Origin of the sequence: Nocardiopsis sp. MG754419 (assembly GCF_018207095.1) — a bacterium.
Classification (GTDB): domain Bacteria; phylum Actinomycetota; class Actinomycetes; order Streptosporangiales; family Streptosporangiaceae; genus Nocardiopsis.
This window is the reverse complement of the sequence record NZ_QOCZ01000029.1, coordinates 1-45,939: the sequence shown is the minus strand read 5'-3', so window position 1 is coordinate 45,939 and position 45,939 is coordinate 1. Positions and strand designations below refer to the sequence as shown.

At 71.9% G+C, this 45,939-nt stretch carries 37 protein-coding genes; 24 read left to right on the top strand and 13 right to left on the bottom strand.

The features are described from left to right. Nucleotides 1-306 precede the first annotated feature (306 nt). Complete coding sequence (locus tag DSY14_RS08595) at nucleotides 307-1,803, top strand: PH domain-containing protein (RefSeq protein WP_211715954.1); 1,497 nt, start codon at nucleotides 307-309, stop codon at nucleotides 1,801-1,803. Nucleotides 1,804-1,892: 89 nt separating this feature from the next. On the opposite strand, the gene sepH is transcribed toward DSY14_RS08595, so the two are convergent. After that, the gene (gene sepH / locus DSY14_RS08590; RefSeq protein WP_211715950.1) at nucleotides 1,893-3,368 is read right to left on the bottom strand and encodes a septation protein SepH; all 1,476 of its coding nucleotides are present in this window, start codon (nucleotides 3,366-3,368) and stop codon (nucleotides 1,893-1,895) included. 572 nt (nucleotides 3,369-3,940) lie between these two features. On the opposite strand from sepH, the gene DSY14_RS08585 reads away from it, so the two are divergent. Next, nucleotides 3,941-5,056, top strand: a complete 1,116-nt coding sequence (locus DSY14_RS08585; RefSeq protein ID WP_211715949.1) for a hypothetical protein — start codon at nucleotides 3,941-3,943, stop codon at nucleotides 5,054-5,056. A gap of 7 nt (nucleotides 5,057-5,063) precedes the next feature. On the opposite strand, the gene DSY14_RS08580 is transcribed toward DSY14_RS08585, so the two are convergent. Continuing rightward, nucleotides 5,064-6,362, bottom strand: coding sequence for a D-arabinono-1,4-lactone oxidase (locus DSY14_RS08580; RefSeq protein ID WP_211715948.1), 1,299 nt, complete (start codon nucleotides 6,360-6,362; stop codon nucleotides 5,064-5,066). Nucleotides 6,363-6,495: 133 nt separating this feature from the next. On the opposite strand from DSY14_RS08580, the gene DSY14_RS08575 reads away from it, so the two are divergent. After that, on the top strand, nucleotides 6,496-7,527 hold the full coding sequence (locus DSY14_RS08575) for a ferrochelatase (RefSeq protein ID WP_211715947.1): 1,032 nt from the start codon (nucleotides 6,496-6,498) through the stop codon (nucleotides 7,525-7,527). A gap of 46 nt (nucleotides 7,528-7,573) precedes the next feature. On the opposite strand, the gene DSY14_RS08570 is transcribed toward DSY14_RS08575, so the two are convergent. Beyond that, entirely contained in the window at nucleotides 7,574-8,425 is an 852-nt protein-coding gene (locus DSY14_RS08570) for an oxaloacetate decarboxylase (RefSeq protein ID WP_249187537.1), read from the bottom strand. A gap of 95 nt (nucleotides 8,426-8,520) precedes the next feature. On the opposite strand from DSY14_RS08570, the gene DSY14_RS08565 reads away from it, so the two are divergent. From DSY14_RS08565 to DSY14_RS08555, 3 genes are all read left to right on the top strand, one after another. Further along, the gene (locus tag DSY14_RS08565) at nucleotides 8,521-9,234 is read left to right on the top strand and encodes a GntR family transcriptional regulator (protein ID WP_211715946.1); all 714 of its coding nucleotides are present in this window, start codon (nucleotides 8,521-8,523) and stop codon (nucleotides 9,232-9,234) included. Between the two features lie 151 nt (nucleotides 9,235-9,385). Beyond that, nucleotides 9,386-11,428, top strand: a complete 2,043-nt coding sequence (locus DSY14_RS08560) for a S9 family peptidase (RefSeq protein WP_211715945.1) — start codon at nucleotides 9,386-9,388, stop codon at nucleotides 11,426-11,428. Between the two features lie 468 nt (nucleotides 11,429-11,896). Further along, entirely contained in the window at nucleotides 11,897-12,709 is an 813-nt protein-coding gene (locus DSY14_RS08555) for an inositol monophosphatase family protein (RefSeq protein WP_211715944.1), read from the top strand. Nucleotides 12,710-13,040: 331 nt separating this feature from the next. Here the strand turns inward: DSY14_RS08555 and DSY14_RS08550 are convergent, their stop codons facing one another. Then, complete coding sequence (locus DSY14_RS08550) at nucleotides 13,041-13,205, bottom strand: hypothetical protein (protein WP_211715943.1); 165 nt, start codon at nucleotides 13,203-13,205, stop codon at nucleotides 13,041-13,043. A gap of 694 nt (nucleotides 13,206-13,899) precedes the next feature. Between DSY14_RS08550 and DSY14_RS08545 the strand changes: the two genes are divergently transcribed. From DSY14_RS08545 to DSY14_RS08535, 3 genes are all read left to right on the top strand, one after another. After that, entirely contained in the window at nucleotides 13,900-14,553 is a 654-nt protein-coding gene (locus tag DSY14_RS08545; RefSeq protein ID WP_211715942.1) for a response regulator transcription factor, read from the top strand. Continuing rightward, the gene (locus tag DSY14_RS08540; protein WP_211715941.1) at nucleotides 14,550-15,809 is read left to right on the top strand and encodes a cell wall metabolism sensor histidine kinase WalK; all 1,260 of its coding nucleotides are present in this window, start codon (nucleotides 14,550-14,552) and stop codon (nucleotides 15,807-15,809) included. The genes DSY14_RS08545 and DSY14_RS08540 overlap by 4 nt, the downstream gene beginning before the upstream one ends. A gap of 516 nt (nucleotides 15,810-16,325) precedes the next feature. Next, a complete protein-coding gene (locus DSY14_RS08535; RefSeq protein ID WP_211715952.1) occupies nucleotides 16,326-16,622 on the top strand; it encodes a DUF4193 domain-containing protein in 297 nt (98 codons plus the stop codon). Nucleotides 16,623-16,864: 242 nt separating this feature from the next. Here the strand turns inward: DSY14_RS08535 and DSY14_RS08530 are convergent, their stop codons facing one another. Then, nucleotides 16,865-17,140, bottom strand: coding sequence for a DUF4235 domain-containing protein (locus DSY14_RS08530; RefSeq protein ID WP_211715940.1), 276 nt, complete (start codon nucleotides 17,138-17,140; stop codon nucleotides 16,865-16,867). 205 nt (nucleotides 17,141-17,345) lie between these two features. Here DSY14_RS08530 and valS point away from each other — a divergent pair, with 205 nt between their 5' ends. The 5 genes from valS (at nucleotide 17,346) to DSY14_RS08505 (ending at nucleotide 23,077) form a co-directional block, all read left to right on the top strand. Next, complete coding sequence (valS, locus tag DSY14_RS08525; protein WP_211715939.1) at nucleotides 17,346-19,931, top strand: valine--tRNA ligase; 2,586 nt, start codon at nucleotides 17,346-17,348, stop codon at nucleotides 19,929-19,931. A gap of 163 nt (nucleotides 19,932-20,094) precedes the next feature. After that, a complete protein-coding gene (dut, locus tag DSY14_RS08520) occupies nucleotides 20,095-20,571 on the top strand; it encodes a dUTP diphosphatase (protein ID WP_211715938.1) in 477 nt (158 codons plus the stop codon). A 57-nt stretch (nucleotides 20,572-20,628) separates the two neighbouring features. After that, entirely contained in the window at nucleotides 20,629-21,465 is an 837-nt protein-coding gene (locus tag DSY14_RS08515) for a DUF3710 domain-containing protein (protein WP_211715937.1), read from the top strand. Between the two features lie 58 nt (nucleotides 21,466-21,523). Continuing rightward, entirely contained in the window at nucleotides 21,524-22,267 is a 744-nt protein-coding gene (locus DSY14_RS08510) for a PIG-L deacetylase family protein (protein ID WP_211715936.1), read from the top strand. A 33-nt stretch (nucleotides 22,268-22,300) separates the two neighbouring features. After that, a complete protein-coding gene (locus DSY14_RS08505) occupies nucleotides 22,301-23,077 on the top strand; it encodes an alpha/beta hydrolase (RefSeq protein ID WP_211715935.1) in 777 nt (258 codons plus the stop codon). 43 nt (nucleotides 23,078-23,120) lie between these two features. Here the strand turns inward: DSY14_RS08505 and DSY14_RS08500 are convergent, their stop codons facing one another. After that, nucleotides 23,121-24,221, bottom strand: coding sequence for a serpin family protein (locus DSY14_RS08500; RefSeq protein WP_211715951.1), 1,101 nt, complete (start codon nucleotides 24,219-24,221; stop codon nucleotides 23,121-23,123). 269 nt (nucleotides 24,222-24,490) lie between these two features. Between DSY14_RS08500 and DSY14_RS08495 the strand changes: the two genes are divergently transcribed. Beyond that, nucleotides 24,491-25,255, top strand: coding sequence for a DUF3159 domain-containing protein (locus DSY14_RS08495; protein ID WP_211715934.1), 765 nt, complete (start codon nucleotides 24,491-24,493; stop codon nucleotides 25,253-25,255). Between the two features lie 64 nt (nucleotides 25,256-25,319). Here the strand turns inward: DSY14_RS08495 and DSY14_RS08490 are convergent, their stop codons facing one another. Next, nucleotides 25,320-26,015 (bottom strand): TrkA family potassium uptake protein, encoded by a 696-nt coding sequence (locus DSY14_RS08490; RefSeq protein WP_249187543.1) that lies wholly within the window; start codon nucleotides 26,013-26,015, stop codon nucleotides 25,320-25,322. 1 nt (nucleotide 26,016) lies between these two features. After that, complete coding sequence (locus DSY14_RS08485) at nucleotides 26,017-26,703, bottom strand: TrkA family potassium uptake protein (protein ID WP_211715932.1); 687 nt, start codon at nucleotides 26,701-26,703, stop codon at nucleotides 26,017-26,019. Nucleotides 26,704-26,920: 217 nt separating this feature from the next. Here DSY14_RS08485 and DSY14_RS08480 point away from each other — a divergent pair, with 217 nt between their 5' ends. Together DSY14_RS08480 and DSY14_RS08475 are read left to right on the top strand one after the other, a co-directional pair. After that, nucleotides 26,921-28,225 (top strand): class I SAM-dependent RNA methyltransferase, encoded by a 1,305-nt coding sequence (locus tag DSY14_RS08480; protein ID WP_211715931.1) that lies wholly within the window; start codon nucleotides 26,921-26,923, stop codon nucleotides 28,223-28,225. A 328-nt stretch (nucleotides 28,226-28,553) separates the two neighbouring features. After that, entirely contained in the window at nucleotides 28,554-28,940 is a 387-nt protein-coding gene (locus tag DSY14_RS08475; RefSeq protein WP_211715930.1) for a DUF427 domain-containing protein, read from the top strand. A gap of 38 nt (nucleotides 28,941-28,978) precedes the next feature. Here DSY14_RS08475 and DSY14_RS08470 read toward each other — a convergent pair whose 3' ends face one another. The 5 genes from DSY14_RS08470 to DSY14_RS08450 all read right to left on the bottom strand — a co-directional run bounded on the left by DSY14_RS08470 (nucleotide 28,979) and on the right by DSY14_RS08450 (nucleotide 33,910). After that, nucleotides 28,979-29,911 carry a DMT family transporter gene (locus DSY14_RS08470; protein ID WP_211715929.1) on the bottom strand — a complete coding sequence of 311 codons (933 nt, stop codon included), beginning with the start codon at nucleotides 29,909-29,911 and terminating at the stop codon, nucleotides 28,979-28,981. Between the two features lie 219 nt (nucleotides 29,912-30,130). Continuing rightward, nucleotides 30,131-31,579, bottom strand: a complete 1,449-nt coding sequence (locus tag DSY14_RS08465) for a hypothetical protein (protein WP_211715928.1) — start codon at nucleotides 31,577-31,579, stop codon at nucleotides 30,131-30,133. Nucleotides 31,580-31,644: 65 nt separating this feature from the next. Beyond that, nucleotides 31,645-32,526 carry an ATP-binding cassette domain-containing protein gene (locus DSY14_RS08460; protein WP_211715927.1) on the bottom strand — a complete coding sequence of 294 codons (882 nt, stop codon included), beginning with the start codon at nucleotides 32,524-32,526 and terminating at the stop codon, nucleotides 31,645-31,647. Continuing rightward, the gene (locus tag DSY14_RS08455; protein ID WP_211715926.1) at nucleotides 32,523-33,323 is read right to left on the bottom strand and encodes a zf-HC2 domain-containing protein; all 801 of its coding nucleotides are present in this window, start codon (nucleotides 33,321-33,323) and stop codon (nucleotides 32,523-32,525) included. Before DSY14_RS08455 ends, DSY14_RS08460 begins: the two co-directional genes overlap by 4 nt. After that, nucleotides 33,320-33,910 (bottom strand): RNA polymerase sigma factor, encoded by a 591-nt coding sequence (locus tag DSY14_RS08450; protein ID WP_211715925.1) that lies wholly within the window; start codon nucleotides 33,908-33,910, stop codon nucleotides 33,320-33,322. Before DSY14_RS08450 ends, DSY14_RS08455 begins: the two co-directional genes overlap by 4 nt. Nucleotides 33,911-34,049: 139 nt before the next feature. On the opposite strand from DSY14_RS08450, the gene DSY14_RS08445 reads away from it, so the two are divergent. The 7 genes from DSY14_RS08445 to DSY14_RS08415 all read left to right on the top strand — a co-directional run. Then, nucleotides 34,050-34,985: an LLM class F420-dependent oxidoreductase gene (locus DSY14_RS08445; RefSeq protein WP_211715924.1), complete on the top strand. Its 936-nt coding sequence runs from the start codon at nucleotides 34,050-34,052 to the stop codon at nucleotides 34,983-34,985. A 376-nt stretch (nucleotides 34,986-35,361) separates the two neighbouring features. Further along, on the top strand, nucleotides 35,362-38,085 hold the full coding sequence (gene acnA / locus DSY14_RS08440) for an aconitate hydratase AcnA (protein ID WP_307851167.1): 2,724 nt from the start codon (nucleotides 35,362-35,364) through the stop codon (nucleotides 38,083-38,085). Between the two features lie 359 nt (nucleotides 38,086-38,444). Next, nucleotides 38,445-40,406 (top strand): hypothetical protein, encoded by a 1,962-nt coding sequence (locus DSY14_RS08435; RefSeq protein ID WP_211715922.1) that lies wholly within the window; start codon nucleotides 38,445-38,447, stop codon nucleotides 40,404-40,406. Continuing rightward, the gene (locus tag DSY14_RS08430; protein WP_211715921.1) at nucleotides 40,396-41,727 is read left to right on the top strand and encodes a hypothetical protein; all 1,332 of its coding nucleotides are present in this window, start codon (nucleotides 40,396-40,398) and stop codon (nucleotides 41,725-41,727) included. Before DSY14_RS08435 ends, DSY14_RS08430 begins: the two co-directional genes overlap by 11 nt. Before the next feature lie 132 nt (nucleotides 41,728-41,859). Further along, nucleotides 41,860-44,100: a serine/threonine-protein kinase gene (locus DSY14_RS08425; protein WP_211715920.1), complete on the top strand. Its 2,241-nt coding sequence runs from the start codon at nucleotides 41,860-41,862 to the stop codon at nucleotides 44,098-44,100. A 53-nt stretch (nucleotides 44,101-44,153) separates the two neighbouring features. Further along, complete coding sequence (locus tag DSY14_RS08420; protein WP_211715919.1) at nucleotides 44,154-44,846, top strand: potassium channel family protein; 693 nt, start codon at nucleotides 44,154-44,156, stop codon at nucleotides 44,844-44,846. Nucleotides 44,847-44,975: 129 nt separating this feature from the next. After that, nucleotides 44,976-45,939 (top strand): serine/threonine-protein kinase (locus DSY14_RS08415; RefSeq protein ID WP_211715918.1); only part of this gene is annotated, 964 nt, incomplete at its 3' end.

The following is a 45,939-nucleotide window of genomic DNA, read 5'->3' as shown; positions in this document are numbered from 1 at the left end:
TCGACCCGACAGACGGGCCGGACGGATCGGACGGGGCCGGGGCGTCCGGTCACACCCGGACGGCACGAGACGAGCGGGGCCGCGGCCTCACCGTGGCCCGACCCGTCCGGGAACCACGACCTCGGACCCGGGCATTTCGGAACGCACACGCAGGGCGCCCCGGGTGATACCGAGCGCACCTGGTGGCCCACCCCTCCCGCCGACGGCACCGAGCCAGGCGCCCCGCGCGCGTGGTGGGGCGAGGGATCGACCGTCGACGGGCAGCCCTTCGGCGCGGAGACGGCGCGGCGGCTCAGTCCGCGCAGCCTGGTCGTGGGTCCGATCAACCAGCTCAGGAGCCTGCTCCTGCCGATCGCCGCCGGTCTGGTGGTCGGTGGGTTCAACCCGTGGATCCTCACCGCCACCGTCGTGGCGATCCTGGGTCTGCTCGTCGGTGGATTCGTCACCTGGAAGACCTTCCGGTACGAGATCGGTGAGGAACGCCTGGAGATCCGCAGCGGCCTCATCCGTCGCTCCCGCCGCACCATTCCCCTCGAACGTGTGCGCGGGGTGGACGTCACCAGCACCCTGCTGCACCGGATGCTCGGTGTGGCCGTGGTGCGCATCGAGGCGGCCGCCGGGTCGGCGGGTGGCACCGAGGACGGCAAACTCGACGCCGTGGACGCGGCCGAGGCCGAGCGTCTGCGCCGCGAGCTTTTGCACCGCAAGGCGGTGCTCACCGCGGGTACCGAGAAGGCGCCCGGCGTCGCGGGGGAGGAGGGCGTGGCCGTCGACCCCGACTCCACCGCCACCGCGACGGAGGCCTCCGACGACACCGTCACCTACTTCCGGATGCCCCGGAACTGGTACCTGTACGGGGCGCTCAGCCTGGGGTACCTCGTGACCCCGTTCGTGGTCCTGGCCACCCTGTTCGGCATGGTCCAGCAGACGGCGGGGGAGATGGCCACGGACTTCCTCGTGGGCTGGGTGACCACCACCGACCGGGGCTTCCTGGTGGTGTTCGCCGTGGTGTCCGTGGGCGTGCTGGTGCTGCTCATGCCGATCTTCGCGGTGGTCTCCTACACCCTCACCCACTGGGGGTTCACCCTCCGGGGCCGGGACGGTGCCCTGGTCGCCGAACGCGGGCTGCTCACCCGGCGGAGCGTCACCCTGGAGCGGCGACGCATCCGGGGATACGAACAGCTGGACAGTCCCCTCGAACGCACGCGCCGGGCGGTGCGCCTGCGCGCGATCGTCACCGGTCTGGGCGACACCGCCAACCGCGCGGTCCTGCTGCCCACCGGCCCCCGGACCGAGGTGGAGTCGGTGGTCGACCGGGCCCTGGACCTGTTCCGTGGGCGGCTGACCTCGCACCCCCGGGCCGCCCTGTACCGACGTTTCACCCGCGCGGTGCTGCCGTTCGCCGTGGTGGCGGCGGGGGCGGTGGCCCTGGACGTGACGTGGTTGGCGGTGACGGCCGGGGTGCTCGCGGTGCTCGGCATGCCTCTGGCCGTGGACCGCTACCGCTCCCTGGGGCACGGATACGACGGCGCACGGGTGAGTGTGCGCTCCGGTTCTCTGCAGCGGGGGCAGGCGACCGTCGAGCGCTCGGCGGTGATCGGCTGGACCTGGACCCAGACGTTGTTCCAACGCCGGTCCGGGCTGGCCGACCTCCAGGTGACGGTGGGCGCCGGCGCGGGCGGGTACACGGCCCAGGACGCCTCTCAGAAGGAGTCGGTCGACTTCGCCGCGCGGATCACCCCGGAGATGGTGCGGCCCTTCCTGGCGGAGACCGACGACGGTCGCCGCGCGGACGGCGCCTGAGCCGACCTCGCCGGCCCGGAGAGCGGGACGAACGCGAGGGGGCGACCACCGGCCGGTGGTCGCCCCCTCGCGTTCGTCGGTGAGCGCGCCTACTCGTTCTTCTTCGAACCGAACATGATCTCGTCCCAGGAGGGCACCGACGCACGGCGTCCGCGCCCCTTGCGCTTGGGCGTCGCGCCCCCGCCGTCCGTGGGCCCGCTCGTGGCCGCCGGCATGGACGGTTGTTCGTCCGGCGCCCGGCGCGGGGTGCCCGTGTCGTTCAGGTCGATGGTGGCCCGGCGTCGCCGTGGACGCTCCGGTTCGGCCGGTGGGGCGGGCTCGGGGTCGTGTTCGTGCTGTGCGGGCGACGGACGCGCGGTCGGGCGTTCCGGGCCGACCTGTGGTTCGGCACGCCGCCACTGTTCGGCGGCGGGTGCCTCGAACTCGGCCACGGGCCGAGGCCGCTCCGGCCGCTCCGGACGTTCGTGGCGTTCGGGTCGCTCCGCCGCGGGTTCGGTCCAGGTGGGCCGGTCGGTCGGGTGATCGTTCCACGTGGGCCGGTCCGTCGGACGCTCGGTCCACATCGGCGGCTCCTCGACGGAACGGCGCCGCGGCGGCTCGTTCCGGGAGACCCCGGGAAGCGGTGCGGCGGGCGGTGCCTCCTGGGGCGTCCGCTCGGGACCCCGTGCCGTCCTCGGCTCCGGTTCACGGGCGGGCGCGCGTTCCGGCTCGGGTGCGGGCCCGCGCTCCGGCCCGCGGTCGGGGCGGTTCTGCGCGGGACGCCGGGACTCCTCGCGTCCCGGGGCCCCGAACGGGTCCGTCCGGGACGCCGGGCGCAACGGCTCGTCCAACGGCGTGTCCTGCGCGGGCGACAGGCGGCGCGGGGCGACGTGATCGTGACGTCGCTCGGCGGCGGACTGTGCGTCCAGGCGGGGCAGATCGGTGGTGGCCTCGTTGCGGCGCGGCGCGAACGGGGTGACGTTGGCCCCCGGCGCGAGGGGCGAGCCCAGGGGCTCACCCGAGGAGAACCGCGCGGCCTCCTCGTCGGCCGGGGTGACGGTGTTGTGTCTGGGTTCGTACAGCCAGTGGGCGACCCGTTCGTCACCGCCGTGCAGGAAGACCAGCTTGAGCTGCCAGGTGCGGTCCTCGCGCTTCCACGAGTCCCACTCTGCGTCGCCGGTCTCCAACTGGTGCGCGCCGATCCGCTTGGTGACGATCTCCTCCAGGGAGGGACCGGGTGCGGCGTCGCCCTGGGCGCGCACGGTCGCGCGTTGGGCCTGTTGCGCGATGTACTCGCGTTCCTGGAGCACGGGTCCCTCGAACCAGCGCACCCGTTCGATGGGTATCCCGGAGATCTCGGAAATGGCCTCCGCGGTCTCGCCGGACCTGATGCGGGCCTGGATTTCCTTGGGGCGCAACGGATTCTCCACTTCGATCTCGTACTGGCCGAGCCGGGAGAACTGGCCGCGGACGGCGGCGCGCAGACGGTCGTCGACGGGCAGCATGAAACGGGTGCCACGGCCGGCGCTGGCCAGCACCAGGTAGGTGCCGTCCTCGCTCACCGCCACGAGGCGAAGCTCGTGCATCGCCCTCCCTTTCGTGTGTCCCGTCGAGGGTTGGTCTGGACCGTCCCTCACGTTCTCCAAGTCTGGTCGGCCGGCCATCGTCCGGCCGGTACCGCGTCCGGCATGCCCGAACTGTGCCCGCCTCCCGCCGTGGTGGGCACCACGGCGGGAGTCACCCCGGGGTTCCGGGGTCCTCACGGTCGCTTCCGCTGCCAATCTTGACACGCTGAACCTTGCACGACCGGGAGCGATCATGGGGGAATGTCGCCGATCCCGTGCGAAGGCTCCGCGGTGATGGTATCCCGCGTACCTCGAATCCCCCCAGGCCTGGGAGAAACCGCCATCCGGTGACGGATGACGACATGACCTCCCTTGGGAGTGCCAACTCGACACGCCGAGGGATGCCACACAGTGATGATTCTTATGTGATGGCGTTATCGGAGTCTTGCCGCCCTTAAGGTGATGTATCCACCTATGGGTGTTATGTGAACTTTGGGGCCTGCGGGGCTGTCTGCCCCACCACACACCCATCCCATGACGTGACGACGTGTCCCGCCGCGCCCCCGCGCGGCCCACGGAGGGGGGACCACATCATGCCCAGACCCGAGCACGGGGGTAGGGACGAACCGCGTGAACGGGGTCGGTCCGCCGAGCACTCGGACGCCGACGCCCGGGACGAACCGAGCGGCGAGGGCGAGGAGGGCGGTCGAAGGCCACGCATCGACCTCAGCGTGGCCCAGGTCGCCGGGGCCGGCGTCGCCACCCTGACCGCGGCCACGGCCGCCTCCTACCTCAACGTCTACGGAACCGTCATCGGTACCGCGGTCATGGCGGTGCTGAGCACCAGCGCGGCCCCGGTCATCCAGCACTGGATCACCCGCAGCGGGGAACAGGCCAAGGGGCTGGCGGACAAGTCCAGGCACCCGCGGTCCCGCTCCTTCGTCGGGCGGCCGGAACCGGCCACCCCGGTCGACGTCGACGACGCCACGGTCGGTTTCGAGGCACCGACGCCCTTCCGGGACGCGGACGACGCCACCCGGACCATGGCCATGCCCTCCCTGGGGCGGGACCTGCCCGGGCAGACCCTGGCGCACGGCTTCGGGAACCCCGCCGACCCCACCCGGCCGCACGACCCGATCACGGACGAGGCCACCGAGCTCCTGCCCCAGGTGCCCCACGGCGAGCACACGGGCGCCTCCGCCGCCGAGGACGACGACGCACGTCCCCGGCGCGGTCCGCGCACCGCCCTCATCACGGCCGGAGTGGTGTTCACCCTGGTCATGCTGGTCATCCTGGCCTTCGAGCTGCTCACCGGCCGCTCCCTGACCGCGTGGACCCAGGGGCAGGACGAGCCCACGTCCCCCTCCCTGCTGGGCGGGCAGTCCGCTCCGGCCGAGACCCAGGGCGAGGACGACACGGGCACACCCGACGAGGAGCCGGCGCAGCGGGACCCGGGAACCGACACCACGCCCGACACCGACACCGACCCCGTCGAGCCCGGTACGAACCCCGATGACCGGGACTCCGACGTCCCCACCCGGCCCACCGACCCGGTCGACCCGCCGGTGGAGGAGCCCGAGCCGGAACAGCCCGAGGAACCGGTCGAGCCCGGTGGCGAGGGCGATCAGGGGGAGGTCGGCCCACCGGGGGGAGCGCCGCAGGGAGTGCCCCCGGCGGGTGCGCAGAGCGGGTCCGTCCCCACCGGGTGATCCGAGGTCAGCCGAACACGCGGTCCAGATAGACGTTGCCGAACCGGCGGTGCGGGTCCACCCGTTCCCGCACCGCCATCGCCTCGGACCATCGGGGATAGACCCCCTCCAGGTAGGAGCGGTCGCGTGTGTGCATCTTGCCCCAGTGGGGACGGCCGCCCACCGACGTGAACAGCGCCTCCAGGTCGGCGAAGTAACCCTCGTACGGTGTCCCCTGGTACATGTGCACCGCCACGTAGGCGCTCTCCCGCTCATAGGCGGTCGAGAGCCAGACGTCGTCGGCCGGGGCGAAGCGCACCTCGACCGGGAAGCTCACCCGGTGGTCGCTCCGGTTCACGATCGACCGTGCCTCGCGCAGCACGTCCTCGGTGTGCTCGGCCGGGATCGCGTACTCCATCTCGACGAAACGCACTTCGCGCTCCGAGGCGAACACCCTGTGCGAGACGTCGGTGTGGGTGCGGGCCGACCAGGCGCGCGCACAGATCCGGTTCATCGTCGGAGCCAGGGACGGGAAACGTCGACAGACCCGATTCGCCCGGTCGAAGACCCGGTTGGCCATGACGTCGTCGTCCAGCCAGGCGCGGAACGGTGTCAGGGGGTGGGGTGGGCCCACGCTGATGTTGTTGCGTTTGGTGAAGGTGTGGTCGGTGTGGGGGAACCAGAAGAACTCGAAGTGGTCGTTGTCGGCGCGCAGCTCCGGTAACCGCTCCAACACCTCGTCCAGGGGCAGGGGCCGCTCCCGGGCGTGGAGCAGGAACGCCGGCCGTACGGCGAAGGTCAGCGCCGTCACCACGCCGAACGCGCCCAACCCCACCCTGGCGGCGTGGAAGAGCGCGGGGTCGTGCGCCGCGGAGCACTCCACCACGGAACCGTCGGCCAGGACCATCTGCATGCCGACCACCTGGCTCGCCAGACCGCCCGTCTCCCGCCCCGTGCCGTGCGTGCCGGTCTGGATCGCCCCGGAGACGGTCTGGACCGCGATGTCGCCCATGTTGGCCAGTGCCAGTCCATGCGCGGCGAGATCGTCGTTGAAGTCGCACAGGGGTGTGCCCGCGGGGACCGTCGCGGTCCCGGCCCTGAGGTCGACCGAACACGGGCCGGTCAGGGAGACGGGCGACAGTAACAGTCCGTCGGTGATGGCCACGTCGGTGAACGAGTGCCCCGTGCCGACCATGCGGACCCGCAGGCCCTGCGCGGCGGCTGTCCTGACCGCGGCGGCGACCTCCGTGGTGTCGCCGGGGGTCGCCGTGCGACGGGGACGGGCCTGGTGGGTGTCGGCCCATGTGTGCCACAACACATTATTCATGCGGTGACATTACCGATCGGTCACTTATGTGACCAGGGTCCGGAGTGGACCTGGTCACTTCGAGGGCCGAAGTCCCACGACATGTGCCCGGGTCGGATCGGGGTGGGCGCGAGGAGCTGGTTTCATGAGGTGCATGAGGCCTTACGACGCGTTTTTGCTGATCTCCTTCGGTGGACCGGAGGGCGAGGACGAGGTCATCCCGTTCCTGGAGAACGTCACCCGCGGGCGCAACATCCCCCGCGAACGGTTGGCGGAGGTCGGTGAGCACTACTTCCTCTTCGGAGGAGTGAGCCCGATCAACCAGCAGTGCCGGGACCTGCTCGCCGCGATCACCACCGACTTCGCCGACAACGGCGTGGACCTGCCGATCTACTGGGGCAACCGGTTCTGGGCGCCGATGCTCGCCGACACCCTGGCGCAGATGAAGAAGGACGGTGTCCGCCGGGTCCTGGCGATGCCCACGTCCGCGTACTGCAACTGGTCCAGCCGCACCGCCTACCACGAGGACATCGAGCGGGCCCGCGCCGAGCTCGGTGACGACGCCCCCGAGGTCGAGCTGATCCGCCCGTTCTACGACCACGCCGGGTTCGTCGGACCACTGGCGGAGCACACCCGGGCCGCGTTGGACGCGCTGCCCGCCGACCAGCGTGAAGGCGCGCGCCTGCTGTTCTCGGCGCACTCCATCCCCACCGCCATGGCCGAGTCGAGCGGCGGTCCCGGGCACGACTTCGGTCCGGAGGGGGCCTACGGCGCCCAGCTCGCCGAGGCGGCCCGCCTGGTCGTCGACCGCCTCGACCGGGAGTACCCCTTCGAGGTCGTCTACCAGAGCCGGAGCGGTCCGCCCAGCCAGCCCTGGCTGGAGCCGGACGTCAACGACCGCATGGAGGAACTGGCGGCCGAGGGTGTGCCCGCCGTGGTGGTGGTGCCGCACGGATTCGTCTCCGACCACATGGAGGTCAAGTTCGACCTCGACGTGGAGGCCCGTGACACCGCGGCCAAGCTCGGCATCGGTTACGAGCGTGCGCTCAGCCCCGGGACCCACCCCGCGTTCGTGTCGATGGTCACCGAGCTGGTGCGCGAGTACACCGAGCGGGCCGCGCCGGCCCGACTGAGCTCGTTGCCCGCCTGCGCCGAGCGCGGTGGGGTGTGCTGCAAGCAGCGTTGAGCACCGTCCGGGGCGGAGCCGGCCACCTCCGCCCCTCTCGGCCGCCTCAGTCGCGGCCGATCGACAGGTACTCCGCGGTCCGCACGAGCCGTTCGCGCTCGCCGAACGAGGCCATCACGTCGTCGGCGGCGGAGGAGTCGCCGGTCCGTACGATCTCCGACAGGACCCGGCGGCAGGCGTGGATCACCGCCCGCTGGAGGTCGGACGGGATGATCACGAGGCGGTAGCCCAGTTCGGCCAGACGCTCTGCGGGCACGACCGGGGTCTTTCCCCCGTGGAACATGTTGATCAGCTTGGGGCCGGGGATCTCCCGGGCGACGAGTTCGATCTGCTCGACGCTCTCCGGTGCCTCCACGAAGATCATGTCGGCCCCCGCGTCCCGATAGGCGTGGGCCCGTTCCAGGGCCGCGTCGACCCCCTCCGAGGCGATCGCGTCGGTGCGGGCGATCACCACCAGGTCCGGGTCGGTGCGCGCGTCCAGCACCGCGTGCAACTTGCCCACCATCTCCTCGGTGGGGACCAGCGACTTGTCGTCCAGGTGCCCGCAGCGCTTGGGGAACGTCTGGTCCTCCAAGTGCAGTCCGGCCACCCCGGCGCGTTCGAACAGCCCCATCGTGCGCACCGCGTTGACCGCGTTGCCGAACCCGGTGTCCGCGTCGGCGACCACCGGCAGCGAGGTCACCGCGGTCATCTGGGCCAGGCGCTCCGCCACCTCGGTCGGCCCGAGCAGCCCGATGTCGGGCACCCCGTGCGAGCGGGCGATCGCCCCGCCGCTCGCGTAGACCAGAGCGGCGCCGCTCTCCTCCACCAGCCGCGTGGTGAGTCCGTCGAACGCACCCGGCGCGATGTGGATGCCGCCCGCGTCGATCATGGCCCTCAGCCGTGTGGTCGTCCTCATGCCCGTCCTTCCCTCCCTGGCCGGCGCCGCGCGCCGAGACCGGGACCGGTCCCGCACACGGGCTGAATACCGTTTGTATACAATCCTGGACGAGCTTGGCCTCCGACGAGGGGGCTGTCAAGCCGGGATCGGACGATCATGAGGGGCACACCGTGGGTCAGGGCGAGCAGGTGTACGAACGGTTGCGCGAGGAGATCGTGGAGTGGGACCTGGCACCCGGGACCCACCTCAACGAGACCCGTCTGGCCGAGCGTCTCGGTGTGTCACGGACACCGTTGCGCGAGGCGTTGCTCCGGCTCTCCCGTGATCGCCTGGTGCGCCTCAGTCCGGGGAGGGGCGCCTTCGTCACCGAGATCGCGCTCCAGGACGTCGTCCACCAGTTCCAGATGCGGGAGGCGCTGGAGACCCACGCCGTGCGGCTGTGCGCCCGCAACGCCGAGCGCGCGGTCTTCGGCGCGCTCGCGGTGGACTTCCTCCGGTGGGAGGAGCACTTCGCCCGTGAGGGCGTCCACGGGGCGGAGACCGAGTACTACGCCCTCACCGACCGCCTGGACGCGGCCATCGCCGAGGGCACGGGCAACCCCTACCTGAGGGAGTCGCTCGCCGACGTCCGCCGTCACCTGCGCCGTATGCGCCGTCTCGCGCGGCGTACCCCCGAGCGGTTGCGGGTCGGGGCGGGCGAGCACGCCCGGATCTGCCGGGCCGCGCGGGAGGGGGCGGAGGAGGAGGCGGCGCGTGCGGTGGCCGACCACGTGAACAACAGCCTGCGCCACATCCTCGACGCTCTGGGCGGTGGCGCCTCGCGATGACGCCGGGTTCCGCTCATGGCCGAACCCCGGACGCAGAGGCTCAGGTCAACACCGTTGACACCCTCTGAAGTGGCAAGAGGGGGTGATCGGCATCACCGGGGGCCGATAGGGTCGATGTCGACCACAAGTCGACGGTTCAGGAGATTGTGTCTTGGTTCGTTCTTGGTATGAACTACCGGAGTACGTCCGACTGCGGCGCGTCAACGGGCTGCGTCTGTCCCCGGACGGCTCCCGCCTCGTAGCCCCCGTCAGCGACATCGCCCCCGACGCCAAGTCCTTCCGCTCCGCTCTGTGGGAGATCGACGTCGCCCCCGAGTCCGAGGACGGACGCGCCCCCCGACGCCTCACCCGCTCCACCAAGGGCGAGTCCGGTGCGGAGTTCCTGCCCGACGGCTCGGTGCTGTTCGCCACGGGCCGCCCCGACCCCGAGGCGGAGTCCGAGGGCGAACCGGGATCGGCGTTGTGGCTGCTCCCCGCCGAGGGCGGTGAGGCCCGTCAGGTCGCCTCCACCCACGGAGGCGTCGGCGCCTTCACGGTCGCCCGGGACAGCGGTCTCGTGGCGTTCACCGGTCGGGTGCTGCCGCGCTCGGAGGACCAGGAGGCCGACGCCGAGGCCCGCAAGGCCCGCAAGGAGGCCGGGGTCACCGCGATCCTGCACGAGGCCCTGCCGGTGCGTTCCTGGGACCACGACATCGGCCCCGACCACCCCCGACTGTTCACCGCCGCCCCGCCCGAGGACGGGGACGCGCGTCTGGGCGAGCCCCGGGACCTGACCCCCGACGCCGGTCTGGCCCTGTTGGGCGGTGCTCCGGCCCTCAGCCCGGACGGCTCGACGCTGTTCACCTCCTGGTCGGTGCCCACCTCCGGTGGCGCCTCCCGCAGCGAGGTCGTCGCCGTCGACACGGCCACCGGTGCGCGCCGTACCCTCGTCGGCGGCCCCGACGAGGAGCTGGAGTTCGCCGGTCCGGACATCTCCCCGGACGGCACCCGGGTCCTGGTGTTCGCCGACTCCGAGGGCGAGTACGACGGGGAACCCCGCGACGCCACCCTGTGGAGCGTCGACATCGCCACCGGTGAACGCCGCGACCTGCTCGACGGGCACGAGCTCTGGCCGCGCGACTACGCCTGGTCCGCCGACTCGACCACGGTCTTCTTCGTCGCCGACCAGAACGGTCGTCGTCCCGTGTTCCGCGTGGACCTCGCCACCGGCGAGGTCGCCCGCCTCACGGGCGACCACGGCGCCTACAGCGCGCTCAACCCCTCCCCGGACGGCCGGTACGTCTTCGCCCTGCGCGACGCCTGGGACGCCCCGCCCGCTCCGGTGCGACTGGACGCCGACGCCACCGACGGCGCACCCGTGCACCTGCGCACCCCCGGTTCCGAGCTGTCCATGCCGGGCACCCTCACCGAGATCGAGACCACCGCCGACGACGGCGCCCGGATCCGGTCCTGGCTGGTGCTGCCCGAGGAGGCGTCCGCGGACTCGCCCGCGCCGCTCATGCTCTGGGTCCACGGCGGTCCGTACATGAGCTTCAACGGGTGGAGTTGGCGGTGGAACCCGTGGCTGCTCGCGGCCCGCGGTTACGCCGTCCTGCTCCCGGACCCCGCCCTGTCCACCGGCTACGGCCAGGACATGCTGCGCCGTGCCTGGGGTCGGTGGGGTCCGCGCACCCACGCCGACGTCATGGCCATCACCGACGCGGCCGAGGCCCGGGAGGACATCGACGCCGAACGCACCGCCATGATGGGCGGTTCCTTCGGCGGCTACATGGCCAACTGGATCGCCGGGCACACCGACCGGTTCAAGGCGATCGTGTCCCACGCCTCCCTGTGGCAGCTGGACGGTTTCAGCGGTACCACCGACTACCCGCCGGTCTGGGAGAGCGAGTTCGGTACGCCGCTCGACCGGCCGGAGCGTTACGAGCTCAACTCGCCGCACCTGCACGCGGACAAGATCCGTACGCCCATGCTCGTCATCCACGGCGACAAGGACTACCGGGTGCCCATCGGTGAGGGTCTGAAGCTGTGGCGCGACCTCCTCCTGCACGAGGTCGAGGCCAAGTTCCTGTACTTCCCCGACGAGAACCACTGGATCCTCACCCCGGGCAACGCCCAGGTCTGGTACGAGACGATCTTCGCCTTCCTGGACCACCACGTCCACGGCAAGGAGTGGGTCAAGCCCGACCTTCTGTAGGCACCGCCTCTGAGACGCACCTCCCGGAGGGCCCCGGCACGCACGTGCCGGGGCCCTCCGGCGCGTCGGGGGCCCGGTCGCCCCTCCCCGAACGCGGTGAACGTCGCAGGACACGGAACCCGGGGTGCGCGCCACGCGTGGGTCCTTCGGGCCGGTGGGCCCTCACGCCAGGGGTCGTGAGGGTGCGCCGGGCCCTGGGTCACGGGGGCGCGCGTTCGGGTGCCGTCAGGCCGTGCTCCCTGAAACCCGGGTTGGCGCGGCGGGCGGGATCGCGAGGAAGGATCCCTGCCGCCGTGGGTGCCGAAGGTCGTCGACCACGCGGGCGCCCGAATACGCGCTGAAGCGCGGCGGAGGCCCGAAAGCGAGAACAGCCACAGCCTCCACGAACGCCGGCAGAGGCCGCGGCATAGGGTGCCAGGGGAGTCCCCGGGCACCCGCGCTCGGGGCCCACGAACGGAGAGGACAGCAGTGAGCACCACCCAGTCCCCGATCGACCGGGAGAAGCTGCGGGACCTGGCCGTGGCCGTGGCCACGGAGGCCGGCGAGTTCGCGGCCAAGGGGCAGGAGGGCATCACCGTCCTGGACACCAAGTCCAGCCCCACCGACGTCGTGACCGAGATGGACCGCAACACCGAGGAGCTCATCCGGGACCGACTGCTCGCGGTCCGCCCCGACGACGCGGTCCTGGGGGAGGAGGGCGGTGGTGTCGAGGGCACCAGTGGGGTGCGTTGGGTGGTCGACCCCATCGACGGCACCGTCAACTACCTGTACGGCGCACCCGACTGGGGAGTGGCGATCGCCGCCGAGGTCGACGGCGTGACGGTGGCCTCCGCGGTCGCCGTGCCCGTGCGGCGGCAGATCTTCGAAGCGGTCCTGGGGGGCGGTGCGCGTCTGGACGGGCGCGCACTCCACGCCCCCGAGGCCGTACCGCTGGACCAGGCGCTGGTCTCCACCGGTTTCGGGTACGAGGCCCCGCGCCGGATCCACCAGGCCCGGGTGCTGACGCAGGTGATCGGCCACATCCGCGACATTCGTCGCGGTGGCGCGGCCTCGGTCGAGATCACCGGTCTGGCCATGGGCCGCTGCAACGCCTACTACGAGCGGGGGCTGAACCTGTGGGACTGGGCCGCCCCCGGTCTGGTCGCCACCGAGGCGGGTGTGCGCCTGGGCGGACCGCACGGCGGACCCCCCACCGAGGACCTGGTGATCGCGGCCCGACCGGGTCTGTACGAGGACCTCGACGCGCTCCTCGCACCGCTGGGCGCGGACACCGACGGCTGAGGCCTCAGGTCACGACGCACAGGCGACCTCGGGCGGCGTGGGCCCGGGGTCGTGGGTGCCCGGGGGAGGCCTCGCGCGTGCGTGCGGGATCCCCTGGAGGTGGGCCCCGCGCACGGAGGTCGGTGGAGGGCCCCGGCACGGCGAGGCGGGAAGCCTCCCGCGTCGGGGGCGAAGGATCGGGCCGCGGCGCCGGCGCGGGTCCCGTCGGACACCGTGCCCCGGCGCCGTTCGGCCGTCTCACGCGTGGTGTTCGTGTTCGGGCGCAGCGGGTACCCGACCCGACGTCGTGCGCCCGAACACGGGCCTGGACACAGGCCCCGAAGAACGCGCCTTAAGGGCGGGTGTCGATCCCGTTGCGCGCGGCCATGCGGTACAGATCCTCGAGTTCCGCCGCTTGGGTGTCGGCAAGGTGGTCGTCCCCGGCGGCCTGCGCCGTCTGAAGCGACCGGTAGGTCTCGTTGATCCTGACCTTGATCTCCGCCATGAACTCGCCCATTGCACCTCTTCCAGGGGTAGACACCGGGTCACGATGGTGCACCGGTGTAGATGCGTGTGCTCACGCTGTGTGCGCGGCACGAACCGAAGCCGTCACGACCCTGTGACATGCGTGCTCGTCGCGGTCCGGGCCGGGCCCGATGTCCACGCGTGCGTTCCCTACGTCTACCTCACTGTGACCCGCGCCAAACCCACACCCCCGGCACGTAATGTTTCCGTGACGCGCGCGTGGCTTCCACCAGGCGAGAAGAGGCCGGTCGGGGGCGGTGTCGGGGCCGATCCGCGACGTGCGGAAGGGCCGGTGCCGGAGACCTGGTGAAGCCTCCGGAAAGAGTGTCCCAAGACACATTTTCCGGGAGTGCTCGGTGCTTACTTGTTTCTTATTCTTGATGTGTCAGATTTGAGATGTGCGGGGTTGAGTCGTCGCCGGCGGTTGGGGGATTCGCCGGCGGCGACCACCCCGTGCACAGGGGTCGTGAAGACTCCCGCGCCCAGCGCCCGTGCCACACGGGGCGAGGACGAGGTGGAACGCCTTCCGGTGTTCTCCGCACGGGTTTACCGTGTCCTTACCCTGATCGTGAGAGAACGGTTGACGCGGCCGGGACCAAGATCGCCGCTGCCGGTGTGTTGGGGGATGCGCCGGCAGCGGCCCCCCTTTTTTTCTTTCCCGGCCCCGAACCCCCCGAAGGACAACGTTGCGCGTACTCGTGGTCGAAGACGAACGGGTTCTGGCCGACACCGTGGCGGTCGGACTGCGGCGGGAGTCCATGGCCGTGGACGTCGTCTACGACGGTGACACCGCTCTGGAGTACACCGCGGTCAACGAGTACGACGTGGTCGTCCTCGACCGCGACCTCCCCGGGACGCACGGTGACGACGTCGCCCGCACCCTGGTGGGGGAGAGCTACAACGGGCGCATCCTCATGCTCACCGCCTCCGACGGGGTCCAGGACAAGGTCGAGGGGCTCACCATGGGCGCCGACGACTACCTGTCCAAACCCTTCGCCTTCCCCGAACTGGTCGCCCGGGTGCACGCCCTGGGGCGCCGTTCCGCGCCCCCGCTGCCGCCGGTTCTGGAACGCCACGGCATCAGCCTCGACCCCGCCAACCACCGGGTGCACCGGGACGGACGCGAGGTCGCCCTCACGCCCAAGGAGTTCGCGGTCCTGCAGGTGCTCATGCGCGCGCAGGGGACCGTGGTCAGCGCCGAGGGGTTGCTGGAGAAGGCCTGGGACGAGAACGCCGACCCCTTCACCAACGTCGTACGGGTCACCGTCATGACCCTGCGCAAGAAGCTCGGTGGTCCCCAGGTCATCCAGACCGTCCCCGGCGCGGGGTACCGGCTGTGAGACCGGGCGAGCGCCCCGAGCCCGGCCAGGTGGAGGCCACCCGCCCCGGTGACACCGGGACGTGGCGCAGCCTGAACTCCGTGGCCCCCGGAGGCGAGACCACAGAACGCTCCAGCGCCCACGCCACGGTGCGCCGCTTCACCGACAACCTCAGTCTCCGCGCCCGCCTCACGCTCATCTACGGGATGCTGTTCTTCGCGGCCGGCTCCCTGTTGGTCCTGGTCAACTACCTGGTCGTCGCGGTCCTGCTCAACGCGCTCCTGGCCGAGGAGAGCCTGGCCGAGCTCATCGAGCACAGCCACCACATCGAACAGGTCCTCACCCACGTCACCCGCTTCTCCCTGCTCGCCCTGTTCCTGGTCGGGCTGCTCGCGGTGGCACTGGGCTACGCGGTCGCCGGCCGCGCGCTCTCGCCCCTGCAGAAGATCACCCGTATCGCCCGGCGGCTGTCCGAACGTTCGCTGCACGAACGCATCGCGCTGTCCGGACCCGACGACGAGATCCGTGAGCTCGCCGACACCTTCGACGGCATGCTGGAACGCCTGGACCGCGCCTTCGACGGGCAACGGCGCTTCGTCGCCAACGCCTCCCACGAACTGCGCACGCCCCTGGCCATCAACCGGACCCTGCTCGAAGTGGCCCTGAGCGCTCCGGACGTCTCTCCCGACCTCAAGACGGTCGGTCAGACCCTCCTGGAGACCAACGCCCGCCACGAGCGCCTCATCGACGGCCTGCTGTTCCTGGCCAAGAGCGACCGCGAGCTGGAGGTCAAGGCCAAGGTCGACCTGGGCGAGGTCGCCGGCACCGTCCTCAGTCAACTGTCCGCCGACCTCGACTCCTCCGGACTCTCCCTGCGCCAGGACCTGCGTCCGGCCCCCGTCGTGGGCGACCCCGTCCTGCTGGAGCGGCTGGTCGCCAACCTGGTGGAGAACGCCCTCAAGTACAACGTCGACGACGGCGAGATCACTGTGCGCAGCGGCATGTACGAGGGGATGCCCGCCGTGCAGGTGGAGAACTCCGGCAAGCTCATCCCCGCCTACGAGATCGAGGGGCTCTTCGAGCCCTTCCGGCGCGGTTCCGGTGATCGGGTGGGGTCGGGGCGCAGCGCCGGCCTGGGCCTGTCCATCGTGCGCTCCGTGGTCCGCGCGCACGAGGGTGTGGTCACCGCCTGGCCCCGCGCCGGCGGCGGCCTGGTCGTCACCGTGTGCCTGCCCGTGCCGCCCGGACAGGGTGGAGAGAGCGGCGATCGTCGCTGAGGCCCCGGCACGGTCCACCGTCGGTCGGTCCCGCGCGGAAAGGGTGCGCGCCGGCCTCACGCGTCCCGAGCTGCGTCCGGCCACGCTTCGTGGTATTTATACGTGTCCGAGGACACGCCCACCCCTGTCACGAGCGGCGAGTCGGGGTGGGTATGCTTCCCCGGGCGTGGACACGGAGGGAATCCCTCCTGACGTGGGCATGTCTTGGTTTTCGCCCGAACTCGGGGGAGTTTTCCACGCTTGCCCGTTTTGTGGGCGCATTCGTGTTCTCCGGTCTACGAGACACCCGACGTTGGGTAGTACACGAAGGAATGACTCGTGCAGGGGCCTGGAAATCGTGGCCGCCTCCGGTCACGTTTTCGTGAGAAGGCCGCTGACCTGTGGAAGGTGACCCGGGAGGGGGCACCGACCGAGGACATCGGGAAAACTCATCGGCGGATCCGGGCACAACGAAGGTCTCTCAAGCGTTACACCCGCGCGACGAGGCACTAAACGAGGGGGATGGAGTTAGCAGAGATGGCCACCGACTACGACAGCCCGCGCAAGACTGACGAGGACATCAACGAGGACAGCCTCCAGGAGCTGCAGGCGCGGCGCGTGGACAAGGGCACCGGCACCATCGACGTCGACCCCGACGAGGTGGCCGAGGGCATGGAGCTGCCCGGTGCGGACCTGTCGGGCGAGGAACTCGCGGTGCGGGTGCTGCCCCGCCAGTCCGACGAGTTCACCTGCTCGCGCTGCTTCCTGGTGCACCACCGCAGTCAGCTCGCCGAGCAGCGCGCCGGCCAGCTGGTCTGCAAGGAATGCGTCTGACCCGCGCATCGACGGCTCTCCTGTCCCCCCGAAGGTCCCGAGAACCGGACGGGGTCAGGGAACGGGTCCGTGCGGCCATCGGCCGGTGACGGCGTCGCCGACTCCGGCCACGGGGGTTCCGCACGGCGGCCTGAGCGGCGGCGGGCGGTGGACGGCCGACTCCACCCGGGGAGAGCCCCGGTGGGGTGAGCCGTCCACCGCCACCCGTCCGTCGAGGTGAGGAGTCCCCACCCGGGGCGCGGTCAGACCTCCAGGTCGCGCCCGCCGGAACCCACCAGCTGCTTGCGGGCGGCGCGCACGGCCAGGACTCGGGCCACCTCCACGCCCACGCCCGCGACCACGGCCCAGCTGAGGGCGCGTCCCAGGCTCACGTCGGGGGACTCCAGGTCCGTCGGCGGTTCCTCCCCGGTCGCACGGGTCCAGGCGAAGGTCAGGGCCTTGCGCGTGACGAACTCGGCCGCGAAGCCCGCGACCATGCCGAGGACGACCGGTGTGACCTCACCGTCCTTCTTAGCCATTGTGAATCGTCCACCGTTTCCTTGTGCGTACGATGGTGCGCGCGGGCGCGCACCGTCTGCGGGGAAAGTCTTTCACGCCGGGACCGCCCCGCGCAGCGCGGCATGACGGGGGTGTCCCGAGGTCGTTCGCGGGAGGGCGTTTCCGCGGCGGTCAGAGCGGTGAAACCCGGAGCGACCATGGCCCCGAGCGCACTACCATTGCCCCATGACCAACCGCTCTCATTCCTTCCGCATGCCCGACAAGCCTTCGCTGGACGGTATCGAGGCGAAGTGGGTCGACGTATGGGATGAGTCCGGCGTCTACCACTTCGACCGCACCCGTGGCCGCGAGGACGTCTACTCGATCGACACCCCGCCGCCCACGGTCTCGGGCTCGCTGCACATCGGTCACGTGTTCTCCTACACGCACACCGACACCATCGCACGCTTCCAGCGTATGAACGGCAAGGCCGTCTTCTACCCCATGGGGTGGGACGACAACGGTCTGCCCACCGAGCGGCGTGTCCAGAACTACTACGGTGTGCGCTGCGACCCCTCGGTCCCCTACGACCCGGACTTCGAGCCTCCGCAGAAGCCCGACCCCAAGCGGCAGATCCCGATCTCCCGGCGCAACTTCATCGAACTGTGCGACCGGCTCACGATCGAGGACGAGAAGGTCTTCGAGTCGATCTGGCGCCGTCTGGGGCTGAGCGTCGACTGGCGGCACACCTACGCCACCATCGACGACAACTCCCGCGCGGCCGCCCAGCGCGCCTTCCTGCGCAACCTGTCCCGCGGTGAGGCCTACATGGCGGAGGCGCCCACGCTGTGGGACGTCACCTTCCGCACGGCCGTGGCCCAGGCCGAACTGGAGGACCGCGAGCGCCCCAGCGCCTACCACAAGGTCGCCTTCCACAAGCCCGACGGCACCCCGGTCCACATCGAGACCACCCGCCCCGAGCTGCTGGCCGCCTGTGTCGCGCTGGTCGCGCACCCCGACGACGAGCGGTACCAGGACCTGTTCGGCACCACCGTCACCACACCGGTCTTCGGTGTGCGCGTCCCGGTCAGGGCGCACCGGCTCGCCGACCCCGAGAAGGGGTCCGGCATCGCCATGATCTGTACCTTCGGTGACACCACCGACGTCACCTGGTGGCGCGAGCTCCAGCTGGAGACCCGCCCCATCATCGGCTGGGACGGCCGGATCATCGCCGACCCGCCCCGCGGCATCGACTCCGACGCCGCCCGCGAGGCCTACGCGACCCTGGCCGGGGCCACCGTCCACACGGCCCGCGAGCGCACCGTGGAACTGCTGCGCGCCGGAGGCGACCTGGTGGGCGAGCCCAAGCCCATCACCCACCCGGTGAAGTTCTACGAGAAGGGCGACAAGCCCCTCGAGATCGTCACCACCCGCCAGTGGTACATCCGCAACGGCGGCCGGGACGAGGACATCCGCGGACGCCTCATCGAGCGGGGCCGCGAGCTCACCTGGTACCCCGACCACATGCGCCAGCGGTACGAGAACTGGGTCGAGGGCCTCAACGGCGACTGGCTCATCAGCCGCCAGCGCTTCTTCGGCGTCCCGTTCCCGGTCTGGTATCCGCTCGACGCCGCGGGCAACCCGGACTACGACGCACCGCTGCTGCCCGCCGAGGACCGGTTGCCGGTCGACCCCAGCTCCCAGGTGCCCGACGGGTACACCGAGGACCAGCGTGGGCAGGCGGGCGGGTTCATCGGTGACCCGGACGTCATGGACACCTGGGCGACCTCCTCGCTGTCGCCGCAGATCGCCTCCGGCTGGGAACGCGACCAGGACCTGTTCGAGCGCGTCTTCCCGATGGACTTCCGTCCGCAGGGCCAGGACATCATCCGCACCTGGCTGTTCTCCACGGTCGTCCGCGCCCACTTCGAGAACGGCACCCTGCCCTGGAACACCACCGGCATCTCCGGCTGGATCCTGGACCCGGACCGTAAGAAGATGTCCAAGTCCAAGGGCAACGTCGTCACCCCGATCGCGCTGCTGGAGAAGTACAGCTCCGACGCGGTCCGGTACTGGGCGGCCAGCGGCCGACTGGGCACCGACACCGCGCTGGACGAGGGGCAGATGAAGGTCGGCCGCCGGCTGTCCATCAAGATCCTCAACGCCAGCAAGTTCGTCATGTCCGTCGCCGGTGAGCACGCCGGCACGGACCCGGCCCAGGTCACCGAGCCCCTGGACCGGGCGATGCTGGCCTCCCTGGCCGACGTGGTCGAGGACGCCACCGCGGCGTTCGTCGCCTACGACCACACCCGGGCCCTGGAGCGCGCGGAGCGGTTCTTCTGGGACTTCTGCGACGACTACCTGGAGCTGGTCAAGGCCCGCGCCTACGACACCTCCTCCGCCGAGGGCGCCTCGGCCCGCGCCGCCCTGCTCATCGCCCTGGGCGCGCTGCACAAGCTGTTCGCGCCCTTCGTCCCCTTCGTCACCGAAGAGGTCTGGAGCTGGTGGCGTGAGGGGTCGGTGCACGGCCAGTCCTGGCCCGAGGCGGCCGAGTACCGGCAGGCCGCCGCCGGTGGCGATCCGGCCGTCCTCGCCGCCACCGCCGAGGTGCTGCGCGCCGTCCGCAAGGCCAAGTCCGAGGCCAAGCTGTCCATGCGCGCCGAGGTCGAGCACGTCCGGGTCTCCGGCAAGCAGGTCGAGGCGGCCCGCGCCGCCGCGTCCGACATCGCGGCCGCCGGTCGCACCACCGGGATCGATTTCCACGCCACCGACGAGGGCGAGCTCTCCGTCGAGGTGACCCTGCCCCCGGCCGAGGAGCCGGCCGCCGAGTAACGACCTCGGCGAGAACGCGTGAGGGCGGGGCGGTACCGGGAGCACGTCCCGGGCCGCCCCGCCCGCGCGTGCGACACCACGCCCTCCGGGCCCTCCCCGCGCCGGTCGCCCCGGCCCGTTCGGCCACCCGGGCAACGCCCGGGGAACGATAGGCTCGGCAGATGTGAGTACCTCATCCCTGGAAGGCACCCGGGTGTCCGTCACGGTCAGCCGTTTGGACCCCGGTCTGCCTCTGCCCACCTACGCCCACCCCGGTGACGCGGGCGCCGACCTGTACACCGCCACGGACGTCGTCCTCGCCCCCGGTGAGCGCGTCACCGTGCCCACGGGCCTGGCGATCGCCCTGCCCGACGGGTACGCGGCCTTCGTGCACCCCCGTTCCGGGCTGGCCGCCCGGTGCGGACTGACGATCGTCAACGCGCCCGGGACCGTGGACGCGGGATATCGGGGCGAGATCAGGGTGACCCTGCTCAACACCGACGCCCGCACCCCCGTGGAACTGTCGCGCGGTGACCGGATCGCCCAGCTGGTGATCCAACGCGTGGAACGGGCGGAGTTCGTCGAGGCGGACACCTTGCCGGACTCGGTGCGGGGATCGGGTGGTTTCGGTTCGACCGGGGGCCATGCCGCACGGCCATGACATCCCCGACTCCCCGGTGTGATCCCGGGACCCACCAAGAAGCGAAGAGGTGAAGGCGTGTTCGGACGCCGCCGTAAGAAGCGGGACCAGGAGACCGAGAGAGCCGCGCAGGAGCAGGCCCGCACGCAGGAACGTCGCGGAGCCGCCGGCGCGGTCTCGTTCGACAACGAGGTGGAGCCGGAGCGTCCCTCCGCGCAGCCGCCCAAGGGCGAGGACCGCCACCGGGCCACCGGCCCCTGGGACTCCACCGAGGACGCTCCCGAGGCCAAGCGGATGGACCTCGGCAGCATGCTTCTGCCGATGGCGCAGGGCACCGAGATCCAGGTGAACGTCGCCCAGGACCGTCAGAAGAAGCAGAAGATCATCGGCGTGACCCTGGTGCGCGGCAAGACCGCGCTGCAGGTGCAGCCCTTCGCCGCGCCCAAGTCCTCCGGGCTGTGGGCCGAGATGCGCGAGGAGCTGCGCGAGCAGGTCACGCAGCAGGGCGGCAAGGTCGAGGACCACGAGGGGACCTTCGGCCCCGAGCTGCAGGCGGTCATCCCGATCAAGGGCAAGACGACCGAGGACGGCCGTCAGCTGGGCCAGCGGGTGCGGTTCATCGGAGTGGACGGGCCGCGCTGGGTCCTGCGCGGGGTCATCCGCGGCGAGGGCGCCTCCAAGCCCGAGGTCATGTCGGAGATCGAGCAGGTGTTCTCGAACATCGTCGTGGTGCGCGGTGACCAGCCCGTGCCCCCCAACGAGCTGCTGCCGATCACCGTGCCCAAGGAGATCCAGGAACAGATGGCCACCGCGGCCCGTCAGCGCGCCGCGCAGCAGGCCGCCCAGACCGGCAACGCCGGAAGTTCGCCCAACGGGTCGGCGCCCGGCCCCGGCGGCGGTCCCGTCGAGGCCTGACGCCACGGTTCCGGGGGCCACGGCTCCGGGGGTGCGTGTTCTCCGTAGTGTGTCGTTCATGAACGAGACGACGCGAAACAGCACTCCCCGGCCGTTCCCGGAGGACTGGCAGCGAGCCCTGGCGGTGGTGGCCCACCCCGACGACCTGGAGTTCGGCGTCTCCTCGGCGATCCACCGATGGACGTCGCAGGGCAAGGACGTGGTCGAGCTGCTCGTGACCAAGGGCGAGGCCGGGATCGACTCGCTCGACCCGGGCGCCTGCGCGCCGGTGCGCATGGCCGAACAGCACGCCTCCGCCGAGGCCGTCGGCGCGGCCACCGTGGAGTTCCTCGACTTCCCCGACGGCCTGCTGGAGTACGGTCTGCCCCTGCGCCGGGCGCTGGCCGGGGCGATCCGTCACCACCGCCCCGACGTGATCGTGTCCATCAACTTCCGCGAGCGCTTCGCCGGAGGCGACGGCGGGTTCAACCACGCCGACCACCGGGTCCTCGGCCCGGCCCTGTTGGACGCGGTACGCGACGCCGCCAACCGGTGGGTCTTCACCGAACAGCTGGTGGAGGGAACCGAGCCCTGGTCGGGGGTGCGTAAGGTGGCCTTCGGTGCCGCGCCGGACGCCACCCACCACGTGGAGCTGAGCGAGGAGAACCTGGCCGCAGGCATCGCCTCCCTGGACGCGCATCGGGTGTACCTGTCCGCTCTGGACGGGTTCGACCAGAAGGGCTTCCTGCGCCGCAGCGCGGTGCTGGCGGGGGAGCGGGCCGGGGTACCGCTGGCGACCACCTTCGAGGTGTTCGAGGTCTGACGAGAGACGGGGAAGTCGATGGGGGAGCGGTCGATGGCGGGCGAGGGACGCGGATTCCGCTGGGGAAGGGTCCTGGTCCTGGCCACGGCCACGGTCGTCGCACTGCTGCTGGTGGCCGTCCTCGCCTTCCTCGGCTGGGCGCTCACGCCCTACCGGGCCGAGGCCGAGCCGTTGGCGCGGGCGGAGGGCGACCCGGCGGTGGAGGTGTCCCGGGGTGAGGACTCCGTGGTGCTCACCCCGACCGCAGAGCCCTCGGGCACGGGGATCGTCTTCTACCCGGGGGCGCGGGTGGAACCCGACGCCTACGTGGCCTCCTGGGCCCCGGTGGTGGCCGCCACGGGTGTGACGGTCGTGGTGCCGCACGTGCGCCTCCACCTGGCCCTGCTCGACCAGGCCCGGGCGGAGAGCGCCGTGCGCGAGGCGCCGGACGTGGACACCTGGTACCTGGGCGGACATTCGATGGGCGGCGCCTTCGCCGCGCAGCACCTGGGCGGGGGCGACTCCGACACCGACTGGACCGGGCTGGTGCTGTGGGCCTCCTACGCGGTGGACTCCGCCGAACTGGCCGCCCGCGAGGACCTCAGGGTGCTCTCCGTCGCCGGCGGTCGGGACGAGGTCCTGCCGCCTGCGGAGATCGAGGAACGCCGGTCCGCGCTGCCCGCCGACGCCCTCATGGTGACCATCGAGGACATGAACCACGCCCAGTTCGGAGCCTACGGGGAGCAGTCCGGCGACGGGGAACCGCAGGCGAGCACGGCCGAGGCCCACGAGGAACTCGCCGCCGTCACCACCGACTTCCTCGTCCCCTGACCCGCGACCCGCAGCCGCGCGCGGCGGCGGGTCGGTGGGACGATCAGGTGGCGGGGCCGGGATCGACGGGGTCGGTGACGTACCCGGTGAACAGCAGGGCCGGACCGCGGCGCAGGGCGACGTGGAAGGGACGGTCCACCGTGAAGCGTTCGGCCTTGGGCGGGATGGCGGCGGCCATGGTCATCACCGCCGCAGTGGCCGCCGCGCCCTCGGCGCCGCGCTCGTCCACCCGGAGCACCGACTGGTGCACGATCGCGTCCACCTTGAGCGGCTCCTCGCTGATCCCGGAGAAGTCCGCGTCGTCGGTGGCCAGTGCCCGGACCGGGACGGCGCTGTCGGCCAGCGGGCCGAGCAGGGCGATATCGCTGTCGATCGCGAACCGGGGCAGGGCCAGCTCGACCTGCCGGTGGCGCCGTGCCCGGTACAGCTCGCGCAGGGTCCGCTCGTCCGGCGACTCCTCCTCGCCGAGGAACACGTCCAGGGTCAGCCCGTGCTCGCCCGGCAGGCTCAGCATGCGCCATCCGCCGTGGTCGGCGAGCGCCATACGACCGGTCCGGTGCATGGTCGGCACCGCACGGGTTCCGGTCGGCGCGTGGAAGGGGCGGTCCCGGGTCTGGGCCACCTCGAAGGGGTCGCGCCAGACCATCTTCACCCACAGGGCGTTGACCAGCATCATCCGCACGTCGGGGTGGACCGTCCCGGGGGAGAGGAGTTGGTCGATCAGCCCCTGGGTGACCTCGCCGACCCGTGCGTTGATCGCGCGGCGCACCCCCTCGGGGTCGCCGCGGAAGTCGACCAGGTCCACCTCGGCGCCGGCCCGGGACCGCACCCGGTCCGCGAAGTCGGCGCGGACCGGCAGGTCGGCGGGGACGTAGAGGCCGTTGAGGACCGCCAGGTCCAGCCCGTCGGAGGCCTGGACCGCCGCGTCCAACGCCGCACGGTGCCCGGCCAGGTCACCGCCGGTGGCCAGCAGGTCGGCGAGTTCGCTCCGCGTCCGTCCGCCGGCCCCTTCCGCCAGCAGGGTGAGGACGGAACCGACCGAGTACGGGGACCAGAGGTGGGAGGAGTCCTTCTCCGTCAGGCGTCGTTCCAGGACGGCGGCGAAACGTGCGTGGTCCTCCTGGGGCGGGTGGTCCTCTCCCATGGTGCTCAACCGGTCCTCCTCGTCGCGTGCGGGTGGGCCGCCAGAGTACGGAACCCCACCGACGGTCCGCCAGGGGTACGGTCCGCGGTCGTCGACGGGGAGGTGAGAAGGCGCACGCGACAAGGCGGGACGAACGCGGACGAGGGTGGTCGAGTCACCGCCACGGCCACCAGGGACGCGGTCCGCGGCCGGTGACGGCTCACATAGGGTGGAACATCATGGCCGGTGGCCCGAGCGGGCCCACGGACGGACGCGGACGCGGGAGCGGGATGACTGATCAGCAGCGGGCCTCCGACGAGGAGGTCCGGTCCGAGGACCGGGTGGACGCACCGGTCGTCACCGAGGACACGGTCGAGGCCCTGGTCCGCAGCAAGCTCGCCGAGGCACTCGGTGGCAAACGCGGCATGGTCGAGGCGGCGGTCCCCACCCTGACCTTCACCGTCTCCTACATCATCGGCTCGGACCTGCGACTGTCGATCATGCTCGGGGTGGCCGCCGCGCTGCTGCTGGGCGTGATCCGTCTGGTCCAGCGCTCCTCGGTGCAGTTCGTCCTCACCAGCCTGTTCGGCATCGGCATCGCCGCGGTGTTCGCGATGCGCAGCGGCAACGCCGCCGACGCCTTCCTGCCCGGGGTCATCTACAACGCCGTGTACGCGGTGGTGCTGAGCATCTCGGTCCTGGTGCGCTGGCCCGCCATCGGTCTGATGATCGGTCCGTTCATCGGACACAAGGAGGACTTCACCTCCTGGCGCGCCAACCCCGCCGTGGTCACGCTGGCGTCGCGTCTCACCTGGTTGCTGGTGCTGCCCTGCGTCATCCGCGTCGTGGTCCAGTACCCGCTGTGGCTCGCCGACAACCAGGGCTGGGCCGACACCTTCGCCCTGCTGGGCTTCTCCAAGGTCGCGATGGGGTGGCCCCTGCAGGTGGCCGCCTTCGCCGCCATGGTGTGGGTCCTGGCGCGCGGCCGCACACCCCTGGAGCAGGATCGTCCCGCGTCGGACGGTGCGAGCGTCCCCGACACGGACCGCTCCTAGACGGTCTTCCTCGGGGCCTCCGTCGGAGCCCGAGGAACACCCCCTGGGATGCGTCGATCGGCGCCTATTCGAGTGCGGCCGGGTCGGCCTCGTCGACCGGACCCAGGACCTCCTCCAACGGACGCAGGGCGTCCGGCTCGGCCAGGAACACCAGGGTGGTGCCCACCGACAGGGTGCGCTCGGGGTCCGGCGGGCGTACCCCGCCCGGCCCCAGCACCGCCACCAGCGCGACCCCCTCGGGCAGCGCCTCGACCAGGTCCCCCTCAGCGCGTTCCACGAACCTGCTGCCCGCGTGCAGAACCGACTCGGCGATCTCCGCGCCGGGCAACGGCGGTAGGGCGCCGTCCTCGGCGAGATCCTCCTCCTCGGGCATCCCCTCCACCAGGTCGGCGATGAGGCGGGGCGGGGAGACCGCCAGGTCCACGCCCCAGGAGTCGTTGAACAACCACTCGTTGTCGGGGTCGTTGATCCGGGCGATGACCCGGTCCACCGCGAACTCGGTCTTGGCCAGCAGCGACACCACCAGGTTCACCTTGTCGTCGCTGCTGGCGGCGATGACCACGTCGAAGTCGCCGATCCGCGCGTCCTCCAGGGTGGCCAGCTCACAGGCGTCGGCGAGCAGCCACTCCACCTGGGGCAGGTCGTCCACCCCGATCGCCCGGGTGTCCCGGTCGATCAACAACACGTCGTGTCCGCCGCCCGCCAACTCCGTGGCGATGGAACGGCCCACACTCCCGGCCCCCGCGATGGCGATCCGCATGTCACCCACGCCCCGTCTCGTCCGCGCGCGGCCCGTCCAGCCGCGCGGCCAGCTCGCCCATGTCACGGCCGTGCGCGACCACGTGCAGCACGTCGCCCTCGGCCAACCGCTCCCCGGAGGAGGCGAGGGTGATCCGCCCCTCGCGCACCAGGTACACCAGCCGGAGCGGAGCGGTCTCCTCCAGTTCGGCCACGGTCGACCCGGCCCACCCCTGAGGCAGGGGGATCTCGCGCATCGCGAGGGTGCCCGAGGCGTCCTGCCACTCGGGGGCGGTGTCCGACCGGCCGTCACCGGGGACCACCCGACGCAGGATGGAGTCGGCGGTCCAGCTGACCGTCGCCACCGTCGGGATGCCGAGCCGTTGGTACACCTCGGCCCGCCGGGGGTCGTAGATGCGGGCGACCACGTTCTCGACGCCGAACTCCTCGCGGGCCACCCGCGCCGCGATGATGTTGGAGTTGTCACCGTTGCTCACCGCGGCGAACGCCGACGCGCGGTCCACACCCGCCGACAACAGGACCTCGCGGTCGTGGCCGACACCGCGCACGGCGTGTTTGGCCACCGAGCCGCGCAACCGGCGGAACGCGTCCGGATCCTGGTCGATCACCGCCACCGTGTGGCCCAGGTCCACCAATGTGTGCGCCAGAGTGGAACCCACCCGGCCGCACCCCATGATCACGATGTGCACCTCGTCAGCACTCCCCGTCCACCTCGGGGCGCACGGGTCGTGTCCCGTGGCCCGACGCCTACACCTTGGCACACATCGTCGTGACACGCGCGATCACCCCGACCGCCGTTCCCCGATCAGTTCGGGCGGTGCGAAAGGCCCGGTAGATTGGGGTCGGTTGGTGGCTGTGCGCGCAGGGTCACCGCAGGACCCGACCCCACCACCGAAGGACACCGCCATGGCCCGTGTAGGCACCGAGATCGAGATGACCGTCGAGGACGTCGCCCACGGCGGCTGGTGCGTGGGACGCCACGACGAACAGGTCGTGTTCGTCCGCCACGCGCTGCCGGGCGAGCGCGTGCGGGTGCGGGTCACCGAACAGACCACCCGCTTCCTGCGGGGCGAGGCGATCGAGGTGCTCACCGCCTCTCCCGACCGGGTCGAGGCGCCCTGCCCCTACTCCGGGCCCGGCATGTGCGGTGGCTGCGACTGGCAGCACGCCTCCCTGGACGCCCAGCGCCGTCTCAAGGGCAAGGTCGTCGCCGACCAGCTGAGCCGGATCGCCGGCATCGACGTGGACGTGGACGTGGAGGAACTGCCCGGCACCCCCGACGGTCTGGGCTGGCGCACGCGGGTGCGCTTCTCCGTCGACACCGACGGCCACGCCGGGCTGCGCCGCCACCGCTCGCACGACATCGAGCCCATCGACCGTTGTCTCATCGCGCACCCCGGCGTCACCGAGCTCGGTGTCACCGAAGGGCGCTGGGACGACATCAAGGACGTGGAGGCGGTCGCGTCGGCCACGCGCGCCGACCGCGCCATCGTGGTCACCCCGACCACCGCCAAGCTCGGTGCGCTGCCCGACCTCAAGGCGTCCAGCGCTGTGCTGCGCCGCTTCAAGGGCGGACGCGTGCAGTCGGTGCGCGGACGCAAGGGTGTGCGCGAGGACGTCGCCGGACGTGAGTACCGCGTCGGCGCCGGCGGGTTCTGGCAGGTGCACCCGGCCGCCGCCGAGACGCTCAGCGCCGCCGTCGTCGACGCGCTGGAGCCCAAGCCGGGTGAGACCGCGCTGGACCTGTACTGCGGTGCCGGACTGTTCACCGGGGCGCTCGCCGAGCGGGTGGGCCCCGAGGGGCGCGTGATGGGCGTGGAGAACGGTGCCAACGCCGTGCGCGATGCCGAGTACAACCTCAAGGACCTGTCGCAGGTGCGGGTCGAGCGCAACGACGTGGACAAGCAGATGCGCGAGTGGGCCGACGTGCGCGCCGACGTGGTCGCCCTGGACCCGCCGCGCGCGGGTGCGGGCAAGGAGGTCGTGCAGAAGGTGGCGGGCATGAAGCCGCGTCGTGTCGCCTACGTCTCCTGCGACCCGGCCACGCTCGCCCGCGACCTGGCCGAGTTCGATCGCCGCGGCTACCGGTTGGTGGGGCTGCGCGCCTTCGACGCCTTCCCCATGACCCACCACGTCGAGTGCCTGGCGGTGCTCGAACCGGTCCGGCTCGCCCGCCGGCACCGGGAGGCCGCCGAGGACGGCGAGGAGTAGAGACCCTCGTGGAGCGGGGCCCCGGGCGGAGTACCCGGGGCCCCGCGGCCTTTGTCACCGTGGGTCGCGGACCGGGTTGTCGATGTCGCCCGGCGGCGGAGATCGCGCCCCGGTCGACCGTTGCGGCCCGATGGGTGCCGCCCGGGTGATCGCCGGGGTCGACGCGGCCCGCGCCGACGCGGTCGGATGGACGCGGACGTCCGGTGCGCGGTGAGACGAGTCGCGCGGCGTCCCGACGTTCGCGCCGGGCCGAGCCGGGGAACGGCCATAGGAGCGTCGATGACCCGCCGCACGGCGGAGCGGGGCACCCGTGAAAGGGGACACGTCCATGGCACTGCACGGCAGGAACCCGGGGGAGGACCACCCCATCACCGTCGAACCCACCGGCGCGCCGGTCACGGTGCGGGTCGGTGACCGGGTGGTCGCCCGGACCACGACCGCGCTGACCCTGCGCGAGGCCCGGTACCGGCCGGTCCAGTACGTCCCGCTCGCCGACGTGGACCCTGTCCTCCTGAGGCGGAGTTCCTCCACCACCTACTGCCCCTTCAAGGGCACCGCGGCCTACTACGATCTCGACCTGCCGGAGGGTGAGGACCTCGCCGACGCGGTGTGGACCTACGAACGGCCCTACCCCGGGGTCGCCGCCATCGCCGACCACGTCGCGTTCTACCCGGGCCGGGTACGGATCGAGGTCGAGGGCCGCCCCGAGGGCTGAGCGGCGCCCCGCGCCGGTGAGGGCACGGGGCGCGCGGATCAGCGCCGGGAGGGCGCCTTGAGGACGGCCAGCCCCAGGGCCAGGACGACCAGCCCGGACCAGGACACCCAGGGAAGCCGTTCACCGACCAGCGCCACGCCCAGCACCGCCGCGACCGCCGGCTCGGCGAGGCTGAGGGTCGTGGCGGTGGACGCCGAGGTGTGCCGCAGCCCGTGCCCGAACAACCAGTACGCCAGGAACACCGTGAACAGGGCCAGGTGCAGGGCGACCAGGGCGCCGTTCACCGTGGCCAGCCACGCCGTTCCGGTGGCCAGGACCACCGGCAGGACCAGCACGCCGCCGCCCGCGAACATCGTCCCCATCACCGCGCCGGAGGTGTGCCCCCGTCGGATCAGGCGTTCGGCGATGATCGCGTACAGCGAGTAGGAGAACCCCGCCACCAACGCGAGGAGGACCCCCAGCGGATGCACCGGGGTGGAGGCGCCGACCAGGTCGGGGCCGAGGACGAGCACGGCGCAACCCAGAACCGCCGCGACCGTCGCGGCCGTCCAGCGTCCGCTGGGTCGGACCCGTTCCAGCACCCAGGCCAGCAACCCCGCGAAGACCGGGGCGCTGCCCAGGGTGATGACGGTGCCCACGGCCACACCGGCGTGGGCGACCGCGGGATAGAAGGACAGGGGGTATCCGGCGACCGCGACCGCCCCCAGCAGGAGGGTCAGCCGGGTGCGCCGGTCGGACCGGGTGATCAGGGACACCGAGCCCCGGCCGACGAGGAACAGCAGGATCCCGCCCAGGACCAGCCCGGCCGAGCCGATGGCCGCCGGATGGGCGCCGGCGGGGGCGAAGGAGCTCGCGGTTCCGGTGGTGCCCCACAGCACGGCGGCACCGAGGATCGGCAGGGGGCCGCCGGCGAGCCGGGACAGGGTGGTGTTCGACCGTTCGTCGGCCATGGAGGAAGTGTGTTCTGGCACGTTCGTGCTTTCCGTCTCGACGCCTGGAGTACTGCCGTGTGGGCGCACGACGGACGGGCCGCTCACCGTGTCGGCGGGGCCGCGGAGTCCGGGGAAGGTCGTTCGGTGCGCCCGATCAGGCGTGCAGAGGCGGCAGGACCTTGTGCCAGTAGTAGTTCACGGACCCACGGTAGCGCGGAGTGGGCGCGCGGCAGGGGGCGGGGCCCGCGGAGCGCGAGGTCAGTAGCCCCACGGGGGTCGATAGCCCTCGTCGGTCACCCATTCCCGCTCGAACAGGCTCCGCCGCCAGTCGGGTGCGGGGATCGCCTCGGGGCCCTCCAGTGACAACCCCAGCCGTTCCGCCAGGACGGCCGTGTCGGTCTCCGGGGCGGCCAGGGTGTCCCAGTGCTCGGTCACCACGGCCGCCACGTGTTCGTCGGGCAGGGAGAGGACGGCGTGGGTCAGGCGCAGGTCGTCCAGGTCCGTCCCGTGGTCCATGAGGGTCCATTCCGCCGACCGGAGTTCCTCGTCCGCGTCGAGTCCCTCCCCGAGCGTCACCAACCAGGCGGCCACCACGGTCCGGGCCTGCCCGACACCCGGGTACTCCGTCCCCCGTGGAAGGGGCAGGCCCAGGGCGTGCGCGGCCAGTTCCGAGCGCACCAGGGAGCGGTAGTGCTCGTCCTCGACGATCCAGTGCTCGCTGAGCACGATGCCGTCCCTCGGTGGGTGGACCATGACGTCGGCGCGTCGGGTGAGGTTGGCCTGCCAGACCGTGGGCAGGGGCACGTCGTCGGGCAGGGCCTCCAGCACCGGCGCCAGGTCCGTGTGCCAGGCCTCCACCCAGGACGCGTAACCGGGCAGCGGACAGTACGTGAGGCCGTCGCGGACCTCGCACGTGTCCGTGGAGGGGGTGCGGGGGCGGGCGTTCGCGGTCAGGACGTCGTAGGAGTACTCGTTCTCGGCGTGGGTGTGCACGCCGAACAGGCAGAACCCGGCCAGCCCGACCGCCCCCAGGGCGACCGGGCGCAGGAAGCGCGGTCTTCGGCGCACGGCCAGGATGAGCAGACTCGTGAGGAGGACCGACAGCACCGCGTGGGTCAGGTAGAGCAGGGCGGTCGCGAGGGTGTCCGGGTAGGTGAGCGGCAGGGGTTGCAGACCCAGGGTGAACACCGCGCCCATGCGGTTCACGATCACGTCCGCGCGGGTGCTCATGGCCAGGAGCGAGGAGCCCAGGTACAGGGGCACCAGGAGCCCGAGCGCGATCAGGGGCGCGTAGGAGCGGGTCCACAGGGCCGAGGCCACCGCCCCGAGGGGTCCGCACCAGCCGATGACGAACACGCCCGCGAAGGCCGCCGGTTGCGGGGTCCCCGCGATGGGCGCCGGCGCGGTCAGCACGAACACCGTCATGAACGCGCCCATCAGCGCGGTGGTGATCGTGATCGCGGCCAAGGCCAGCGCAGCCATCCGGGCGCCCGGGGACAGGGGCAGCGCCAGGGGCTCGGAGTGGCGCACCTCGCGCAGGGCGGGGAAGGTCGTGACCGCGAACATGGTGGCGCCCATACCGGCCGCGAACAGCACCGACTCGTTGAACAGGTCGCCCATCGTCGGCAACCCGGAGGTGGTGAGCGTCATCCACACCAGGACCGACATCGACGGCACCAGGACGAGGAAGACCGGGCTGATCACCATGTGACGCAGGTTGAAGACGACGAGACGCCGGAAGGTGGCCCTGGACCGGGGGGACGCGTCGCGGATCACCGGGGGACCGCCCCGGTCAGGAGGAGGTAGGCGTCCTCCAGGGAGGGCTCCACCGGCACCCGCTCGTCCGAGTCGGGGTTGTGGACGCCCTCGGGGACCAGGACCCGGTGGCGGCCGTCGGCGAGCCGCCACGAGGTCACGTTCCGGGGAGGGCGGGTGCCCTGCTCCCACACCCGTCCTCGGGCGCGGGCGATCAGCGCCGCCGGTGTTCCGTCGAAGATCACCCGTCCCTGGTCCAGGACCAGGACCCGACGGCAGAGCGCCGCCACGTCCTCGATCTGGTGGGTGGACAGCAGCACGGTGCTGTGGACGGCCAGTTCGGAGACCAGGTCACGGAAGCGGATGCGTTGTTCGGGGTCGAGCCCGATGGTGGGTTCGTCGAGCAGGAGCAGGTGGGGGTCGCCGAGCAGCGCCGCGGCCAGGCCCAGCCGTTGCCGCATTCCGCCGGACAGGCGACGCAGCCGGGTGTGCCGACGGTCGTACAGGTCCACCCGGCGCAGTGCCCGGCGCACCTCGTCGTGGCGCTCGCGTCGACCGCCGCGCTCCTTGAGGACGGCCATGTAGTCGAGCAGACCGAACGTCGTGAAGTGCGGGTAGAACGACGGGTTCTGCGGCAGGTACCCGAGCCGACGGCGGATCTCGGTGCGCTCCGCCGCGCGTTCGGGGTCGCGCCCGAGGACGCTCAGTTCGCCGTCGGTGGCCTCCAGGTCGGTGGCCAGACAGCGCAGGAGGGTGGTCTTGCCCGCGCCGTTGCGCCCGAGCAGCCCGGTCACCCCCGGGCCCAGGTCGAGGTCGACCCCGTCCAGGGCCCGGCGGGTGCCGTAGGTGCGGACCAGGCCGCGTGCCCGGACCCCGTTCCGCGGGGACGTGGTGGTCATGCCGTCCTCACACGGAGAGCGATGACCGCGGCCAGCAGGGCCAGCGCGGTGGCCCAGCCTGCCTGGGCCAGGGGGGAGAACACCTGCAGCGGGTCGGTGCCGTCGAGGAGCGTGCACACGGTCAGGAGCAGGAGCCAGCCGCCGCCGATCACGCCGCCGGCCATGCTCAGGTGCATCCACCGGCCCAGGGCCAGGCAGCCGGCGACCATCGCCAGGGCGGGCAACAGCCAGAAGACGGTCTCGTGGACGGTGGTGACCGCGGGCATCAGCAGGGCCGCGATCGTGCAGAGGGTCAACGCGGGCGCCAGCACCGCGCAGGTCCGCAGGAGCAGCAGTCGGGGGCCGGCCCACGGCGTGACCGAGGCCAGACTGTGCGCCGGGTCCACCCCCCGGCCGTAGGCGAGGGCGACCCCGACCAGCGGTACCACCGGGGCGGTGCAGGCGAACAGCAGGGTGCCGCGCGGGATCTCGTGGGCCAGGGCCAGTGTGGCCGCCAGCACGATCACGGTGGCCGCCAGCCAGGCCCGGTACAGGGTCGGGGTCGCGGCCAGCAGTGTGGCGGTGTGCTCTCGGAGCCCCAGCGCGGTCAGCAGGCGTTCGAGCGGGGAGGGTCGGGGGCGGTCCACGATGTCGCGCAGGTCGGCCCAGCTGCGTTCGAGCCAGGCCTCGTCGGTGGGCAGTCGGTCGCGGCAGTGGGAGCAGTGCGTCAGGTGGGCCTCCGCGGACATGGCGGTGACGTCGTCGGCGGTGTGGGTCGCGTAACGGTGGAGTTGGTCGTGGGTCAGGTGCCAGCTCATGTGGTCAGTGCCTCCCGTAGACGCGCCTTCGCGCGCATGACCCGTGTCTTGACGGTTCCCTCGGGTATCTGGAGGATCTCCGCGGCCTCGCGGACGGTCAGGCCGTCGAGCACGGTCGCCTGTATGGCCGAACGCAGCTCGGGGGAGAGTTCGTGCAGGGCGGCTCCGAGAGGACCGTGCTCGATGTTGAGGAGCACGGTGTCCTCGGCGGAGGCGTCGCCGATGGTCTCGTACGGTTCGGGTTCCTTCTCCGCGATCCAGCGGTTGGCGCGTTTGCGCAGTTGTGAGATGAGCTGGCGGATCGCGATGGTCCACAACCACGCCCCGGCGTCCGTGTCACCGGGGCGGGGGCGGAAGGAACCGGCGTTGCGCCACACCGCCAGGAAGGTCTCCTGGAGCGCGGCGTCCAGTTGGTCGGGGTCCGAACAGCGGTAGCGCAGGCGTGCGCGCAGCCAGGGAGCGTGTCTGCGGTGCAGGATCTCCAGGGCGTCGGTCTCCCCGGCGGCCACGGCCGTCAACAGCACCGGGTCGGGGCTGTCGGGTCCGTATTCGGGGGCGCGCTGTCGGGCGCGGCGCAGGAACTTCACGTGGTGGGCTATCGCGAGGAGGGGCGGGAACGGTTCGGCGGCGTGGGAGGCGGGTTCGCACGGCTCTGACCACGCCTTTTCGACGGTACCCGCGCGGCGGATGCGAGAATGCCGGCGGGGGTGGGAGAAAATGGGGCGTATGCGTCTGAGGATCTTCCTTGAGCCCCAACAAGGGGCCACCTACGATGACCAGCTCGCCGTCGCCAGGGCCGCCGAGGACCTGGAGTTCGACGCGCTGTTCCGTTCCGATCACTTCCTCCACATGGGCGACCACGTGAGCGGGCTTCCCGGCCCGACGGACGCCTGGATCACCCTGGCCGGTCTGGCCCGGGACACCTCCCGTATCCGTCTGGGCACCCTCATGACCGCGGCGACCTTCCGCCACCCCGGCCCCCTCGCCATCTCCGTCGCCCAGGTGGATCGCATGAGCGGCGGCCGGGTCGAGTTCGGTTTCGGCGCGGGGTGGTTCGAGCACGAGCACGCCGTCTACGGCATCCCCTTCCCCGCCTCGGCCCGCGAGCGCTTCGACCGCTACGAGGAGCAGCTGGACGTCATCACCGGGTTGTGGTCGACCCCGGCGGGGGAGACCTTTCGCTACGAGGGTCGTCATTACCGGTTCGCGGAGGGGCCCGCGCTGCCCAAACCGCAGCAGGGGCCGCGTCCGCCGGTGCTCATCGGGGGGACCGGGCCCAAGCGCACCCCGCGCCTGGCGGCCAAGTTCGCCGACGAGTACAACGTTCCGTTCGCCTCGCTGGAGGACACCGACGCGGCGTTCGAGCGCACGGCGGAGGCGGTCCGGGCGTCCGGACGGACCACGCCGATGACGTACTCGGCCGCCCAGGTGCTGTGCGTGGGGCGTGACGAGGCGGAGGTGGCCAAACGCGCCGCCGTCATCGGCCGGGACGTCGACGAGCTGCGTCGCAACGGCCTGGCGGGCACCCCGGAGGAGGTCGTGGACAAGATCGGTCGGTTCGGTGCCGTGGGTGCTGAGAGGATGTACCTGCAGGTCCTGGACATGACCGATCTCGATCACCTGGAGTTGGTGGCCTCCGCGGTGGCCCCGCGCCTGGACTGATCGGTCGTGGTCGGGGGTGCCCGTACGGGTGGGGAGCGCCCGATAACTTGATATCGAGATACAAGTTGGATACCTTGACATCAAGATATAGCGGGGCTCCCCCCGCCCCGCCCCCGGTTCGGGCGTGTGAGGTCGACCGCTTTTCGGCGTTCCGCCCCGAACGTGTGGACGCCTGCGGCCGATGGGTCGCACCACCGGCGACGATGTGGCGTCGTCGCCGGTCACAGCGGTCCTGCAGGATCCCTGAGGCGACGAGGGCACGGGACCGTGCCCTCCGCGCCCCGGGAATCCGGTTAGGGCGGCCTCAGTAGGTCCCGCATCCACCCCATGGGGCAGGATGCTGGGGACAAAGTGGCGAGATCAGGAGGCAGACACCGTGTCCGCGAACAGCTTCGGCGCCCGTGACACGTTGCGCGTTGGCGACGAGTCGTACGAGATCTTCCGGTTGGACACCGTCGAGGGTTCCAGCCGTCTTCCCTACAGCCTGAAGGTGCTCCTGGAGAACCTTCTGCGCACCGAGGACGGCGCGAACGTCACCGCCGCGCACATCAGGGCCCTGGGTGGCTGGGACGCCAAGGCCCAGCCCAACCAGGAGATCCAGTTCACCCCCGCGCGGGTGATCATGCAGGACTTCACCGGCGTCCCGTGCGTCGTCGACCTCGCCACCATGCGCGAGGCCGTCCGCGACATGGGCGGCGACCCGGACAAGATCAACCCGCTCGCCCCCGCCGAGCTCGTGATCGACCACTCCGTCGTCGTCGACCTCTTCGGTCGCCCCGACGCCTTCGAGCGCAACGTCGAGATCGAGTACGAGCGCAACTACGAGCGCTACAAGTTCCTGCGCTGGGGACAGACCGCCTTCGACGAGTTCAAGGTCGTTCCGCCCGGCACCGGCATCGTGCACCAGGCCAACATCGAGCACCTGGCCCGCGTCACCATGTCCCGCAACGGCCAGGCCTACCCCGACACCTGCGTCGGCACCGACTCGCACACCACCATGCAGAACGGCCTGGGCATCCTGGGCTGGGGCGTGGGCGGCATCGAGGCCGAGGCCGCGATGCTCGGTCAGCCGATCTCCATGCTCATCCCGCGCGTGGTCGGCTTCAAGCTGACCGGTGAGCTCAAGCCCGGCACCACCGCCACCGACCTGGTGCTCACCATCACCGAGAAGCTCCGCGAGCACGGTGTGGTCGGCAAGTTCGTCGAGTTCTACGGCGAGGGCGTCTCGTCGGTGCCGCTGGCCAACCGCGCCACCATCGGCAACATGAGCCCCGAGTTCGGCTCCACCGCCGCGACCTTCCCGGTCGACGACGAGACCATCCGGTACATGCGCCTGACCGGCCGCTCCGAGCAGCAGGTCGCGCTGACCGAGGCCTACGCCAAGGCCAACGGCTTCTGGCACGACCCGGCCAACGAGCCCGAGTTCTCCGAGTACCTGGAGCTCGACCTCGCCGAGGTCGTCCCCTCCATCGCCGGCCCCAAGCGCCCGCAGGACCGCATCGCGCTGTCCGAGGCCAAGCCGACCTGGCGTCACGACGTCCGCAACTACGTCGAGGACGACGTCGACGAGGCCGGCGAGGAGTCCTTCCCGGCCTCCGACGCCCCGGCCCAGTCCGCCAACGGCGCGCGCCCGCACCGTCCGGCGCCGGTCACCATGGCCGACGGCACCAAGACCGAGGTCGACCACGGCGCCGTGGTGATCGCCGCGATCACCTCCTGCACCAACACCTCCAACCCCTCGGTCATGCTGGGCGCCGCCCTGCTGGCCAAGAAGGCCGTGGAGAAGGGCCTGTCCCGCAAGCCGTGGGTCAAGACCTCGATGGCCCCGGGCTCCAAGGTCGTCACCGACTACTACGAGCGCTCCGGCCTGACCCCGTACCTGGACAAGCTGGGCTTCAACCTGGTCGGTTACGGCTGCACCACCTGCATCGGCAACTCGGGCCCGCTGCCCGAGGAGATCTCGCAGGCGGTCCAGGACAACGACCTCGCGGTCACCGCGGTCCTGTCCGGCAACCGTAACTTCGAGGGCCGGATCAACCCGGACGTGAAGATGAACTACCTGGCCTCGCCGCCGCTGGTGGTCGCCTACGCGCTGGCCGGTTCCATGGACATCGACATCACCACCGAGCCCCTGGGTCTGGGCAGTGACGGTGAGCCGGTCTACCTGGCCGACGTCTGGCCGACCGCCGAGGAGATCCAGGAGGTCATGGACTCCGCGATCGCCTCCGACATGTACGAGTCCGCCTACGCGGACGTGTTCGCCGGTGACGACCGTTGGCGCGCGCTGCCCACCCCGACCGGTAACACCTTCGAGTGGGAGGGCGAGTCGACCTACGTCCGCAAGCCCCCGTACTTCGAGGGCATGGGCCAGACGCCCGCTCCGGTCACCGACATCACCGGGGCCCGGGTCCTGGCCAAGCTGGGCGACTCCGTCACCACGGACCACATCTCCCCGGCCGGTGCCATCAAGCCGGGCACCCCGGCGGCCGAGTACCTCAAGGCCCACGGTGTGGAGCGTCGCGACTTCAACTCCTACGGTTCGCGTCGCGGCAACCACGAGGTGATGATCCGCGGTACGTTCGCCAACATCCGTCTGCGCAACCAGATCGCGCCGGGCACCGAGGGCGGCTACACCCGCGACTTCACCCAGGCGGACGGCCCGGTCTCGTTCATCTACGACGCCGCGCAGAACTACGCCGAGCAGGGGACCCCGCTGGTCGTCCTGGGCGGCAAGGAGTACGGCTCCGGTTCCTCGCGTGACTGGGCGGCCAAGGGCACCAGCCTGCTGGGCGTGCGCGCGGTCATCACCGAGTCCTACGAGCGCATCCACCGCTCCAACCTCATCGGCATGGGCGTCCTTCCGCTGCAGTTCCCGGAGGGCTCCTCCGCCGACTCCCTCGGTCTGACCGGCGAGGAGACCTTCTCCGTCACCGGTGTGACCGAGCTCAACGAGGGTCGCGTCCCCACCACGGTGAAGGTCACCACCGACACCGGTGTCGAGTTCGACGCCGTGGTGCGGATCGACACCCCGGGTGAGGCCGACTACTACCGCAACGGCGGCATCCTGCAGTACGTGCTGCGTCAGCTGATCGCCGGCTAGGGTCCGTTCTCGGCACCACCGGGGGTGTCCGCCTGTTCGGGTGCCGATGGGCGCCCGAACACGGGTCCGTAGCGCGAGCGCGGGCCCGTGAGGACACCGCCGGGGCGTCACGCGCCACGGACTCCGCGCCGGGCCCGAGAGGCACGACACGCGGTTCAGGGGCCGCCACCGTCCGACCGACGGTGGCGGCCCTTCGTGCGTGCAGGGTCCGACGTCGCGGCCGGACGTTCGGTGGCGGGGCGGCGATCCTCTCCGGGCCCGTGGCGGCGTTGCGCCCGCGCCGGACCCGTGCCGAGCGCACCACCGTTGACCAGGAAGGGGCCCGGGCGGATTCGGATGATTCGGGCTAGTATCGGCGCATGCCTCCGTCCCCGCGAGCCCCCCGTCGATTCCCGCGCCCACCGCACAGAGTCCTGTCCCTGTGCGCGGCGGTGCTGGTCGTCCTGTGCTCCGGGGCGCCCGCCGCGTTCGCCGAACCCGTCCCCGAGGCCGCCGAGCGGTACGAGGACGCTCCCACCATCGCCGCGCACTACGCCGATCTGCTGGCCGAACGGCCCGAGGGCGCGACCGTCGTGGTGGACGACGCCGTGGGCGGCATGACCGCGCACGAGGAGCTGGCCGACCGGATCCACGCCGCCTTCGCGCCCCTGGGGGTCCCCCACCACGTGGTGGTCACCCCCTTCCTGGGCGCGGGCACCCCCGGGGGCATGGGCGAGGTCCTGCCCGCGGTGTACGACCGGCTCGGTGCGGACGGCCTGTACGTGATCCTGCCGCCGTCGGGCGGGTTCACCGAGATCGGGATCCACGGGGTCGACCTGTCGGAGGCCGGCGCGCGTGACGCCGTCCGCGAGGCGGAACTGTACGGAGCCCCCGCGGACGAGGTGGCGCGGGTCATGGCGGCCGGACTGGCCGGGGAGGAACCACCGCCGACGGAGCGGGAGAGCAGACCGGAGGGCTTCCTCGCGGACATCGACCCCACCAGCTTCAACGGCCCCGCCAACCTCGGCCTGCTGGTGGGCACCGCGGGATCGGCCCTGGTGATCGTCGGTGGCTGGGGTGCCTGGCTGTCGGCACGGCGCGGTCGCCGGGTGCTCCCGGTCGTCACCGTGCTGGTGTCCCTGACCGCGGCCGGCCTGACCGTGGGCGCGGGCCACACGTACACCATGAGTGCGCCGACCGGGGGAGCGGAGATCGCCGACCCCGAGGAACTGGTCCGCCTGGAGGCCCCGTACGTCGCCACCACGGACCGGGCCGAGCGTCTGGCCGCGGAACTGGCCGAGGACCCGCTGTACGTCGACCCGTTGACGCCGCTGGACCGTACGGGCCTGGCGCGGATCCCCGCGGTGCTCGACGACGCCTCCGTCCCCGTGTACGCGGCCGTGGTGCCCCTGCACTACGACGACGAGTCCGGTGGCGACGCCGAGGTCCTGGCGGCCGCGGTGGCGTCGGTCGCCGAGCGGGACGGCGTGTACCTCGTCGTCGGTCCCAGGACCGACGCCCCCGACGTCGGCGCCGCCGTGCGCGGGCTGCGGATCGACGGGTTCGCCCTGTGGTCGCCCCTGAGCCGCAACGAGGAACCGACCGCGGCGGCCGCCCTGGAGCTGGCCGTGGCCGACCTGGCGGACCTGGAGTTCGGTACCGGTGACGGGTTCGAGCCGCTCTTCGCCGACCGTGAACCGAACCTTCCCGGCCCCCGCGCCGAGCGTTTCGCCGGCGGCGAGGGACTCCTTCCCGGATCCCTGTTCCTCGGGCCTCTCCTGGCCCTGTGCCTGATCGGTCTGACCCACCTCACCCTCTTCCTCGTGCGACAGCGCCGTGAGGGCGGTGGCACGCGCACCCTGGGACGGCGCGCACTGCGCCGTCTCGCCCTCCGTGAGGCCGAACGCGTGCGCGTCCTGGTCGACCAAGAACCGGAGCGGATCCCCGCGGTGTTCATGCCCCAGGCGGAGGTCGTGCTCATGTACGCGGAACGGGACCTCGGCGACCTCGACCTCCTGGGCACCGCGGTCCTGGCCCGGCGGGTGTGCGCCGTGGCCCGAGACCCCGACGCCGGCACCGACCCCTGCGTCGTGGATCCGCTGCACGCGTTCGCCACCGAACGGGCCCACTCCCGTGTCGGCGGCGGCCGTGTGCCCCTGTGCTCCTCCTGCGCCCGGCTCACGGACGCCGAACGGGTCGCGAGGGTGCTGAGGTTGGGTTCCGGCGGCGCCGGGCGTTCCTACCGGGCCAGGACGAAGGATCCGTGGATCCGACACTCCTTCGGCGCGAACGGGCCGAAGCGGATGATCGCACTGCTACTCGAGGAGAACCGTGTCCACTGATCCGCGCCCGCTCCGGAGCCCCTGGGCGGTGCTCCGGGCCCTGGTGACACCCCTGGCCCTGGCCGGCGCGTTGGTGTGCGCGCCGGTCGCCGCGGCCGACACCGACTCCGCGGAGGAGACGCCCGAGTCCGGCGGTACCCGTGCGGAGGCCATCGCCGAGGGCCTCTCCGCGTCGCCCGTCCACGTCGACCCGGTCTACGAGGACGCCTTCTCCACCGAGGCGCGTGAACGCGTCATCGGGCTGATCGAGGAGGGCGACCTCGACCTGTACGTCATCGTCGTCCCCCTCGTGGAGGGCGACGCCTGGAACGGCGAGACCTCGTCCCTGGCCGCCGCCGTCCACGACCGTATGGGCGGTGGGGAACGCCACTACCTCCTGTACGACCGCCGCGGCGACATGGACGGCCAGGATCTGGGCGTGGCCTCCGACGACTGGAGCAAACCCGCCTTCCACGGCGCGCTCGCGGCGCGCTACGAGAGCATGGGCGGACAGCAGCTCATTCCCACCCAGGTGGAGGCGGCCGTCGAGGCGGCCCTGTCCGAGGACCCCGAGGCCGCCTACGAGGCGGCGATGGAGGCCTACCACGACCGGTCGGGGACCTCCCCGCCCTCGGCCGCGTCTCCGGTCGGTGCTCCGATCCCCGTGATCCTCGGTGCGGTCGCCGCGGTCGTCCTGGTGGCGCTCGCGATCCTCCTGTTCCGATTCCGTGCCCGTGGCGGGTCCCGGTCGACCGCGGGCGCTCGTCGTCGACCGACCCCCGTCGCCCAGCACGCCGCGTTCGACAACGCCGAGCGCGCCCGGTTGGAGTCGATCGTCGAACACGGCGAGCGCGACCTCATCGAGCTGGGGGAGCGGCTCCAGGCCGACGGCGCGGCCGAGCCACAGCACCTGTCCCGGGCGCTGGACGCGCGCGACGCCGCGGCGCGGGTCCACGACCGCATGATCGCCGCGGGACCCACCCTGCCCGACGCCGTGGGGGTCCTCGTTCTGCTGGACCGGGCCGAGGACGCCCTGGCCGGGCGGCGCACCCCGCGACGGCACTGCTACGCCAACCCCCTGCACGGCACCGGCACCCGGCAGGTCCGGTGGCGCGAGTTCGGCGGCTCCCGCACCATCCGGGTGCCCCTGTGCGCCGAGTGCGCCCGCGCGGTGCGCGACCGGGTCCGACCCACGGTGCTGCCCGCCGAACGCGACGGGGGAACCGTCCCCTACTACGAGGTGCCCGCCGACGAGAGCGTGTGGTCGGCGACCGGCTACGGCACGCTCCGGGACGATCTCGTCGACCGGATCCTGCGGGGAGATCACTCCGGTCGTCGGTAACGACCCGACATCGGATCCGCCCCGCGGGGGAACCGCGGCGGGGCATGGGCGGTCCCATCCTTGTGACACCCTGACAGGGGGAGGCCCTGCCGGGCCTGAGGGAGACACGACGAGCGAGAGACGGGGCAGGCTGTGGACGACCCCCGGAGCCAGGACACGCAGGAACGCGTGGTCGGTGGTTACCGGCTGCTGCGGTCCCTGGGGCGCGGTGGATTCGGCGAGGTGTTCCTCGGTGAGGCCGAGGACGGGACGCGCGCGGCGGTCAAGCTGCTGCACGTGAGCTGGTCCGGCGACCAGGACATGCGGCGACGGTTCGCCGCCGAGGTGGAGCAGGCGCGCCGGGTGAGCGAGTTCTGCGTCGCCCGGATCCTCGACGCCGACGTGGAGACCGATCGGCCCTGGATCGCCTCCGAGTACATCGACGGGCCCACGCTCCAGGACTCCGTGCAGAACGACGGCCCGCGTACCGGCACCGAACTGCAGCGCCTGGCCGTGTCCACCGCCACGGCGTTGGCCGCCATCCACTCCGCCGGGGTGGTGCACCGTGACCTCAAGCCGGACAACATCATGCTCGCGCCGGACGGCCCGCGGGTGATCGACTTCGGCATCGCCCGTGCGGTGGAGGCGACCTCGGTGACCGCCAGCGGCGTGGTCGGCACCATCGGCTACATGGCCCCCGAACAGCTGGAGGGCGCCCGCCTGACCGCTGCCGTGGACGTGTTCTCGTGGGCCGCGGTGATGGTGTTCGCCGCCACGGGCCGGGAGGCCTTTCCCGCTCCGACCCAGGCGGCCCGTATCGCCCGCATCCTGGGCGGCGGTCCCGACATGGACGGCGTGGGCGGCCCCCTCGGGGACGTCCTCGCCGACTGCTTGGCCAAGGTGCCCGAGGCCCGTCCGGACGCCGCCACCCTGCTACAGCGGTTGATCGCCGGTCCCGCCCACCGCACCCGAGCCGAGGGCTCCGGGCCGGCCCCCTCCGTCGCCGCGGACGCCACCACGGTCACCCCCTCGCCGGACGCCATGACCCGGGTCGGGGTGGACCGGACCAGGGTGGCCGGGGCGCCGCCCACGGGGATCGTTCCGGTCGATCCGACCCGTGTGGCGGGCGTCGACGCCACCGGAGCGTCGGCCTCGCACGCGGTCGCGTCCGCTGCGGACGCCGGCACCCCGTCGCACCCGCAGGCACCGTTCACCCCCTCGCGCGCAGGGACGGGGCCGTCCGGTCCCTCCACCTCGGACCCCGCGGTCTCCTCGTGGCACACCCCGGTTCCCCCTGGCGGCGCACCGCCCTACCACTTCGCCGGTGCCCGCTTCCACGACCCGGGCGGTCTCGCCGAGGCCATGCAGCGCAACTGGTCCGCCGCCGTCCGGGTCTTCAACGACTCCACCGAACGGGCCGTGCTGGGGGCCTGGATCATCGACGACCTGGACGACTCCACCGTCGACCGGTCCCTGTTCCGGCGCCAGGTCGGCGACGCCAACCTGGCCGTGGCCTCCTTCGTCGCCCAACTGCGCCCCGATCTGCCACCGGTCTTCCGTGGCCGTGCCGTCGCCATGAGCGACCTGCGCGGACGCTTCGCCGACCCGCGTCCCCTGCTCACCGGCGCGCCGCAGGCCAACGAGATGGTGCTCCTGGCCCGCCCGCACCTTCTGCGCATCCTCGGCTCGCACCACGGTCCCGAACCCGGCGCGCACCAGCGCCTGGCCGACGACCTGGACCGGGCCGAGCGGGCCGGCAACGCCCTGTGCGCCAGACTCGCGGAGGACCTGGAGGGCTGGCGGTCCACCCAGGTCACGGTCAACCCGGCGTTGGTCATGGCCTTCCTCCTCAACCCGGACGAGATCTCCCCGCCCGCGGACGGCCGTGACCGTGGAGTGGCCGACTGGGTCGACATCCTGTGGCGGTCGGTGATCGGCGCCGAGCCTCCCGACTCCGCCGGGTACGCCGCCGCCGTGCACGCGGCCATGCCCACCGTCCAGGCGCTGGCCCGCCAACGCCGCTACTGGGAGGGCCGCTACTCGGAGGTCTCCGGGGCGCACTCGGCGCTGGAGGAGAAGGTGACGTTCCAGCGGCGCATGCATCGGGCCGCCCAGTGGTGCAAGTACGGCATCGTGGCGCTGCCCATCGGATTCGTGCTCGGTCTGGCCGAGAGGGGTGACCTCGCCGCCACCCTGGTCTCCGTGGGCGTGCTCGCACTGGTCGGGTTCCTCGGTATCACCGCGACGATCTGGGTGATGTGCGGCGGCGCCGCCCGCCAGGCGCAACGGGTCATGGAACTCAAGCACTCGCGTCAACAGCTGCCGCAGCTCACCAGCGGGGTGGACCGGATCCGTACCGACCTCGATCGCGCCCGGCGGATCACCTCGGGCTGACCCGGGCGAGGCGTCGCCCCACGATCGTGCCCCCGGGTGGCAGAGTGGTCACCATGAGCGACGACGCGGGGGTCGACAGGCACGCGGTCACCCTCGGGTGGTTCCTGCTCTTCCTCGTCCTGGTGCAGTTCGGCTACCCCGTGACCCTGCTCGGTCCCGCGTGGGCCGCCCTCTACCTGGCCGCCTACGTCGGGGCCGCGCTCACGGCGTTCCGGGTGGTGCGGGGCACGCGTCGACGGACGGCGCCGGTGGTGGTCACCGGCGCCGCCCTGATCCTCTCCTCGGCGTGGGTCCTGCTCGGTGACCGGGACGGGATCGCCCTGGTGGTCTCCCTGTCCTCCCTGGCGCTCTTCCTCGTCTGCGTCATGTCCGCGCTGCTCCGCTTCGTCTACGTGCGCGGCCGTACCCACGAACTCGACCTCGTGCTCGCCGCCGTGTGCGTCTACCTGCTCCTGGGCGGGTTCTTCGGCGCCCTCCACGGTGTGCTGGAGACGCTGGTCCCGGGCACCTACTTCGACCAGGCCCACCCCGACGCGCCGGTGCCCTGGCAGCAGCTCGTCTACTTCTCCTACGTCACCCTGGCGACCCTCGGCTACGGCGACATCGTCGCCGTCTCCTCCTGGGGGCGGGCCCTGTCCGCACTGCAAGCGGTTCTCGGTACCCTCTTCATCACCACCGTCATCGGGCGCCTCGTGGGTGCCTATGTCGGTCGGCGTCCCCACCCCCCTGACCGGGACGTACCGTAACGAGTCAGCATCGGATCGTGTTCCGGGTGAACGTGAGACCCCTCTCATGAATCACCCGGGTGTGCTCGTCCGTGCGGCCCCCGCGCCCGGGCACCCCCTGAGAACGCCCAACCTGAGAAAGGCTGCTTCGTGAGCGAGGCCACGGAGAAAGTCGACCCTGGACACACGGTCGGCCGATACCGGCTGGTCCGGCGGCTGGGCCGCGGCGGATTCGGAGAGGTTTTCCTCGGTGAGACCGAGGACGGGGCCCGTGCGGCGATCAAGCTGCTGCACGCGAGTTGGTCCCGCGACCAGGACATGCGGCGACGGTTCGCCGCCGAGGTGGAGCAGGCGCGCAGCGTCAGCGGTTTCTGCGTGGCCGAGATCCTCGACGCCGACGCCGAGGCCGACCAGCCCTGGATCGCCTCCGAGTACATCGACGGCCCCACCCTGCAACAGGCGGTCTCCACGGGCGGTCCCCGCGCCGGCGGCGACCTGCTGCGGCTGGCCGTGTCCACCGCCACGGCGTTGGCGGCCATCCACGCGAGCGGTGTGGTCCACCGTGACCTGAAACCGGACAACATCATGCTCGCGCCGGACGGCCCGCGGGTGATCGACTTCGGCATCGCCCGCGCGCTGGAGTCCACCTCCGTCACCGCCAGCGGCATCGTCGGGACGGTCGGGTACATGGCGCCCGAACAGTTGGAGGGCATGCGCGTCGGCACCCCCGTGGACGTGTTCTCCTGGGGCGCGGTCATGGTGTTCGCCGCCACGGGCAGGGAGGCCTTCCCCGGGCCGAGCCAGGCCGCCCGCATCGCCCGGGTCCTGGGCGGTGAACCCGACACCGGTGACCTGTCCGGGGCGCTCCTGGCGACCGTCCTGGCCTGTCTGGACAAGGATCCGGAGGCGCGCCCCGACGCGCGGACGCTGCTGGGCCACCTGGTGGCGGGCACCGCACCCCTCCGCGCGGCCCCGACGGGCTCGGGACCCCACGAGGCGGTCGACCCGGCGGAGCCCCAAGGACGCATGGGAGGAGCGGGGGAGGGGCCGCGGCACTCCAGTGTCCTGCCCCCCGCGGGTCAGGGGTTCTCCCCGGTCCCGCACACCCCTCCGC

Coding starts and splice junctions, on each gene's coding strand:
- sepH (WP_211715950.1), bottom strand. CDS start 3,368: ATGCACGAGCTTCGCCTCGTGGCGGTGAGCGAGGACGGCACCTACCTG.
- DSY14_RS08585 (WP_211715949.1), top strand. CDS start 3,941: ATGCCCAGACCCGAGCACGGGGGTAGGGACGAACCGCGTGAACGGGGT.
- DSY14_RS08580 (WP_211715948.1), bottom strand. CDS start 6,362: ATGAATAATGTGTTGTGGCACACATGGGCCGACACCCACCAGGCCCGT.
- DSY14_RS08575 (WP_211715947.1), top strand. CDS start 6,496: ATGAGGCCTTACGACGCGTTTTTGCTGATCTCCTTCGGTGGACCGGAG.
- DSY14_RS08570 (WP_249187537.1), bottom strand. CDS start 8,425: ATGAGGACGACCACACGGCTGAGGGCCATGATCGACGCGGGCGGCATC.
- DSY14_RS08550 (WP_211715943.1), bottom strand. CDS start 13,205: ATGGGCGAGTTCATGGCGGAGATCAAGGTCAGGATCAACGAGACCTAC.
- DSY14_RS08535 (WP_211715952.1), top strand. CDS start 16,326: ATGGCCACCGACTACGACAGCCCGCGCAAGACTGACGAGGACATCAAC.
- DSY14_RS08530 (WP_211715940.1), bottom strand. CDS start 17,140: ATGGCTAAGAAGGACGGTGAGGTCACACCGGTCGTCCTCGGCATGGTC.
- valS (WP_211715939.1), top strand. CDS start 17,346: ATGACCAACCGCTCTCATTCCTTCCGCATGCCCGACAAGCCTTCGCTG.
- DSY14_RS08510 (WP_211715936.1), top strand. CDS start 21,524: ATGAACGAGACGACGCGAAACAGCACTCCCCGGCCGTTCCCGGAGGAC.
- DSY14_RS08505 (WP_211715935.1), top strand. CDS start 22,301: ATGGCGGGCGAGGGACGCGGATTCCGCTGGGGAAGGGTCCTGGTCCTG.
- DSY14_RS08500 (WP_211715951.1), bottom strand. CDS start 24,221: ATGGGAGAGGACCACCCGCCCCAGGAGGACCACGCACGTTTCGCCGCC.
- DSY14_RS08495 (WP_211715934.1), top strand. CDS start 24,491: ATGACTGATCAGCAGCGGGCCTCCGACGAGGAGGTCCGGTCCGAGGAC.
- DSY14_RS08490 (WP_249187543.1), bottom strand. CDS start 26,015: ATGCGGATCGCCATCGCGGGGGCCGGGAGTGTGGGCCGTTCCATCGCC.
- DSY14_RS08480 (WP_211715931.1), top strand. CDS start 26,921: ATGGCCCGTGTAGGCACCGAGATCGAGATGACCGTCGAGGACGTCGCC.
- DSY14_RS08475 (WP_211715930.1), top strand. CDS start 28,554: ATGGCACTGCACGGCAGGAACCCGGGGGAGGACCACCCCATCACCGTC.
- DSY14_RS08465 (WP_211715928.1), bottom strand. CDS start 31,579: ATGGTGATCAGCCCGGTCTTCCTCGTCCTGGTGCCGTCGATGTCGGTC.
- DSY14_RS08460 (WP_211715927.1), bottom strand. CDS start 32,526: ATGACCACCACGTCCCCGCGGAACGGGGTCCGGGCACGCGGCCTGGTC.
- DSY14_RS08455 (WP_211715926.1), bottom strand. CDS start 33,323: ATGAGCTGGCACCTGACCCACGACCAACTCCACCGTTACGCGACCCAC.
- DSY14_RS08445 (WP_211715924.1), top strand. CDS start 34,050: ATGCGTCTGAGGATCTTCCTTGAGCCCCAACAAGGGGCCACCTACGAT.
- DSY14_RS08435 (WP_211715922.1), top strand. CDS start 38,445: ATGCCTCCGTCCCCGCGAGCCCCCCGTCGATTCCCGCGCCCACCGCAC.
- DSY14_RS08420 (WP_211715919.1), top strand. CDS start 44,154: ATGAGCGACGACGCGGGGGTCGACAGGCACGCGGTCACCCTCGGGTGG.